Source organism: Halorientalis pallida, from assembly GCF_004118325.1.
Lineage (GTDB): Archaea > Halobacteriota > Halobacteria > Halobacteriales > Haloarculaceae > Halorientalis > Halorientalis pallida.
The window spans coordinates 456707-512387 of record NZ_RDFA01000001.1 but is presented as its reverse complement, the minus strand read 5'-3'; the positions used below and the strand labels follow the sequence as shown (position 1 = coordinate 512387).

Genomic DNA, 55681 nt, shown 5'->3' with positions numbered 1-55681 from the left:
GTCACCACCTGCAGATCGTTTCCGTCGATCAGTAGCTGGCTCGTTCGGGCAGCGGCCCCGTCGTCGAACCGGTTGTACAGGACTGTCTGTCCGTACACCGTCGTCGGCGCGCTGTCGTAGACGTTGTAGTTGGGGTCGTAGACGATGCTCCCGGTGTTGTACGACCGTCGGTCGCCGTTCCAGAAGTCGTCGGTATCCCCGTCGGTCGCGACGGCGTGTGTGAGGTTGAACGCGACGCTCCGGTTCGTCGTCTCGACTGTCCGTAACGCCCCCACCGGTGGCCCTGGATTGAGTGCGACCAGCCTGCTGGGATACTGCGTGCCTAACGTCACCGAGACGGAGCGACCGTTTCGGTCGCCGGTCATCGATACGATCGCGTTCCTGAGGTCCTGCATGTCCTGCTGGACCTCCTGGTTGTGTTTGAACTCCACCTCGCGGTTCTGATCCGGGACGACGAACGCCTGGTAGGACGAGAACGCGACGATGAGCGTGCCGAACAGGAGCACGGCTCCGATCTGGATCGCTTGGCCACGGGTGTCGTCCCGGAGAGTCACGTTTCCGACGCTATCACCTCTGTGAGTAAAACTCATGTGGCTGTTCTCGAAGCCGAAACTCCCGGCGGGGAACTGCCCGCCTTCACCCGTCGAGTGTGACCGTCGTCTCCGCGACGACGGCGTTCTCGTCACTGTGGACGACGACGATCCTGGCACGGTCCCCCTCGAGGCCGTGCGTCCGTACGAATCGGTCTCCCGGATCGAACCGGCCGTCGCCGCCGCTCACGTTCGCGCTGTCGACGGGAACTCGCACTTCGTCGCCGGTCCCGTCCAGAACGACCCCGAAGTCGCTCACAGCAATGTTCTCGCCGCCCATATGGACGACCCGCAGGTGCGTTGCGTTGGCCTCGACGGTTACGTCGGCGAGTACGGAGCCGTCTGCCCCGGTGTCCGCGAAGATCACGACGCTGACGATTCCGACCATCGTAACGACCACGCCGATCAGGATGACGACGCCGACGACTTCGGACTGGGCGCGGTCGGCCATGTGAGTACCGGTGTTTGTTTCGCCCCCTTTTGGAATAGCATTGGGGGCGTGTCGACTCCGGAAAGGCGGTTCTAGCTCTCGTCTTCTTCCACGACTTCGGGGTCGCTCATCGCCGTCTGCAGGCTGTCCAGCCCGTTGACCCACTCGGCCACCAGCCCGAATTCGAGTTCCTCGGCCAGTTCCATCGACAGTTCGTCGCCGTCGATGATCCGGGTGCCGGCCTGCGCGCAGTAGCCCAGCGCCGCGTCGGGGTCTTCCTCGGCCTCGGCGTCGGCCGCCGCGCGGACGTACTCCTCGATGGTCCCGTCGTCGGCGACACCGCCGGCGACGTACTCCTCGGCGGCGTAGAAGACACAAACGAGCGACGTCTGCACACCGTCGACGAGCATCAGCTTCTCCTCGTCGTCGAGCTGGACCTCCGAGAGCACGATCTCACGGATGTCCGCGAGCTTCTCGCGGGCCTCCTCCTCCTCGACGTGGCCGTCCTCGTAGGCCGTGATGATCTTCGCGACGGCGATCGCCGTGTCGTCCTGGAGGTTGAGCAGGAGCCGCGCGGAGTCCTCGTCTTCCGGGTCGATCTCTTCCTCGTCGATCCGCTCGATCCAGTTTTGCCACCGCTCCTCGGTGTAAAACGTCCCCGGCGGGTCGCTATCGCTCATACCTGCCCCTATGTACGGCCGGGGTTAAAGACTTCGAGGTACACACACCCACAGAGTCCGACCGGCGTTTCACACGATTCCGGTCGCTACAGGGTTTTTACGCCTCTATCGCCGGATTTCTCGCGTCCGTCGATTCGTGTCACAGCTCCGAACGGCCGCCGGCGGCTAGGTCTCGTCCGGGTCCTGCTCGTCGTCCGGGACGCCATCCGGTCTCGACGACCCGTCGGCGCGGGCGGCCTCGGCGGCCCCGCTCTCGCTGGACACTTCGTAGACGGAGATCGAGCCGTCCGAACAGAGGAAAAATCGGTACTTGCCGAGCGAGAAACTCAACTCCGCCGGGAACTGCATCGCCGCCGGCTCGCGGTAGAGGTGATCGAGCGCGTCCATGTCGATCACCTGGTACATCACCGGCAGGTCGACCGGCTCGACCTCTTCGATCGTGACCAGTGCGTCGATGATCGCGGAACTCGGTCGCCCGACGTATCGGGTCCGATACACCACGTCGGACTCCGATACGTCGACGATCCGATCGCGGTCGCGTCCGTCCTCGTCGGTGGCACCCATCAGAAACCACTCACGAGTGTCGTCGGTTCGCTGGCTCCCCAGCGGTCTCCGTCTTCGGCCGCCCCTCTCGTCCATGTTGCTCGATACCAGTTTGCACACCGGAGTATAGAAGGATTTCGCCCCGCTCGGGAATCCACTCGATGATCCCGAAATCGACCAGTTTCGGGAGGTGAACGTGGATCAGTCGCGCCGCCACCTCGTCACGCTCGCCCGGTGTGACGGCGGCCCTGGAGGTCCGTCGCTCGCGGGCCGCGACGTACGTCGCGAGTTCGTGAATGGCGACTGGCGTCTCGTGGGTCAGGAGGTACGTGATGAGGTGGCGGCGGTAGCTCTCGGCGAGGACCTCGAACGCCACCGACGGCATCGACAGCATCTCCGCGAGCGACTCGACACCCTCCTCGAACCCGAGCGCCGAGACGAAGTGGTCCGCTGCTTCGGTGACGGTTTCGCCCTCCGGGCCAGTTGCTTCTATCTCTTCCATGAGGCGTGTTGGCAGGATCCCGATTTAACCCTTCTTCCGAGGTAGGACGGTTCGTGTGGCAGATACTCGGTGGATACTCTCTCCGTCCAATCGGCCCGGTATCGCTCGCGCCCGTCACCTCACTCCAGCGTGGCCTCGGTGTCGATCCCGTACACCCGCGCGGGCGTCTCGACGTGTGCGTTGCGGACCGCCGTCTCGTGGCCCGCCTCCAGCAGCCAACGCACGCGGCGGGGCACCGTCTTCGGCCCCAGCACCGCGCCCGGCCGGTCCGGGTCGTCGATGAAGTCCGTCTCCATCATGAACGGCTCGCCGCGCTCGACCGCGATTTCGAGTTCCTCCTTGTCGGCGAGGACGCTCGGGACGGGGCCCGCCATCCGGCCACCGGAGTAGTGTTTCACCACGCGCTCGCGCGGGAGGCCGCGGTCCTCGGCCCACTCGGCGACCTCGGTGAAATCCTCGCCACCCTCCGTGTGTAACTGGACGGCACAGCCGACCTCCCCGCCCAGCTCGAAGGCGTGTCGCATCACGTCGTTCGAGGCCGCCCACACCGCCTCGTCCACGTCGTAGTGGGGCCGACCGGACTTGATCGCCAGTGCCGGCCCCTCGGCGACGTACTCGGCGGCCACGTCCAGTCCCGCCTGCATCAGGTCACGGGCTTCCTCTGGGTCGTAGCCTCGATCCAGCAACTGAGAGATCAGCGCCGGGTGGACCCCGAGGACCGGCCAGGCCCGCCCGTCGAGTACCTCGGTCGCGTCCGCGACGGCGTCCACGGTGAGGTCGAACACTTCCCGGAAGTCGTCGGCGTCGGAGACCTCGACGCCGAGCCCCCAGGAGGGCTTGTTGAGGACCAACAGGTGCGTCCCGCCGTGGTCCGCGAACTCCTCGACGGCTGCCGTGTTGCGTCCGTTGACCGGGTCCAGATGCAGGTGATCGTCCAGTACCGGCGTGTCGAGGTCGTCCATATCTGCCCTGGTCGCGCCCGGCGCAAAAACCGTTCGTCTCCCGCAACCGCTCCCCGTGTCAATGTACTTGTCCTGACACTGGCTCCGGAATCACTTTGTGTCCACTGCCTGAGGGTGTACCCGATGAGCGAGGCCGGCGTCTCACTGCTCGACATCGGGATCATCGTCGTCGCGACTGTTGGCATCTGGATCGGCAGCGGCTGGCTCGAAGACGCGAGCGAGGAACTCTCCACGTACTACGGGCTGCCACAGGTCGTGCAGGGCGCTATCGTCACCGCCGTCGGCTCCAGCTTTCCAGAACTCGCGTCCGTGGTCTTCGCCGCCATCCTGACCGGGTCCATCGAACTCGGCGTCGGAGCCATCGTCGGGTCGGCGATCTTCAACATCCTCGTGATCCCCGCGCTGTCGGGCATCGCGAAGGACGACCAGATCGAAGCCAACCGGACGCTGGTCTACAAGGAAGCCCAGTTCTACATGCTCGCAGTCTCGGTGCTGGTGATCACCTTCGCGCTGGCGGTGATCTACTACCCCGATAATACGGCGGGCGCGCCCGAGCTCGCCGGCTTCGTGACCCGCCCGCTCGCACTGATCCCCATCGGGCTCTACGGCCTGTACATCTTCATCCAGATGCAGGACACCGGCGACTACGAGGCCGACACCGACGGGATCGAAGACATCGCGGTTCGGAAGGAGTGGGGCTATCTGGTCGCTGGACTCGTGGTGATCCTGATCGCCGTCGAGCGACTGGTCCACTCCGTCGACCTGATCGGGGCGACGCTCGGCGTCCCGGAGTTCATCATGGGCGTGACGATCATCGCCGCGGCGACGAGTCTCCCCGACGCCCTCGTGAGCATCCGGGCGGCACAGGACGACCGTGGGGTCGCCTCCATCGCGAACGTACTCGGCTCGAACACCTTCGACCTGCTCGTGGCCATCCCGATCGGCGTCCTCATCGTCGGGTCGGCCTCGATAAACTTCGCGATGGCCGTCCCGATGTTCGCCGTCCTCACGCTGGCGACAATCCATCTGTTCACCGTCCTCAGGACCGACCTCTCGCTGACTCAGCTGGAATCGTACAGTCTGCTGCTCGCTTACGCCGTCTTCGTCGTCTGGGTCGTCCTCGAATCCGCCGGGGTCATCGCGGGTATCCTGCCGGCGGGTTAATCCAGCGTCACGGCGTCGTGGGCGGCGGTTCGGAGCGCGTCGGACCGGCCGTACTCGCCGGGTGCGATGGCGAACGTCTCGATCCCCCGGCGAGCGGCAGCCTCGACGACGGGCTTGAAGTCCGTGTCGCGGGAGGCGATGGCGAGCAGGTCGATCTCGTCCTCCGCGGCCGCGGCAGTCGCGTCGACGGCGAGTTTCACGTCCACGTCGCCGCTGGTCGTGACGACCTCGAAGCCGTTGGCCTCGGCGGCCTGTATCAGTCCGGACGTGGCGTTCTCGTCGAGGTAGAGTCGCGTGACAGCGAGTCGGCCCCGTTCGTCGGCGACTGCGCGCACGTCCGCGAGGTCAACGTCGAACTCCGAACGGAGGACGTTCGGGCCGTCGACGAACAGGCCCACCCGCACTGGCCCGTCGGCTCCGAGCCGATCCAGCAGTCCCATACCGTCTGGACTGGGGGCCGGCGGTATACGGTTTTCGAGACGCACACTCCCGGTCCGACCGTGGAACGGTTCGGCGGGCCAGGTGATCGTCGCGGAAGAACTGGCGCTGACTCGGCGGCGCTCACTCCGTGGCCGGGTCGACGAGGACGGTGCCGTCGCTGTCGACCGTCACCGACTGCCCGTCCAGCGTGAACGATACCGTGACGGTTCCGGATCCCGACGCGAGCACGCGGGCGAGCGCGTCCGGGTCGAGGACGTCGCTGAGGAGCTCCGAGAGCTCCATCCCGTCGACGCCGCGCGCCTCGGCGACCGTGTCGACGATCGTCCCGGTCAGCGAGTCCGGATCGTCCGGGTCCCAGGTCGCCCGGAACCGTCCCCCCTCGTCGTCGTTCCGATCAGACCCCATGTACCTGGCTACAGCGACCGGACAATCAAAGGTTGTGCTTGCGAGTCGGACCTGCGCACGACCGGTCCGGCCGCTCTCCGTCCAGCGACGACCGAAAAGAGCACCCCCACGTTCAGGTGAGGTCGGGCACCAGCGGTGCGTCCGTCTCCGCCGCACGGGCGACGCCCCCGTCGGAGGCGACACGGCTCTCGCCGTCGGTCCGGTCGGTCGCCGCTGCGAACTCGGGCACCATCGGGTCGATTTCGTTGGATCGAGGCCGGGTCATAGTGAACTCCGTCAGCTTCGTTTCACCCTGCGGTCCCCAGTATCATAAACCTTCATGATCTATCCTGATACAGCGTTCGGTCACCGCTGTCCGAAAGTTCGTCGAACGAACGCGGGTAACACGGCGTCGTTTCGCCGGAACGTCTTGTGACTCGCGTATCCGGATACGGACGTCCAGTTTTCGCCGATCCGGCGGAACCTCGGAGGGGGGTCAACTGAGGAACAGTCGGCGTTCGGCGCGCTCGTGTTCGGCCGACAGTACGTCGATCAGCGGTGCGAACGGGCTCAACTCCTCGACGGTCCGGTCGACGTTCGCCTCCCAGGCGGCGACGATCGCGGGGCGGCTCTCGGTGACGATCCGCTGGACGTCGGTGTGTCCGATCCGGAGGACGCGCTGGGCCGCACCCACGAGGTCCGTGACGAACGAGTAGCCCTGGACGAGGGCCGCCTGCCGTGCGGTCATGCCCGTGCGGGCCGCCACCGCGCCGAGGACGGCCGCGTAGTTGCCCGGCGCGTCCCCCGCCCCGACGGCCTCGTCGTATGCCGCCAGGAACTGGTCAGCTTCTGTGTCGGCCACCAGCGAGAGCAACTGCCCGCCGGTCCGGGTCGAACTCTCGCGGAACTCCGCGGGCAACTGCACCGCCGAGCACCGCCGGTCGATCCGGCGAACCTCGTCGTGATCCCCGTCGCTCGCCGCGGCGTGGGCCGCCGCCACGACCACCATGTCACAGGGCCCGATCTGCCGGTCGAGGTACGTCTCGACGAGCGCCTGCAGGTCCGCGGCGTCCTCGACCTCGTCGGCCGCCACGAACTGCTCGACGCCGTAGGAGGTGGTGAACGACCCTGCCGGGAGAAACGAGTCCGCGAACTGGAGTGCCGCGACCGGGGATTCGTCCACCGGCAACTCGTCGGTCATCCGTCGCCCTCCTCGCCCGCGCTCGGTTCGTCCAGCGTCCGGACCCCCGTACCTGGGGCGTGACCGTGGCTTCCCTGACCGTGACTGTGGCCGGTGTCGTCGTGGCTATGTGTGTGATCGTCGCCGTGATCGTGCGCGTGTCCACCACCGCCGTGCCTGTGGTCGTGGTCGGCAGTGCCCGCGTCGTCGAACAGGGTCGGATCGACCCGCTCGCGCCACATCTCGGTGTCGGGTGGGACCATCGCCTCGACCGTTTCGACGGTTCGGTCGCCGTCGGTATCGAGCGCGATCAACACCTCGCCGTCCCTGACCGCCAGGTCGCGGTGGCGGTTGCCGACGGCGTGGCCCAGCTCCGCCGCCCGGGCCATCGCCGCGGCGTCGCCGTCCGTGAAGGCGACGACCAGCGCCTCGCGGTCGGCGAACTCCACGAGGACGACCCGTTCGTCGTCGTTTACCAGCACGTCCCCAGGTTCGAGGCCGCGCTCGTCCTCGACCACGACGCCGATCTCGGTGCCCGCGTCCGTCGCCGTCCTGATCCGCGACCGTCGGCGCTCGCGCTCGTCCAGCACGACCCGTTCGACCTCGTCGGCCGGCCGGGTCTCAACCGCCGCCCGCAGGTCCGCGTCGTCGTCGACGTTCCCGAGGACCGAGTCGGTGACCAGCATCAGTCCTTCCTCCGTTCCGGTGCCGGGGCCCCGACGAGCATCCGCCGTGCCTCGTCCCAGGCGGCGTCGAGCGCGCCCGAAACGGCCGCCCGCTCGCCGAGCGCCCGGACCATCACGCCCGCGTCGTTCGGGAGCGCGGTCGCGCCGGCCCGGGCCGTCGTCGCGTCGACGACCCGTTCGTGGAGCGGATCGGCCGCGGCCTCGCCGACGACGTACAGCGTCCCCAGCACGTCGTGGTCGCCCATGACGCCCGGCCGCCGCGGGTCGCGCTCGGCCGGGTGCAGGTCGGTCGTGTCCTCGAACAGCAGTCCGTCGGGGTCGCGTGCCCGCAAGCGCGTGTACGCGCGCTCGAACTCGAAGGCCTCGTCCCGAGCCAGGCGACCCGGCACGACCACCTCGCCGACGACGGCACTCGCACCCTCGGCCACCGAGAGCGTCGTCTCGCCGCGGTAGCGGGCGTCGGCGTGCAGGATCGTCGGCTCCGGCAAGTACTCCAGATAGCCGTCCGCGGCCACCTGCAGGCTCACGTCCACCCGGCCGTAGTTGCGGTCCATGCCGTGGACCTTCGTCGCGTTCCCGGTCGTGACGTGGGCGCGAGCGCCCTCGCCGACGGTCACCGAGAGGTCGTGGCGGTCGCCCTGGGCCACCGCACCGGTCGGCGACTGGAGGTACACCGTCGACAGATCCGGTAGGGCTTCGTCGTGGTCCAGCCCGCCGGTCAGGTGGAAGGGGACCGTCGCGTAGTCCTGCACCAGTCGCGTCTCGCCGTCGACGGCTGCGAAGGCCGCGTCCAGGCGCCCCTCCTTGCCGACCGCGCCGTCGGCCGCCGGCGGGAGTCGCTCGGCCGCGTACGTCTCGAACGCGTCCTGTGGGCTCTCGGCGGCCATCTCAGGCGAACAACACCTGGCCCTGGATCTCCTCGCGCACGTCGTCGATCCCGTCCTCTGTCTTGCAGTTGGTCGTGACCACGGGCCCGTCCCGGACCTCGTCGGCGTCCTCGAGCATCAGGTCCAGGTCGGCCCCGACGTGGGGTGCCAGGTCGGTCTTGTTGATGACCAGCAGATCGGCCTCGGTGACGCCCGGGCCCCGTTTTCGAGGGATGTCGTCGCCCTCGGCCGTCGAGATGACGTACAGGAAGTAGTCGGCCAGTTCCGGGTTGAACGTCGCCGCGAGGTTGTCCCCGCCGCTCTCCAGGAGGACGAGATCGAGGTCGGGTTCGATATCGAGGAACCGGTCGATCTGTTCCAGGTTCATCGACGGATCCTCCCGGATGCCGGTGTGGGGGCAGGCCCCGGTCTCGACGCCGGCGACCAGTTCCGGCGGGATCAGGCCCGCGAACGAGTCCCGGAGTACGTCCGCGTCCTCCTGTGTGAGGATGTCGTTGGCGATGACACCGACCTGCAGGCCCGCTTCGCGCAGTCGCGGGACCAGCGCCCGGACCAGCGAGGTCTTCCCGGAGCCGACCGGCCCGCCGATGCCGACGGTGGCGACCTGCCGGCTCATGCTTTCTCATCCCCGTCGACGGATTCGTCGCCTGTCGGCCGGCCGCCGTCGCTGGCCAGCCCCATCTCCTCTGCCTGTTCGGGCGTCTCGAACCGGATCGGGTCGTGGATCGTCACGAGCTTGGTCCCGTCGGGGAAGGTCGGTTCCACCTGGACTGTGTCGATCATCTCGGGGACGCCTTCCATCACGTCCGCCTCGGTGAGCAGGGCCTGGGCCGCCGATCGAATCTCGGCGACGCCCATTCCCTCGCGGGCGCGTTCGCAGGCCCAGTCCGAGATGAGCGCGACGGACTCGGGGTGGTTCAGCTTCACGCCGCGCTCCCGGCGGCGTCGAGCGAGCTCTGCGGCCATGAAGATCGTCAACCGCTCGCGTTCTTTGGGTGTGAGTTTCATGATTAGAGCATGTACCGCTGGGCCAGCGGGATTTCCTCGGCCGGCTCACAGCTGATCACGTCGTCGTCGACGGTGACCTCGAACGTCTCGGGGTCCACGTCGATGTCGTCGGGGCAGTAGTCGTTGCGCACCATGTCCGATTTGGCGACCGTCCGGGTGCCCGAGATCGGGACGACCTCGCTGTCGAGGCCGTACTCCTCGCCGATCCCGCGCTCGGCGGCCGCCTCGCTGACGAACGACAGGGAGAGTTCGTGTTTGGCCTTCCCGACGGCGCCGGCCCGCTCGCGCTGGACGATGGGCTCGCAGGTCATCAGCGACCCGTTGGCCTCGCCCATGCTCGACATGACCGGGAAGCCGCTCTTGAACACCATCGAGGGCTTGATCCCGAAGAACGCGGGGTCCCACAGCGCCACGTCGGCGACCTTCCCCGGCTCCAGCGAGCCGACGTACTCGTCGATGCCCGCCGTGATCGCCGGGTTGATCGTGTACTTGGCGACGTAGCGCAGGATGCGCTCGTTGTCGTTGTCGGTCCCCTCGTCGCCGGGCAGGGGACCGCGCTGGCGTTTCATCTTGTCTGCAGTCTGCCACGTGCGGGCGATGACTTCGGCCATCCGGCCCATCGCCATCGAGTCGGAGGTCATGATCGACACCGCGCCCATGTCGTGGAGCACGTCTTCGGCGGCCAGCGTCTCCGCGCGGATGCGTGACTCCGCGAAGGCCACGTCCTCGGGCACGTCGTCGTCGAGGTGATGACAGACCATCACCATGTCCAGGTGTTCGTCCACGGTGTTCTCCGTGAACGGCATCGAGGGATTCGTCGAGGACGGCAGGGCGTTGGGTTCCCCGACGAGTTCGATGATGTCCGGGGCGTGACCGCCGCCGGCCCCCTCGATGTGGAACATGTGCATCGTCCGGCCGTCGATGGCGTCGAAGGTGTCCTCGACGAACCCGGACTCGTTGAGCGTGTCCGTGTGGATTGCGGTCTGCACGTCCATCTCTTCGGCCACGGTCAGACAGGTGTCGATCACTTCGGGCGTCGACCCCCAGTCCTCGTGCATCTTCAGGCCGCAGGCACCGGCCTCGACCTGCTCGCGGAGCGGTCCGGGGTCGCTGGCGTTGCCCTTCCCGTAGAACCCGACGTTGACCGGCCAGTCGTCGGCCGCCTGGAGGAACCGCTGGATGTTCGTGGGGCCGGTCGTGCAGGTGGTCGCGCCGCCGCCGTAGCCGCCGCCGATCATCGTCGTGATACCCGACGTGAGGGCGTGTTCGTACAGGTTCTCGGCGTTGAAGTGGATGTGAATGTCGAGGCCGCCGGGAGTGGCGATCATCCCCTCGGCGTTGTACACGTCCGTCGCGGGGCCGACCACCATGTCGACGCCGTCCATCGTGTCCGGGTTGCCAGCCTTCCCGACGCCGGCGATGTCGCCGTCCTTGATCCCCACGTCTGCCGAGACGATGCCGAGCACGGGGTCGATCACGACCGCGTTCGTCAGCACCCAGTCCAGTGCACCCTCCGCCGACGTCACGCCCGAGGCCATCCCCATGCCGTCACGGAGCGTCTTGCCGCCGCCGAAGACCGCCTCGTCGCCGGGCGTCCCGAGGTCCTCGGTGACTTCGGCGAACAACTCGGTATCTCCCAGCCGAACCCGCGAACCCTCCGTCGGGCCGTACAGGTCCGTGTACTGGCGTCTGGAGACGTCTCTCATTCGGTGTCCTCCGTGTCGTCGGCCGTCTCGGTGTCGGCACCGGACTCGGTCCCGGTATCGGCGAATCCTCGCTCCCGTGCCCGGGTCAGCGCGTCACCAGCCTCACCGTCGCTTGTCGCGCCGTCTGTCAGTCCGTTGTGGCCGGTGACGCGCTGTTTCCCGCCGTATGCCACGAGGTCGACCTCGCGTTCGTCGCCGGGCTCGAACCGGACCGCGGTCCCAGCCGGCACGTCCAGTCGCATCCCGAACGCCGCCTCGCGGTCGAAGGTGAGCGCCCGGTTGACCTCGAAGAAGTGGAAGTGCGAGCCGACCTGCACCGGCCGGTCCCCCGTGTTCGCGACTGCCACCGTGGCCGTCTCGCGCCCCTCGTTGATCGAGACTGTCCCCTCGCCCGGCTCGACTTCGCCGGGAACCAGGTCACTGCCCATCGCGTCCACCTCTGGAAACTGTCTCTGTCGGATTGTCCATGTTCACTGGTGAATATTTAGAGCAACCACTAATCCTTGCTGGTTACGGCGAACGAAGCAACTGGATATATCCACAATCACTGGACGAACGGCCGACAATTTCTGAACGAGCGTCGAAATCCTGGGTATCCTCCGTCCGACGGGAGTTCCGTCTTGCGCGAATCTGTTCCGGTTCTCTGTGTGTTCGTGTTCTTCCGACTGGAAGTTCGACAAACGCGTCCGGTTTTCGGCGGCAAAAGCGACGAAGATTTTGGTCGTATCGGTGGATTAATCACGTCGGTGCGCCGTGTCGGAACACATGGCAATCACTGCTGCGGCGATCACTGGCGCGGTGGTGGGGCTCCGGCACTCGCTGGAGGCGGACCACCTCGCCGCGATCTCGACGCTCGTCGACGACCGCAAGACGGATCGTCCCGGCGTGGTCGGCGCGTCCTGGGGTGTCGGGCACTCCATCCCGATCATCGCCGTCGGCCTCGTGTTCGTCTTCCTCAGCGCGTCGCTCCCCGACGCCGTGACGCTGGCGTTCGAGGTCCTGGCCGGCCTGATCCTCGTGTACCTCGGCCTCCGGATGTTGCTGGAGGTCGCGGGCTTGCTCACCGTCGAACGCCACGAACACGACGGCCACGAGCACACTCACGTCTCCCTCGGGAGCGTCTCCATCGGATCGTTCCACACGCACGTCGACGGCGAATCCTTCCTCGTCGGCATCGTCCACGGCCTGGCCGGAAGCGGGGCCATCGTCGTCGCACTCGCCGCGAGCGCGTCGACGATCCCCTCCTCGTTCTCGCTCCTGCTGTCGTTCTCGGTCATCACCGTGCTGACGATGAGCGTCCTCTCGTACCTGTGGGGCTCGGTGTTGACCACCCGTCTCCAGTCGGCGCTGAAAGTCCTCGCCGGGAGCGCGAGTTTCGTCATCGGCGGCCTGCTCGTCACGAACGAACTGCTGGGCGTCGGCCCGGTCCTGTTTTAGCTCGTCTGTGGCCGGCGGTTCTTGCCCGTCTCACAGCCTCCTTCGCCCCTCGTATCAATCCCCCAACCGTCGTTATCCCACCATTCGCAAATCCTGAGTCAATTATTGACCATACGTTGCGGGAAAAATCGAATACCAGAGTATATTCCGAGCGTATGGGGGAATACCTTATACAACATTGTATCAAATGGAGAAAATTAATACCCATTTGGAAACTGTTATTAGTAAGTGCCAGTCACAGTCTGACGTCGAATGATGGTGGACATATATACGGAAAAGTGCGGAAGTATTGGTAACAACACGAACTTATCCGCTCCCGACGTGGACGCCTGTCTTTGTGGGGGTGGGCTTGCGTGACGAAACGCGTCGACCGTCGGAAGTTCCTCGCTGGCGGTGCCAGTATCGCGACGGCGGGGTTGGCTGGCTGTGCCCTGACGGGGAGTGGCAGCAGCGATACGATCAAACTCGGCATCCTCGAAGACCAGTCGGGTAACTTCGCGCTGGTGGGGTCGCCCAAACACAAGGCGAGCCTGCTCGCCATCGAAGAGATCAACAACAACGGCGGGATCAACGGCCAGCAGATCGAATACTTCGACCCCGACCCACAGTCGAACAACCAGCGGTACCTGGAGTTGACCCGGCGGATGATCAACCAGCGCAACGTCGACGCGTTGTGGGCCGGCTACTCGAGTGCGACTCGGGAGACGATCCGTGAACCGGCCATCGACCCGAACGACCAGCTGTACTTCTACACGACTCAGTACGAGGGTGGCGTCTGTGACAAGAACGTGTTCGCGGTGGGGCCGACCGCCCGCCAGCAACTCGGGATCGTCCTGCCCTACCTCGTCGAGGAGTACGGGTCCGATATCTACACCATCGCGGCCGACTACAACTTCGGCCAGCTCTCGGCCGACTGGGTGAAGGTCCTGGCCGACGAGAACGACGCCAACGTGATCGGCGAGGAGTTCATCCCGCTCTCGAACTCGGAGTTCTCCTCGACGATCAGCCGGATTCAGGACGCCGATCCGGACTTCGTGATGTCGATGCTCGTCGGGTCGAACCACACCTCCTTCTACAAACAGAAGGCCTCGGCCGGACTGGACATCCCCATCGGCACCTCGACCGCGATGGCCCAGGGGTACGAACACCTGCGGCTCGACCCGCCGGCGATGTCGAACATCTACGCCGGCGTCAACTACATGGAGGAGGTTCCGACCAACCGCAACACGAAGGAGGGCGGCTTCGTCGACCGCTACTACGAGAAGTTCCCCGACGCGCCCTACCTCAACGAGGAGGCCGAGAACAACTACTTCTCGATCTACATGTACAAGCGGGCGGTCGAACAGGCCGGCACGACCGACCAGGAAGAGGTCAAGGCGGCCCTGGAGTCGGGGATCACCTACCCCGCGCCCGAAGCGCCCGACGGCGAGGAGATCAAACTGGTGCCCGAGACCCACCACGTGAACCACCACATGTGGGTGATGCGGGCCGACGAAGAACACAACGTGGAGGCCGTCGACGACCGGGTCATCGACGAGACCTTCCTCAAGGACACGGTCGGCTGTGATCTCACGAGCAAGGACGAGGAGACGCAGTACACGCCACAGGACTACTACGAGGAGGCAGGGTAGGATGGCTATCGGTCTGGACCTTCTCGTCCAGTTCTTCCCAAACTTCGCGTCGATCGTGCTGGCCGCGACCGGGCTGGCCATCATCTTCGGCATCATGGGCGTGATCAACCTCGCACACGGCGAGTTCATCATGGTCGGGGCGTTCTCGACCTCGCTCGCCTACAACGGCGGGATTCCGTTCCTGCCAATCGACGCACTGCCGGGGCTGTCACGACTGATCGGCGCGATGCTGTTCGCCGCACTGGTGACGGCGCTGTTCGGCCTGCTGGTCGAACGGACGATCATCTCCGGAGCGGTGCCGAACTGGATCTCGGAACGCACGCTCGGCCGACCGGTCGTCACGCCGCTGTACGACCGCCTGCTCGATTCGATGGTCGCTACCTGGGGGCTCAGCCTCATCATGGTCCAGACGTTCCGGAACGTCTTCGGCAACTCCCTCAGCGGCGTGCCGATCCCGTTCGGCGAACTCAGTTACGGTAACTCGTCGATCGGGCTCTACCAGGTCCTGCTGGCTGGTGTCGCGGCGTTCGTGCTGATCGCGCTCTACCTGGTGTTCGTCCGGACCGACTACGGCATGCGTGCCCGGGCGACGATCCAGAACGAGTCCATGGCCCAGTCGCTGGGCGTGAACACCGAACGGACCTACATGGCGACGTTCGCCCTGGGGTCGGGCCTCGCAGGCCTGACCGGCGCGCTCTACACCCCGCTTTTGAGCATCGAACCCGGCCTCGGGTCGGTGTTCCTGGTCGACGCGTTCGTCGCCGTCGTCGTCGGTGGCTCGTCGGTGGTCGTCGGGACTCTGCTGTCGGGCGGCCTGCTCGGCATCGTCGACACGCTGTTCTCGAACGTCTACGGGACGTTCGCCGGTCGCATCGCGCTGTTGATCGTCGCCATCGTCCTCATCCGGTTTATTCCGCAGGGGCTGAGCAGTCTCGTCGAACGGCTGCGCGAACGCCGGCTGGAGGTGGACTGAGATGGGCGTCGAGAGCGACGACACGGCGACGCGCGGGCCGCTGGGACGGCTCGCCGCGGCACTGCACGGGCCGAACACGATGGGCAACTCCCGCAGGTTCTGGTACCTGTTCGGCGTCGTGGTGTTGCTGTTCGTGTTCTTCCCGCTGTACATGCTCCCGTCGGCGGTCACGAACATGTCCCAGTACCTCTCGCTGGTACTGCTGGCGCTGAGCCTGGCCGTCGTCTGGGGCTACACCGGCGTGTTGAGCTTCGGCCAGGTCGCCTTCTTCGGGGTGGCCGGGTACACCTACGGGATCGTCGCGATCAACGTCACTGGCCCGCTCGGGACGATAGCCGGACTGGTCGTCGCGGTCGGGATTGCGGCCCTGTTCGCGGCCATCCTGGGCTACTTCATGTTCTACGGCGGCGTCAGCGACGTATACGTCACGATCCTGACGCTGGTGGTCGTGCTGGTGTTGAAGACCTTCCTCGATCAGACCGCCGGCGACGAGTGGACCATCGGCGAGGCCGCACTCGGTGGCTTCAACGGAATGCCGGGGATCCCCGACCTGGCGCTCGGCATCGGGGAGCCGTTCCTCGTCTTCAACGACACGGTGCTGTTCTACGCGGCCCTGCTCGCGGTGCTCGTCACGTACCTCGGGCTCCGCGCGTTGCTCAACAGCGACTACGGTCGCGTGATGGTCGCGGTCCGTGAAGACGAGGACCGAACCGAGATGCTCGGCTACGACGTGAAACGCGTCAAGCTCACCGTCTTCACGTTCGGCGGTGCGCTCGCTGGACTGAGCGGTGTCCTCTACGTGACGTACTTCAACTACATCAGCCCCTCCGAGCTGAGCCTGACCGCGGCCTCCCTCCCGGTCATCTGGGTGGCCGTCGGCGGTCGGAAGACGCTGTTGGGCCCCATCGTGGCCACCATCTTCATCGAGCGGCTCGGACTCTTCCTCTCGGTGAACGTCGGCGACTGGGCGTTCGTGATCAACGGGCTACTGTTGCTCGTGATCGTCCTCCTGTTGCCCGAGGGGCTCCTTCCGGGGCTCCGGGACCTCGTGTCCTGGATCGGTGATCGCCGTGGTGACAGCGACACCGACGACACGACCGACCCGACCGGGGAGGTGATCGAATGAGCGACACCGCCGACGGCATGGACCCCGCGGTCAAACAGACCAGCGCGGAGCTGGCGACGGGTGTCGACACCGACACCATCCTCCAGACCGAGGGGCTGACCAAGCGCTTCGGCGGGCTGACGGCCATCGACGACGTGGACTTCGGCGTCGAGGCCGGCGAGTTGCGCTGTCTCATCGGCCCCAACGGCGCGGGCAAGTCCACGCTGCTGAACCTCGTTACGGGTGCGCTCTCCCCGTCGGAGGGCGAGGTCTACTTCGAGGGCCACGAGATCACGGGTCTGGACCCCCACGAGCGTATCCGACACGGGCTCAGCATCAAGTTCCAGGTCCCCAGCGTCTACGAGGACCTCACCGTCCGTGAGAACGTCCGCCTGCCGATCCAGCGGCTGGCCGCCGGCTCCGAACGCGACGAGCGGATGGCCGACGCGCTCTCGGCCTCCGGCCTCTCGGCCAAGGCCGACGTGACGGCATCGGCGCTGTCCCACGGCGAACAGCAGCAACTGGAGATCGGTATGGCGGCCTCGCTGGACCCCGATCTCCTCTTGCTCGACGAACCGGTCGCCGGCCTCTCGGTCGACGAGCGCACCGAGATCGCCGACCGGATCACCCAGCTCAACGCCGAGCGCGACATCGCGTTCGTCGTGATCGAACACGACACGGACTTCGTGGCGGAGATCGCCGATCACATCACCGTCCTCCACCAGGGCGAGACGTTCCGGGAGGGGTCCATCGAGGAGATCGAAGCCGATCCCGAGGTCCAGCGGATCTACCTCGGAGGTGAGACCGATGCTTGAACTCGACGGGGTCCGGGCGGGCTACGACTCGACCCCGATCCTTCGGAACGTCGACCTCTCCGTCGAGGAGGGCGAGATCGTCGGCGTGATGGGAAAAAACGGCGTCGGGAAGACGACGCTGGTCAGGACCGTCATGGGACTCGTCGAACCCAACGAGGGGACCGTCCGGTTCGACGGCCGCGACGTGACCGAGACGCCGCCACACGAGCGCGCCCGGTCGGGGATGGGCTACATCCCGCAGGGCCGGGAGATCTTCCCCGACCTCACCGTCGAGCAGAACCTCAGGATGGGCGAGTCGATCAACGAGAGTTCGTCGGACCTGCTGTACGAGGACGTGTTCGACTACTTCCCGATCCTCGACGAGCGCCGCGATCAGAACGGCGGGACGATGAGTGGCGGCCAACAACAGATGCTCGCCATCGCGCGGGCGCTGGTCGCCAACCCCGACCTCCTTCTGCTGGACGAACCCAGCGAGGGCATCCAGCCCTCCATCGTTCAGCAGATCAGCGAGGATATGCGCGCCATCAACGAGGACCTCGGCACGACCATCCTCTTCGTCGAGCAGAACCTCTCGGTGATCCGTGACATGGCCGATCGCTGTTACGCCATGGAACGTGGCACCATCGTCGACGAACTCGGCGCGACGGACCTCGAAGACGAGGAGACCATCGCCTCCTACCTGGCGGTTTGACCCGATCCCCTCTTCTCGCGCGCCGCTCGCCCGACTCCAGCGGCGCACTTACACGGCCGAAGCAAGGCTTATTACCTAGTAATATAATCTAGTGGTCGATGCCAGGGACGCAGTTGGCCCGCGCTCGCGCCGGCGAGGTCACGCCGGCGATGGAGCGGGTCGCCGACCGGGAGAATCGCGATCCGGAGTTCGTCCGCGAGCAGGTCGCTGCGGGGCAGGCGGTGATCCCCGCCAACCACGGCCACGACGCGCTCGACCCGATGATCGTCGGCCGGGCGTTCGCGACGAAGGTCAACGCCAACATCGGCAACAGCGAGACGACGAGCGATCTGGCGGGTGAACTCGAAAAACTCCACGCTGCAGTCCACTACGGCGCGGACACGGTGATGGACCTCTCGACCGGCTCCAATCTGGACGAGATCCGTGAGGCCAACGTGGCCCACTCGCCCGTGCCCGTCGGGACGGTGCCGATCTACGAGGCCGTCACGCAGGTCGAAGACGTGGCCGATCTCACTCCCGAACTGCTGCTCGACGTGATCGAGAAACAGGCCGAGCAGGGCGTCGACTACATGACGATCCACGCCGGCGTCCTCGCGGAACACCTCCCGCTGACCGACGGGCGCAAGACCGGAATCGTCTCGCGCGGTGGCTCCATCCTCGCACAGTGGATGGAGGAGAACGGCGAGCAGAACCCCCTCTACACCCACTTCGAGGATATCTGTGCGATCTTCGCCGAGCACGACGTGACCTTCTCCCTGGGCGACGGCCTCCGCCCGGGGTCGCTGGCCGACGCGAGCGACGAGGCCCAGTTCGCGGAACTGGACACGCTGGGCGAGTTGACCCGCCTCGCGTGGGACAACGACGTGCAGGTGATGGTCGAGGGGCCGGGTCACGTCCCCATGGACGAGGTAGCCGACAACGTCGAGCGCCAGCAAGAGGTCTGTGACGGCGCACCTTTCTACCTGCTCGGGCCGCTCGTGACCGACGTCGCGCCGGGGTACGACCACATCACGAGCGCCATCGGCGCGACCGAGGCCGCCCGCGCCGGCGCGGCGATGCTCTGTTACGTCACGCCCAAGGAACACCTCGGCCTGCCCGAGGCCGAGGACGTGCGGGACGGGCTGGCGGCCTACCGGATCGCCGCCCACGCCGGCGACGTGGCCGCGGGCAAGCCGGGCGCTCGTGACTGGGACGACGCTCTCTCGGAAGCCCGGTACGACTTCGACTGGCGGCGGCAGTTCGACGTGGCGCTGGACCCCGAACGCGCCCGCGAGTTCCACGACCAGACTCTCCCCGGGGACAACTACAAGGAGGCTCGCTTCTGCTCGATGTGTGGCGTCGAGTTCTGTTCGATGCGGATCGATCGGGACGCACGCGACGCGGACGGTGAGATGCAGGCCATCGACGACGAGACTGACCTCTCGGAGTCGCCGGCGGCCGAGGTGAACCTGCCGCCGACGGGGAGTCACGACACCAGCGACGTGCCCGAGTTGCCCGACGGGGTGGAACCGGTTCACGACGACGGGGTGGACGGCGAGGAAACGACGGCGGACGACTGATGCGGTGTCGAAGGGGGAAGAGTTAGGTCGCTGCGCGGGGCCGATACAGGTATGACGGGACGCACGCCGCCCCTGCACGCCGTCCACGAGGATGTGGGGGCGAAGTTCACTGATTTCGGTGGGTGGGAGATGCCGGTCGAATTCGACTCGATCCGAACCGAACACGCGGCCGTCCGCGAATCGGCCGGGATCTTCGACGTGTCGCACATGGGTGAGATCGAAGTCTCCGGACCGGACGCGGAGACACTCCTCCAGCGGCTCACGACCAACGACGTGACCGCGCTGGACCCCGGACAGGCACAGTACGCGATGATAACCGACGAGGACGGAATTGTCCTCGACGACACGGTGGTCTACAACCTCCCCGCGGATCGGGACGCGGACTACCTCTTCATCCCCAACGCCGGTCACGACGGGCAGATGTACGACCGGTGGGTCGACCACCGCGACGAGTGGGAGCTGGACGCCACCGTCGAGAACCGCACGGACGACTACGCCATGCTCGCGCTCCAGGGCCCAGAGGCCGAGGAGCGCCTGCTCGATCCGGTCGCCGACGGCCAGCGGACGGCGATCTGTGACCTCTCGCGGTTTGCCGCGATCACTGCGACGATCGCGGGCGTCGACTGCTTGGTCGCCCGGACCGGCTACACCGGCGAGGACGGCTTCGAGTTGATCGTCCCCGCCGCCGAGGTCGAGACCGTCTGGAACGAGTTCGACTGCCAACCCTGTGGCCTCGGGGCCCGCGACACGCTCCGGATCGAGATGGGGTTTCTCCTCTCGGGCCAGGACTTCGACCCCGAGGACAACCCCCGGAACCCTTACGAGGCGGGCGTCGGGTTCACGATCAAACTCGACACGGAGTTCGTCGGCCGGGACGCCCTGGAACGGGTCGACGCCGAGGGCGTCGAGGAGAAGCTGACGGGCTTTCGGCTGGTGGATCGCGGCGTCCCTCGGCAGGGCTACACCGTGCAGGACCTGGACGGCGAGGCCATCGGGTCGGTCACGAGCGGGACCATGAGTCCGACCCTCGACAAACCCATCGGGCTGGCCTATCTGCCGGTGGAGTACCGCAGTCCGGGGGTCAACGTGCAGGTGATCGTCCGCGGCGAGCCGAAAAAGGCACAAACACAGGCGTTGCCCTTTCTAGATAGATGAGCTTCGAGATTCCCGACGACTGCCGGTTTCTGGACTCCCACGAGTGGGCGCGCCGCGAGGATAGTACTGTGCGGATTGGCGTCTCAGACTTCGCACAGGACGAACTCGGCGACGTGGTGTTCGTCGAACTCCCCGCCGAGGGTGACGCGGTGACCGCGGGCGAGGACTTCGGCGTCATCGAGAGCATCAAGGCGGTCTCCGACCTGTACGCCCCCGTCTCGGGCACCGTCGTCGCCGTCAACGACGACCTCGTGGACGCGCCGGAGCTGGTCAACGAGGACCCCTACGGCGATGGCTGGATGGTCGACGTCGAGATCGACGACGAGAGCGAACTGGACGGGCTGCTCTCGCCGGACGAGTACGACGACCAGATCGCCTGAGACCTCCGACCGTCGTTTCCGCTGTTCTGTCGCGAGCTGGTGCCACACCGACTCCCAGCGCCGAGGCCGTCCCTCGTCCACGGCCGAGCAGCCAGTCGGTCGACCGTCCCAAGAATTAGACACGTCTAATACTTTGTTTGGAACAGAACTATTATTTACTTCGACGTATCCCCTAGAGCTGTCATGGACGAATCGAACTGCGGTATCTCGTCTCGGCTCTCTCGGCGGCAGGCGCTGGTTGCGGGGTCGGGGGTACTGACGGCTGGGGTGGCCGGGTGTCTCGGAGGCGGGCGTGGCTCCGGTGGCACGACCGCCGTAGCGTCGTTTTTCAGCTTCTACGATTTCGGTCGGCAGATCGTGGAGAACACGCCGGTCGAGGTCGAGAACCTCGTTCCGACCGGCCTCCACGGTCACGGGTGGCAACCGAACTTCGACGTGACTCGACGGATCATCGAGGCGGACGCGTTCGTCCACGTCGGGCCCGGCTTCCAGCCGTGGGCCGACCGGGCCATCGAGACGGTCAAGGGCGACGGTATCGACACGGACCTGATCAACGTCCGGGAGGGCGTCGACCTCGTCGATCTGGCCGCCAGCCTCGACCGTGAGGAGGAGGGTGTCGGCGCGAACCAGGGCAAGGACCCGCACTTCTGGCTCGACCCACACCGGGCCCGACGCTCCGTCGACAACATCACCGAGGGGCTGATCGCGGTCGCCCCCGACCACGAGGACACGCTCCGGGAGAACGCCGAGTCGTACAAGGCCGACGTGCTCGACCGGATCGACAGCGACTACCGGGCCATCTTCGACGCGGCCGACCGGAAGGTCGTGCAACTCGCCGCGCACAACGCCTTCCAGTACATCGGCGTCCGCTACGGCGTCGAGATGCGGCCGATCGTCACGAACCTCGCGGCCAGCGGCGACGTGAAGCCACAGGACATCACGCGTGCGAAAGAGGTCATCAGGGAAAACGACATCCGATACATCGGCAACGGCGTCTTCGAGGCGCGCCGGCCCGCCAGGCAGTTGCTCGAAGAGACGCAGGTCGAGGCGTACTTCCCGGTGACGCCCTACGCCGGCGTGCGGAAGGAGTGGGTCGAAAACGACTGGGGCTACGAGGAGATCGCGGACAACATCAACATGCCGACCTTCCAGGTCGTCCTCGGGAACGAAGCGCCCGAAGACGTCGGGCCCGACGGCTGGGCCGAGCAGTGGAGGAACTTCGAATGACCGGACACCGCTCAAGCGCCGCGAGCGACGCCGCGACGGGAAACGGTGCCTCGCCGGGCGAGCCGGTGATCGACGTGTCCGGCGTCGACTTCGGCTACACCGCGACGCCGGTCGTCGAGAACGTCTCCCTGACGGTCGAGTCGGGCGAGTACGTGGCCGTCGTCGGGCCGAACGGCTCGGGGAAGTCGACGCTCATGAAACTGATGCTCGGCCTCCTCGAACCCGACGAAGGGACGGTTCGGCTGTTCGACGAACCGGCCCACGCGTTCGACGATGGCGACCGGATCGGCTACGTCGCCCAGCAGGCCAGCGCCTCGAAGGAGATGCCCATCACGGTCCGGGAGGTCGTGAAGATGGGCCGGTTCCCACACGTCGGGTTCGGCCGGCTCTCGGCGGAGGACTGGCGGATCGTCGACGACGCCCTGGCGACGGTCGGGATGGGCGACTTCGCCGACCGGCGGATCACGAACCTCTCGGGCGGGCAACGCCAGCGGGCGTTCATCGCGCGAGCGCTGGCGAGCGAGGCGGACCTGCTCGTCCTCGACGAGCCGACCGTCGGCGTCGACGCCGAGTCCGTCGAAGCGTTCTACGATCTGCTGGACGCGCTCAACGAGCGTGCCATCACGATCCTGCTCATCGAACACGACCTGAGCGCCGTCACCGACCACGCCGACCGGGTGGTCTGTCTCAACCGCGAGGTGTACTTCGACGGCCCGACCGCCGAGTTCGTCGAGAGCGACGCGCTCGCCCGCGCTTTCGGCACCACCGCGACCGTGGTGGGTGATGCCCGATGAATCCCGTTCTGCAGACGAGCCCCCTCGACCCCCTGCTCGCGCCGCTGTACGCCGTCCTCGACCTGTGGTCGGCGTTCATGTTCCTGCTGTGGGACCTGACGGGGCTGGGCTTGTTGCAGTACCAGTTCCTCCACCGGGCGATCCTGGTCGGGCTCTGTATCGGCGTGATGGCGCCGCTGATCGGGACGTTCCTCGTCCACCGCCAGCTCGCGCTGATCGGGGACGCACTGGCTCACACCGCGTTCGCCGGCGTCGCCGTGGGACTGTTCCTGAACGCGGTGATCGACCTGGGCGTCTCGCCGTACCTGACGGCGGTCGTCGTCGCGATGCTCGCCGCGCTGTTGATCGAGGTGATCTCCGAGACGACCGACGCCTACAACGACGTGTCGATGGCTATCGTTCTCTCGACCGGGTTCGCGCTGGGGACGACGCTCATCAGCATCAACGCCGGCGGGCTGGCGGTCGGGATCAACCAGTACCTCTTCGGGAACCTCTCGACGGTCTCGCCGGAGAACGCCGCCATCCTGCTCGTGCTGTTCGTCGTCATCGTCGCCACGGTCGCGCTCACGCGCAACCAGTTGCTCTACGTCACCTTCGACGAGACGGCGGCGGAAGTCTCGGGCATCCCCGTCACCTGGTACAACCGCGTGATGGTAATGCTCACGGCGCTGGTCGTCGTCGGTGCCATGCAGATCATGGGTGTCATCCTCGTGGCGGCGATGCTCGTCGTCCCGGTGGCCGGGGCGGCACAGGTCACGCGGAGTTTCGACGGCTCCTTGCTCGTCTCCATCGTCCTCGCGGAACTGGCCGTCCTGCTCGGGATCGGCGTGGCCTACTACGCCGGGGCGACCGCCGGCGGCGTCATCGTGCTGGTCGCCGTCGCGATCTACGTCCTCGCCGTCGTCGCCGGCAAGGTTCAGACGGCGGTCGGCGACGAGGAGACCCCGACCGTCGGTGCGATCGACGCGGGTGAAGAGCGGACCGCCGACTGACTCGCGGGAAACAGTTTTGCCTCCGCCGCCGGTAGGAAAGGCGTGACACGTCTCGACGCCGTGCGATCTCGTCTCGTCCGGAACCCGACGCTGGCGGCTTCCGCCTTCGCCGTCGTCACTGCGCTTTTCGCCCTCCTGGCGCTGTCCTCGCCCGCCAGCGGCCCGTCCGTCGCGGAGTTCGTGCCGTTCGTCCTCGCACTCGGTATCGCGGTGGGCGTGATCGCGTTCGTCGGCCTGTCGGCGCTCTCCAGGTGAGCCGTCCTCCGGGCCGGCCCCGTTCGCCGCCGCGACGGGTCGCCCGGGCCACGACGGGACCGAGACCATCGGAGACGGATTAGTGCAGTCGTGTGTACCCGGGCAACGGGATCCGTCAGCGTGACCAGGACGTTCGACGCCGCCCCGGACCGCGTCCGGGAGCCGATGGCCGACGTGGAGCGGTTCATCACGGCTACGGGCTTCGACGAGGTGACCGTCGACGGCGCAGACGTGACCATCGTCAACGGGTTCGGACTCGCCGCCATCGAGCCGGATCCCAGGACCGTCGACCGCCCGGACGCCGAATCGGCCTACGAACAGGCCGACGGCATCTTCGAGGAGATGTGGACGACCTACGAGGTCACCGCCGAGGACGGCGGTACTCGGGTGACGGCGACGACGGAGTTCGCCCTCGACGCCACAGTGATCGAGCGCCGTCGCGAGTTGACCGCCCAGTTCGACTGGCTGGAACGCGTCGTGGCCGAGTGACCGCCCTCATCACGTCGGCGTTCGGTCGACTGTGGGCCGGCCCCGGAGCGAGGTCGGTGTGTTCGGGCCGCGGGGCATCCTCAGGTGCAGTCTTTCCCCACGCCGTTCCCGGTGAATTTGACGTCCTGTTTGGCGTTGCCGGAGAACTGATTGCCGCCACAGGTGAGATTCGAGTTCGGTCCGTAGCTGATCCCGTGGTAGCCGCTATCGCGGATGGTCGAGTTTTCGATCGTCGCCGTCCCGGTGTGTCCGAAACTGTAGAGTAACACGCACGCCTGGCTGTGTTCCCCGCCGCGCATTCGGTTCTGACCGGCGTTCTCGACGACTACGTTCCGGAGGACGTTGTCCGCACTGCCGGTGATGAACGAGATGCCGTTCCAGGTCCCGGGTGTCCCGTCGACGCCGGTGAAGGTGATCCGCGAGGACCCCGACCCGTCGGCGTTGATCGACCCGTCGGTCCCACTCCCGGTGAAGATGGTGACGTCCTGGTGAGCTTCGATCGTCGCGCCCGGTTCGACCGTCAGTGGCGCGTCGACGGGCAAGTTCCTGCTGAGTCGGTACGGAGCGTCGAACCCGTGCCAGGTCGCCGCGTCCGTGAGCCTCGTCTGTGGTCCCGACTGGACGCCCACGTAACTGTCACTCCCGAACGTCTGACTCTCGTCCAGTCCGTCGACGACGTTCGCGTGTAGCTGGAGGGCTGCCGCGTTGTCCGAGAATATGCACTCGGTGACTGTGAGGTCCGTGCCGCCGGAATCGACCTTGATCCCGGCGGTCCCGTTGCCGGTGACGATACAGTGGTCGAACGTCGCCGTGACGTTGCCGCCCCGGATCAACACGCCACCCCTGGAGTCGTCGGCACCGGTCCACATTTCACCGCCAGCGTACTCCACTCTCGTGTGGACGAAATCGAGGGTCGCGCCCTTGCCCGCGAAGATGCCCTGCCAGGCCCCCGGCGAGTCGCGACTCCCGGTGAAGACGACTCCGTCGCCGCCCGAGCCGTTCGTCTCGAAGGTGACACCGTCGGCCTCGATACCCACCTTCTCCGCACACTGGACGGTGACGTTCTCCTCGACGGTGAGGTCGGCCGCCAGGCGAACGTCCTTCTCGGCGTAGTACTCGACACCGGGATCGACCCAGGTCTGACTGGTCCCGACGGTGTTCTGTCCGCCACCGCCGGTGATGGTGATCCTGTCGGTGTCGTTGTTCTCGACGGTGTTGTCGGCGGCGATGCCACCGACGAGGTCCGAGTGAACCTGTGCCGAGAGTTCGTTGCTCGCGATGCGTGTGTTCGCGACGGTCAGATCCGGGTCCTCGTAGGGTGCCCGCAGGCCGGCCCGTTCGTTGTAGCGAAGCGTCACGCCGTCCAGACTGGCCGTTCCCGAACTGACCAGCAGGCCGCCGGACCTGATCGCGTACGCGCCGTGCCACTTCCCGCCGCCGGCGTACTCGAGTATCGTGTTCCGCAGGTCGTTTTGTCCTGTCGGACCGTTGTTCAGCCGGACTCCCCGCCAGAACCCACGGGTCCGGGTCTGCCCGGTGAGGATCACCGGATCCGACGTCGTCCCCGTCGTCTCGAATCCAGCGTCCGACTCGACGTGTATCCCCGCGTCCTGTCCGAATTCGACGTACACACCTGCTTCGAGCGTCAGGGTTCCGTCCGTGACCTCGAGGATGCCGTCGATACGATAACACCCCTTCTCCAGTGTCGCGCCGCCGTCCAGGTCCGACTGGCTGAGCGTGGTAAAGGAGCCACAGTTGGGCGTCGCGCTGTCGGTCGGTGCGTCGGCGGTCGGCGCCGACTCCGTCGACCCGAACAGGTCGCCGTCGATCTGACACCCCGAGAGGCCGACTGCCACAGCCGTCGCCCCGAGCGACCCGAGGACGCGCCGCCTGTTCACCCGACGCGTCCGGTCGTCCGCCGTCTCTCTCGTCCGATTCGATGCGTCGATCGTCCGCGGATCATCTCGATTCCTTGTCATATATCGACTACCCGGCCGTCGTACCGGGAACGAACCGGATAAGTCACACTCCTGAGGGTGAAATAATCCCCCTGTCTAAACAGCTAGACTCGGCCACACTTCGACCCGCTATCGGCGTCCAGCCCCCGGGTTTCGTCGGTGTCGCCGGTGGGGCCGACGACCGGTCCGCTCGGCGGCTCCGTCGTCGACTCGACGCCCCGGCACCTCCGCTCTCACTCGTCGGCGTTCCCGTCTGTCGGCTGGTCCAGGGGGTTCCCGTCGTCCGTTCGACACCCCCGGGAGCGACAGGTGCTCGATCGGTCGCCTATTTGATATAGCGATATTCGATTTACCTGGGGTCGATCGGGCACACAGAACGGTTCGGAGACCCACCGAACGCAACACTTTCGACACTGGCGTGTCGGGGATCGAACGAATACGCCGGTGTCAGCGTCGACAGAACTCATCGCGCTCGTCGTCACCGTCGTCGGTGTCGGCGTGGCCGCACAGGTGCTCTCGGACTGGCTGAGCGTGCCGAGCGTCCTGTTCTGGTTGGCAGCCGGCGTCGCCGTCGGGCCCGAGGGGCTGGGGTTGATCACGCCGAGTGCCATCGACAGCGGGTCGCTGTCGGCCATCGTCGGGCTCTCCGTCGCGATCATCGTCTTCGAGGGAGCGTTCGCACTCAAGATCGACCGGTTGCGGAAAGCCCCGCGGGAGACCCTGCGGCTGGTGACCTTCGGCGCGATCGTCTCCCACCTCGGCACTGCCGTGGTCGTCCGCTTTGCGCTGGGGACGTCCTGGGAACTGGCCCTGCTGATCGGCTCGCTGTTGATCGCGACCGGGCCGACGGTCATCACGCCGATACTGGAGGTGGTCCCGGTGCGAGAGCGCGTGGCGACCACCCTGGAGACCGAGGGCGTCGTCAACGACGTGACCGCTGCGATTCTGTCCATCGTGATGTTCGAGTACCTCCTGTTGGAGGGCGAGGGCCTGCCCACACTGATCGGACAGTTCGCCTACCGGCTCGGGGCCGGCGTTCTCGTGGGTGTGGCCGTGGCCGGCCTCGTCTGGTTCCTGCTGGCCCGGCTGGAGCTGCCGACCGAGAACGCGCCCCGCAACGCGCGGCTGGTGGTACTCGCGGCGGCACTGCTCTCCTACGGCGTCGCGGAGGCGGGACTGGGCGTCGCCGAGTCGGGCATCGCCGCCGTCGCCAGCGCCGGCTTCCTGCTGGGCAACGTCGAGCTACCCTACCGCGAGCAGATCGAGCAGTTCAAAGGCGACGTGACGCTGGTGGTGTTGACGTTCGTGTTCGTCGTGCTGGCCTCCTTGCTTTCGCTGTCGGACCTGCGGTCGCTCGGGGTCGGCGGTATCGCGGTCGTCCTCGCCGTCGCGCTGGTGATCCGGCCGCTGCTGGTCTTCCTCTCGACCGTCGGCGAGCGGTTCACGTTCCGCGAGCGGCTGTTCGTCAGCGCCATCGGGCCCCGGGGGATCATCCCCGCCAGCGTCGTGACGCTGTTCGCGCTGCAACTCGGCGACAGCCAGCCCGAGGTGGCGACGACGCTGGTCGGCACGGTCTTCCTCGTGATCTTCGTGACCGTGGCGTTTCAAGGGGGACTGGCACGTCACATCGCGCAGGCACTCGACGTGATTCCGATGCGCACTATCGTCGTCGGCGGCGGACGAATCGGGCAGGCCTTGGCCGACCGACTGGAGGACCGTGGCGAGGAGGTCACGATCGTCGAACTGGATCAGGACGTGGTCGAGACGCTCAGGGAGGACGGCTACCGCGTCAAACACGGCGACGGCACCGACCGGGACGTGTTGCGGTCGGCCGGCGCGGAGAACGCGAAGGTGGTCGCCGCAGCGACGCCCAGCGACGACGTGAATCTGCTGGTCGGCCAGCTGGCCCGCAACACCTACGACGTGAGGACTGTCGTCGCGCGGGTCAACCAGCCCGACAACGAGGCCGCTTTCCAGGATCTGGACATCGAGGCTATCTCGACGGGGATGTCCGTCGCGTGGTCGATGGACAACGTGATCGAGCGGCCGGCCATCGCCCGCTGGATGACCGAACTCGACCGGACCGGCGACGTGCAGGAGATCGAGGTTACTGCCGACGACGCGGCCGGTCGAACCGTCGCCGACCTCACCGAGGACCTCCCGGAAGACTGTTACGTCGGCCTGATCAGCCGGGACGACGAGAACCGGATTCCCCACGCGGAGGATCGTATCGAACGCGGCGATCACGTCACGTTCATCGGCCGGAAGGAGGCCGTCCGCGACGCGATCGATTTCTGCACCGCGTGACCAACCGGGACACTCTTTTCGGCCCAGCCGTAACACTTCCCAACCACACACAGGGCGGTCGCCCCGTCCTGCGGTAGTTACCATGACCGACAACGACACACACGGGAGTCCGTACGCACCCCACACCGAGGCGGAGACGGCGGCAATGCTCGACGCAATCGGTGTCGACAGCGAGGAGGCGCTGTTCGACATTCCGAGTCCGGTACGGTTCGACGATACGTTCGACATCGGCCCCGGGAGCGAGCGCGAGGTCCGGCGCGACATCGAGCGGACGCTGTCGCGCAACGACGACCTGACCGAACTGCTCGGTCGCGGCCACTACGACCACTACGTCCCCTCGCTGGTCGACCACCTGTCCGACCGCTCCGAGTTTCTGACCTCGTACACCCAGTACCAGCCGGAAGTCGCCCAGGGCTTCCTCCAGGTGCTCTTCGAGTACCAGTCCATGCTCGTCGAGGTCACGGGTCTGGACGTTGCCAACTGCTCGATGTACGACGCCGCGACCGCGCTCGGCGAGGCCGCGACGCTCGCCCAGCGCGTCCGGTCGATCTCGGGCGACCGCGTCCTCGTCCCCGCCCACCTCGCGACCGGTCGACGGGCAGTGCTCGAGAACTACGCCGACGGCGTCGACGTCACTGTCGAGGCCTACCCGATGGACGACGGTGCCGTCGACACCGATGCCCTCGAAGGCACGATGGCCGAGGACGTGGCGATGGTGTACGCGGAGACGCCGACGGTCCGGGGCGTGATCGAGGAGTCGCTGTCGGTAGTCGGCGACTTCGCCGATGCCCACGACGCGCTGTTCTGTCTCGGGTCGGACCCGGTGGCGCTCGCGCTCCTCGAAGAACCGGCGAGCGTCGGCGCGGACGTGGTCATCGGGGACGCCAGCACCCTCGGCCTCGGGCGCAGTTACGGGATGGGGCTGGGGATGTTCGCGACCCACGAGGACTACCTCCGGCAGGTCCCCGGTCGGCTGGTCGGCGCGGGTGAAGACGACGGCGGCCGGCGGGCCTACACACTCACCCTCCAGACCCGGGAACAGCACATCCGGAAGGAGCGAGCGACATCGAACATCTGTACGAACCAGGCGTGGGTGGCGCTCCGGACGGCGATCCACGCGGCCTGGCTCGGTCCGGACGGACTCGTCGACCTGGCGGAGGACTGCGTGCGCTACCCACAGGACCTGGCCGCTCGCCTCGACGAGATCGAGGGCGTGCAGGCACCCGTCCACGACCGCCACCACTTCCGGGAGTTCCTGGCTCGAACGGACCAGCCCGCGACGGCGGTCGCGAGCGACCTTCGCGACGAGGGCTACGCGGTCCACGACGTCGGTGAACACCTCCTGCAGGTCTGTGTGACCGAACGGACCGAAGCGGCCGTCGATGGCTTCGTCGCGGCGATGGCGGAGGTGGCCCCATGAGCGACGATCCGACCGACCCCGACGCGGGCGACGACGGATCGGGGACGCTAGGCTACCAGCAGGCCCGCTGGACCGACTCCGCGGACCGGTACGAACCCCTCCTCTCGGAGAAAGACACGACCGAAGTCGACGTGGGCGGCGACGACTCGCCACTGCCCGACGACCTCACGCGCGACTCGCTGGAGTTGCCCGGCCTCTCGGAGCCGGAACTGGCCCGTCATTACACCCGCCTCTCCCAGATGAACTACGGGGTCGAGAGCGGCCCCTTCCCGCTGGGCTCCTGTACGATGAAGTACAACCCCAAGTTCACCGAGGACGTGGTCGCGCTTCCCGACGGTGCGGTCCACCCGGACCGGCCCGACGAGAGCGTCCAGGGCACGCTGGCCGTGATGGCCGGGCTACAGGACTACCTCGGTCGGATCGGGGGGATGGACGCGGTGACGCTCCAGCCGCCCGCCGGAGCCGCGGGCGAGTACGCGGGCATCCTGATCGCGAAGGCCTACCACGAGGCCCAGGGCGAGGATCGGACGGAGGTCGTCGTCCCCGACAGCGCCCACGGCACCAACTTCGCGAGCGCGGCACTGGCGGGCTACGACGTGGTGGAACTACCCAGCGCGGAGGACGGCCGGGTGGATCTGGACGCGCTGGACGCGGCCGTCGGCGAGGACACCGCGGCACTGATGCTCACGAATCCCAACACGCTCGGCCTCTTCGAGCGCGACATCGAGACGGTCGCTGGCATCGTCCACGACGCCGGCGGATTGCTCTACTACGACGGCGCGAACCTCAACGCGCTGCTGGGCCGCGCTCGCCCCGGGGACATGGGCTTCGACATCATGCACTACAACGTCCACAAGACGTTCGCGACGCCCCACGGCGGCGGCGGCCCCGGTGCCGGTCCGGTCGGCGTCAAGGCCGACCTCGCACCGTTCCTGCCGCGGCCACACGTTCGAGCGCAACCCGACGGGACCGGCTACGAGCGCTACGAACCCGACCACAGCGTGGGGAAAGTCCACGGCTTCGAGGGCAACTGGCTCGTCCTGCTCAAGGCCTACGCCTACATCGCCCGACTGGGCGACCCCGGACTCGCGGACGCCAGCGCCAAGGCCGTCCTGAACGCCAACTATCTCGCGACGCAGCTCGACTACGAGGTGCCCTTCGGTCCGTTCCACCACGAGTTCGTCGCGAGCGCGGGCGACCAGGACGCCGCCGACGTGGCGAAACGGATGCTCGACTACGGCGTCCACCCGCCGACGACGAAGTGGCCCGAGATCGTCGGCGAAGCCCTGATGACCGAACCCACCGAGATCGAGAGCAAACGGACGCTCGACCAGCTGGCGGCCGCCTTCGACGCCGTCGCCGGCGAGGACGACGCGACGCTCGACGCGGCGCCTTCCGAGACCAGCGCCACCCGGATCGACCAGGTCGCCGCCGCCCGGAACCCACGCCTCTCTTGGCAGGCCCTCGGCGACGAGGAGTGAGCCACGGCGAACGCCGTAGCTACTGACCGGTCCGCGCTAATCTTTCCTTCGCGAGAATCTGTGGAATACCGGGCAAAAACGCGTCGAACGGCGGTCGTGGCGTCAGTCGGCCGGGTTCGGATCGGCCGGCTGGTTCCCGGACCCGCCGATCTCCTCGAGGAGGTTGCCGCCCGCGTCGCCGACGTCGATGTTCGTGACGTTGGCGAAGAGGAAGCCGGCGAAGCCGGCGCGGATCAGCAGGTTCATGTACTGAGTGAGCACCGCGCTGACGAAAGTGTCGAACAGCCCGGTCAGGCCCAGCACCGCCGAGACGATGATCATGCCGATCAGGAACAACAGCAGGTTCCGCCCCTTCCAGTGCAGGAGGCGCTGTCCGTCCGAGACCGACTGTGCGGCCTCCCAGATCTGGTTGCGGTAGAGATAGAGGAGGACGAGGTGGCCGCCGACGACGACAGACACCGACACCAGTGCGACGAGGCCATCGGTGACCGCAGCGACGGTGAAGGCGCCCCGTTGGACGAACGGGATCGCGACCGTGATCCCGAGCATCCGCCGATCGACACCGGCGAGCAGGGCTGCGACCGCCCAGAGCGCGGGGTAGGCGATCAGGTCGCCGAGCAGGCTCGGAATCGTTATCGGGTACTCGTTCACGACGATCGTCCCGATCCTCGCGGCGTCGAGTGCCACGGCGATCCCGGAGATCACGACGATGCCCAGGACGGGGTAGCAGTACTGTCGGTAGGACTCGGGAATTCGTCGGAGCCACAGCACCAGCGCCGCGACCACGGCGGCGTAGACGCCGGCGCTGGCAGCATACACCGTCGCTGAGCTAATCATCGTCACCACCCATCGTGGGTGCCGTGCGGTTCACGCCGCTCATCCCGTGGTCGGCCGTGTCGTCGACGTTCCGGGTCTCGAACGTCGCCAGCTGGCGCTGGAGGTCGGCGGTCCGACTCGCGAGGTCGTCAGCTCGCCCGCGAACGTCCTGCATGGTTTCCGCGGTCTCGTCGGCCGTGTCGGCCAGCGAGTGCGAGCGGTCGGCCACGTCGGTCGCCGCCTCCCGAACGTCGCCGACGGTCGCGGCCACTTCCTCGGTGGCGGCCGCGCCGTCCTCGGTTGCGCGGGCGATCTCGCCCATCGCGCTGTCCACGTCGGTGACGGTCTCGATCAACTCTTCGAGGGTCTCGCCGGTCTCGGTGACGCTTCCGACGCTCGCACCGATGCGGTCCCTGGTCGCCGCCATCTCGTCGGTGACGGTGTCGACGTCCGTCCGCGCGGCGGCGATGATCCCCTCGATCTCGTCGATGGAGTCCTGGGTCTCCTCGGCGAGTTCCTTGACCTCGTCGGCGACGACGGCGAACCCGTCGCCCGCCTCGCCCGACCGCGCGGCCTCGATGTTGGCGTTCAGCGCGAGGATGTTGGTCTGTTCTGCGATCTCGTCGATGAGGTCCGTCGTCGCCGCCACCTCGGTCATCCGGTCGTCGAGCGCGCCGACCTGTTCGCCCAGGCGCTCGACGGCGTCCTCGACCTCGCGGATGGCCTCGACGGCCTGCTGTGCGCGCTCGGTCCCGGCCTCGCCGACCTCCGCCGCGTTCGAGGCCTGGCGCGCGACCTCGTCCGTCGTCGAGGCGACCTCCTCGATCGAGGCCGAGAGGTCGTTGGCTTCGCTGACGGCCGCGTCCAGGCGCGCTGCCTGGTCGCCGATGTCCTCGGCGAGGTCGCGGATGTCCGTCGCCAGCGTGGCGTTGAGGTCCTCGACCGTCGCGGCGTCGTCGGCCACGGCTTCGCTGGCCTGCTGGACCTCGGCGGCGAAGTCCTGGATGTCGTCGACCGTCACGGAGAGGCCGTCGGCCATCTCCTCGTAGGCGACGAGGATGCGCTCGATGGCCTCCACGTCGGCCTCGTCGTCGAGGTGCCGCGTGAAGTCGCCGTCGGCGGCTGCGGTCATCGCGTCGCCGATCTCGTCGGCCCGGTCGAGCAACGTCTCGGTCAGCTCCTCCGCTTCCAGTTTGGCCTGCTCGGCCTCCGCCCTGGCCTGTTCGGCTTTCTCGCGGGCCTGCTCGGACTCCTCGAACGCCGAATCCAGCGACAGCCGCATGTCGTCGAGGGTCTCGGCCAGTTCGCCGAACTCGTCGGGGCGATCCGACTCCGGGGTCACGTCGAGGTTCCCGTCTTCGATGGCCTCTGCGACTTCGGTGAGCCTGCGCAGTTCGACGCCGACGTTCCCGCCGAGGACGATGCCCAGCAGGCCCAGGTTCAACACGATGACGAACATGGTGCCGGCCAGCGCCGACACGGCTGCGCCGGTGGTCGCCGCGTGGTAGGTGAAGATCGTACCCAGCACGAGCGTCACGGCCAGCGTCGCGGCCAGCGACACGGCCACCCGCCGACTGTATCTCGCGGAGATACGACCGGTGAGCGATTCGTTCATTACAGTGTCCTTTCGCAGTGGCTTGTTTACCGGTTTCGGCCGTTTCAGCCCTCGATGTACCCGACCGCTGCGAGCGCGTTCGCGGTCCGGACGTGTCAGAACGCCCCCTACCACACCCAGAGACACCGCCTTCCGGCGGCCCGATCCGGTGGACCCCGGGATCGACTGTCGCGCGCACGTCCCGCGTACCTTCTTGCCGGCGGGGGCTGTAGCGCCGGCCAACACCGCTGTATCACGATGGACGACTCAGCACGGCGGCCCTCCCCGGACCGCCGACGTGTCCGGGGTGTGGGGCACCGCGCTGAGCCGTGTTTTAGGCGGGCCTAAAATACGAAAGTGGTTCGTGTCTTTAGGCGAGCCTAAAACCGTGTCGGAAGACACGGCAAGCGGTGGGGTACCGACACGGAGAGAGACGCTGAAGTACGGCGGGGCGCTGGCGGCTGGTGGGGCCGTCGCGGGCTGTTCGAGTTTACTGGGCGGCGACAGTCCCCAGGGGAGGGACACCCCGAAAGAACAGTCATACTCGGTGAGGATAGCACCCACCGGCGAGGTCAGGTTCGCCTCGTTCGCGGACACGAGCGAAAATCGCCCGCCGAGTTCCGGGCCGTGGTCCTCGAGTACATGCGCGATCACCCGGTCGGGAGCGAGTTGACCGCCGTCCAGAACGGCCGTGTCTACCGCGGTGGCTCCCTCCACCAGGGGCCGATCCACAACCTCTTCCAGGCCGAACGTGCCGCCCAACAGCTCTACCCCGATCGGTTCGGGCGCGTCACCGGGGACGGGGCGCTGTTCGACCGCCAGCGCGTCGCAGACATCACCGCGGGGACCTGAGAGAGTCCGGACCACCGAGACAGAGCAGTTCGAGTGACAGGCCGTCCGACCCGAGGAGTGTCCCGAGACCGGATCTCGGGTATTTCCTATCGCGACATCTGATTTATCTGAGTGGGCCTGTGACGGGGTGTGGCCGCCAGCTTCCGCGGTGATGGCGCCTCACTGGCGTGGTTCGGCGTCTCAGTGAGGGCACTTCGGTAGCTGTCGCTAGAGGGGCTCGATTGTACAGGACGGAGCGACACCACCGCGCTGGAGGACGATGCTTCGGGAAGAAACGACCGGTTACGCTTCGGCGCCGGTGTCGATGTTGTCGATCTGGACGAAGCCGTAGTCACAGTCCGGGCAGTGCCACTTGACTTTCTGCCCGAGGTGGAGTTCTGTGCTCGCCGCCCGGTAGAACGTCTTCGTCTCGCCACAGTTCGGACAGGACCGCTCGAGTTCCATGGCCATGCTCACGGATTTTACGGCCGGATAGTTCAACGTCCCGGTTTTCGGGGCCCATAAATCGTCGAGTGCTATACGGAACCGGCATCACTGGCTCGCGGTGACCGACCGCTCTAGAGGACCGTCTCGACGATTTTCGCCTGCGCCTTCCGCAGGTGCTGGTGGAAGGTCGCGGGGGCGATGTCGAGTGTCTCGGCGACGTCTTCGCCGGTTGCCGTGCGCGGCCACTCGAAGAAGCCGGCGCGGTACGCGACCTCGACGGTCGTCCGCTGTCGGTCGGTGAGGTCTTCCCGGAGGACGCGTCGGATGCTGTCGACGGTCTCGTTCCGGCGCGTGATTTGGCGCTGTTTCAGCAGGCGCGCGCCGGGGTAGGTCTCCGTCACGACCTGCGTGATGCGGCGGACGTCGGCGCTCGGCGGGACGTGGACGGTCATCTGGAAGTCGCCGTCCGTCACGACGGCCGCGTCGACGGTGCCGCCGGCGGAGGCGATCACCGACAGGATCGGTGGTTCCGAGAGCCGGAGCTCGAACGGTACCGTGTCGGTCGGTTCACGGACGGTGACGGACTCCCAGTACGGCAGGGCGTCGACGAGGGCGTACACGTCGTCGATGGCGTCGGGGGTCGCCCGTCCGTAGACGAGGTACTCGTCGTCTTCGACCGTGACGGCGTGGTCGAGGCTGATCCGGCCGTCTCCGGCCGCGTCGATGCCGAGTGTGTCGAACACCCCGGGAGCGACGAACTCCAGTTCGACCAGTTCGTCGCTCATGAGTGCCTGCTTGCGTTCGGTCGCGGCGATGGCGTGGCCGACTACCTCGCCGAGTTGCTCGACGACGACGCGTTCCTGGCCGCTGAACGCGTCCGGCCGCGCGGCGTAGACGTTGAGGACGCCGTAGAGCGTATCCTCGTGGACGATTGGAATCGCAGCCGACGACCGGAAGCCGTGGCGCTCGACGTGGTGGCGCCAGGGGTCGTGCCTGTCGTCCGCGGTGACGTCCCGTGTGGTCTGGATCTCGCCGGTCCGGAAGGCCCTGCCCGTGGGGCCACCGCTTCGCTCGTCGTCGGGATCGACCGAGATCTCGATGCCGTCCAGGTAGCCCTCGACGCCGGCCTCCGCCCGCAGGCTCACGGTCTCGCTCGCCGGGTCGGCGTCGCCGATCCAGGCGAACTCGTAGGACGCCGAGTCCGCGAGGTGTTCACACACCGTCCGTTCGATCTCGTCGCGCGTCGGTTGCTCGATGACCGCGTCGGTGACCCCGCGGACCAGGTCGTTGATCTCGTTCAGGGCCGCCAGGCGCTCGCGCTGGCGGACCAGTTCCCGTTCGTGATCGTGGTTTGCGATCGCGGATGCCAGGACGTTGGCCACCGACTGGACGAAGTTGACCGCTTCGGGAGTGAACGCCCGTGGCTCGTCGTCGTGGGTGCCGAGGACGCCCCAGGGGTCGTCCTGTGGGCCGACGACAGCCGAGATCCCGCTGCGGACGCCGTGGGTCGCCAGTGGCGCCGGTGGCGGGAACCGTGACTCGGTGTCGAAGTCGGTCACCACGACCGACTGGTCGCTCCGGAGGGTGTACGCGGCCTGGGTCGCCTCGTCGGCCGAGACGGTGGTCGTCCCGTAGACCGCGGGGTCCCAGCCAACGCCCGCTCGCAGGTGGAACGCCGCGGCGTCCGCGTCCAGTTCGAGGGCACCGGCGTACTCGGTGTCGAGCGTGTCGGCGACCCACTCGGCGGCGTCGGCAAGGAGCGCGTCGACGCTCTCGTCTTCGAGGGCGCGCTGGCCGAGGTCGGTCACGACCGCCTGCTGGGTGATCTGCGTCTGGAGTGCCCGTTCGTATTCGATCCGGTCCGAGATGTCCCGGGTCACGCCACACCGGCCCACGCCGTCGTCGAGTGGGAACGGTGCGAGCCGCGTCTCGCAGGGGACCGTCTCGCCGTCGGTGGTCTGTATCTCGAGCTCGATGCTCACGGCGTCGTCGTCGGACACCTCATCGACGAGTCGTTCGACCCGTGGTGTGATCTCGTCGGCGTGCACCGTCGTCGCGTGTGCGCCGAGCAGTTCCTCGCGGTCGTAGCCGGTCAGTTCACAGAAGGCGTCGCTGACGAGGACGAACCGCGCGTCGTCGTCGACCGCGTAGATCCCGTCGTCGACGGTTTCGACGAGCCGCTCGTACTGTTCGAGTTCTCGCTCGCGCTCTTTCCGGTCGGTCACGTCCCGGAAGTACACCGAGAGCCCGCTCTCGGAGGGGTACGCCGTGACCTCTAGCCACGAATCAAGCGGGGCGTACCGTTCCTCGAAGGTCACGGGGTCCTGTGTCTCGAAGGCTCGCTCGTAGTGGTCCAGAAACGGCGTGCCGGCGACGCCGGGGCAGGCCCGGATGTCCTGGCCCACCAGTTCACCCGCCGACTCGCCCAGCAACGTCGCCGCCCGGTCGTTCACGTGGGAGATCCGCCACTGATCGTCGATGGCGAGGAAGGCGTCGTCGACGCGGTCGAACACCTCACGCAGTTCCCGTTCGAGGTCGTCACGCTGGCGTTCGAGGCGGCGAGACTGCTCTTTGAGGCGGGTGATGTCTTCGAGGGTGACGACCACGCGCTCGACGTCGCCGGCCTCGTCGAACAGGGGCGCGGCGTTGCTCGACAGCCACCGGTCGGTGCCGTCCGGGAGCGTGATCCCGTGCGTGAAGCCGAACACGGGGTCGCCGGTCTCGCGGACCCGTGTGACAGGGTGCTCCGCGAGTGACACTGGCTCGCCGTTCTCGTGCCAGATGTCCCACTCCGGTTCGTCGTAGGTCCGGCCGGGAATCGCCGACCGTTGCAATCCCAGTAACTCCGCCGCGCGGCTGTTGGCCCGGTCGATCCGCCCGTCGGCGTCCAGGACGACGACCCCTGACGGGCTCGTCTCGAGGAGTTTCGCCAGGAGGTCGTGCTCCCGGTTGCGCCGGCGATCGAGTTCGTGTCGCTCGGTCACGTCGTGGTAGAGTTCGATTCGGCCGCCGGCCAGCGCGCCCGAGGTGATCGGTTCGCTCCAGTGTTCGAGCCAGCGGTCCGCACGCCCCTCGCCGCCGGTCACGTGACACTCGAACTGCTCGGTGTCCGCGTTCTCGTCGTAGATGGCGTGGATGGTCTCCGCGAACGATGCTGGGTCCGCCATCGCCGGGGCGACCACCTCGTCGACGAGCGTGCGTTTGTCGCTGCCGTGAACCGCCTCGCGGTCGAGACCGAAGTACCGTGCGGTCGCCTCGTTGAGCCAGGCGACTTCGAGGTCCTCGGTGAGGACGAACACGCCCACGTCGGCCCGGTCGAGGACGCTCCCGACGACCGCTTCGGCCGTGACCGCATCGAGGGTCTCCCGAAGCGGTCGTCCCGCTGCCGTGACCGGCCGCCACCAGACCCGCGCGCTCGCGCCGACCTTCTTGCTCTCGAGGTGCCCGCTGTCGACGAGTCGGTCCAGTCGCTCGTAGGTACTCCGGCGACCCACGTCGAGTCTGGTCGCGACTTCCGTCGTCGTCAGCGGCTCCCCACCCCGCCGGAAGACTGCGAGCGTCTCCTGTAAACTCGCCGTCAGAGACGTCTGTGACATTGCTCCCCCCAAGAGACGGACCGTAATAAGCCTCCGCCGGCGGAGCCACAACCGGGTATCCTCACGGGAAGAGTCGGTCGGCAGTCGGTATCCAACTCGATAGCGTGCGGGGCGAACGGGCGAGCCAGCCACCGGCCGAACCACGGTGGCACACCTAGCATCTTCTAGACCAGCCTTACCCCTCGCGGTCGCTTCCCGGTAGACATGGAACCACAGGAGCAGAACACGATCGCCGACGACCACACGCAGTCGCTCGGTGAACGAACGGCCGACGAGGTGGCGGGACTCGCCACCTCCGATCGACACCGGGCACTCGCCGACGAGCGCCGTCGCACGCTGCTCTCGATTCTCGAAGCGCCGCCGGTGCCGCGTCGGCTCGACGACCTGGCGGCGGCGGTCGCCACTGCGGAAGCGGACGGCGACGTGCCGGCACCCGAAGCCGCCGAGTCCGTCAGGATCGCACTGCACCACTGCCACCTGCCGATGTTGTCGGAACTCGGCCTGCTGGACTACGATCCCGACGCCCGCCGGATCGAGTGAGGCGGCCACCGTCGCTTCGTGCCCACCGACTCACGCCCGTAGCAGGTGCGCCCGGCCGGCCAGCAGGCCGACCAGCAGTCCCGTGAAGTGTGCCACCAGTGCGGCGCGAGCCGAGCCGGTGGCGAGCGTGATGCCCGCGGCGACGAGCAGGAAGGCGAGCATCTGGACACGGCCGGAGAGTTCGATCCCACCCACCACGGTGTCGGTCAGTCGGTTGCTGGTCAGGAGGTAGCCCACGAACGCGAAGATGGCACCGCTCGCGCCGAGGACGCCAGTTCCGGCTCCGAACGCGCCGCCGACCGTGATCTGTGCGATGCCGGCGAGCGCGCCGGTGCCGACGAAGAAGGCGTGATAGCGCAGGCGCGTCGTCGCGCGTTCGAGGACGACGCCGGTGACCAGGAGGCCCAGCGAGTTCGCCAGCAGGTGTTGGAGGGTCACGTGCGCGTAGACGCTCGTCACGAGCGTCCACGGGTGGGCGGCGACCGGCGGCGTCAGCACGAACAGCGTGCCGAACAGACCGAGGGGGATCGCGACCCACTCCAGCAGGAAGATCACGACGAAGACCGAAAGCGTCGTGACGGTCGGGCTACGGCCGAGGACCATACCGTCTGTGGGGTGGCACGCCAGTAAACTCCGTCGCCGTCGGCGTCGGGGAACTATAAGAGACTGGCGACCCCAGTGGGAATATGAAGATCTACACCGGTCGCGGTGACGAGGGGATGACGGACCTCCGGAACATGGACCGCGTGTCGAAGGCCAGCCCGCGGATCGAGGCCTACGGGACCGTCGACGAGGTCAACGCCCTGGTCGGCGTCGTCCGGCCCACGGGCTACGACGACGTGGACGACCAGTTGCGGTCGATCCAGAACCACCTCCACGTGGTCCAGGCCGACTTCGCCAACCCCAACCCCGAGGAGGACGACCCGCAGGTCACCGAAGAGCACGTCGACGAACTCGAATCGTGGATGGACGACTACGACGAGGAACTCGACCCGCTGGAGCGGTTCATCCTGCCCAGCGGGAGCGAACCGGGCGCGAAACTCCACCAGGCACGCGCGGTCTGTCGCCGCGCGGAGCGCCGGGCGGTCACCTTCGCCTCCGAGGAAGCCGGCGTGAACGACGCCGCCATCGTCTACCTCAACCGGCTCTCCGATTGCCTGTTCACGCTCGCACGCGTGATCAACAAGCGCGAGGGCGTCCCGGAGGAGAGTCCGACGTACTGAACCGGCCGTGCGAGATCGGTCGCCGTCGACCTACGCCGGTTCGTAGACCAGGACGCCGCCCCGGTCCCGCATCGTCACAGCACCCCTTTCTTCGAGCACGTCCAGATGGCCGACAGCCTCGCTCATGCCGGCGAAGGATTCGGTCACCGGTAGGTCCCCGAACAGATCATCCATCACGTCGACGGGCGTGGTCGGGCCGTCCACGAGGTCACGGACGTTGTCGGTCCGTTCCTCGTGGGCCTCGCGGATCTCGCCGATCCGTTCACTGGGTCGGTCGACGAGCTCGCGGTGGCCCGGGAGCATGCGGTCGTACTCCCGGTCGATCAGGCGATCCAGCGAGCGGTTGTACGAGGGGAGGACGTGCGGGCGCTCGTTACGGTCTTCCCCTGGCGGGAGGAGGAACGGGTTCGGCGTGATCTCGGGGAGGACGTGGTCACCGACGACAGCGCGGCGCTCACTCTCACAGTCGTAGGAGAGGATGCACTCGCCGTCGGCGTGGCCCAGGACTTCGTCGACATCGAGGACGGTGTCTTGCACGACGAGGGTGTCGCCCGCGACGATCTCCTGATCGGTCGCCACGTCGGGCGCGTAGCGGAGGTACACTTCGGGGAGGCCCGTGACGGTCTCGGCGGTCGAGCGGGCCATCCCACAGCGCTCGAAGAAGTCGGTGAAGAAGGCGCGTTCGCGCTCGAACCGGCCCTCGAAGTCGCCGATGATCCGCGCGGCGTCCGGCGTGGCGAGGACGGACGCGCCGGCCTCGCGGAACCGGTTGGCCAGGCCGAAGTGGTCGGGGTGTGGGTGAGTCACGAGGACGCGCTCGATGTCGGTGGGGGTCAGGCCCCGCTCTTCGAGCGCGTCGAGCAGCTGCGACCAGGCCTCCTCGCTGTCCGGGCCGGGATCGATCAGCGTCCGGCCGGCGAGGTAGGCGTTGACCGCACCGACCTGGAACGGCGTGGGAACCGTGAGGCGTGTGAACATGGCTTCACGTACCCGCCGGTCGAACAATAGGTTTGCGTCGAAACTCCGGCCAGGGTCCCCGTCAGACGCGAGCGGGGACGCGGAAGACTCGCTGGACTCGTCTTCCGTCGAGTCCGTGCCCACGGCGGACCCGACGGCCGGAGGCATGGTGGACGCGCTGTTGGGACAGACGCGTGGCCGACCCCCGACGGGGTTCCAGCCGATTTTAGGTATGCCTAAAAGATTGAAAAGCTTTGTGGTCGGCCGCCGGGTTCGACGGAACGGCGTCGCAGTCTGTCGATTTGAAGCTATAGTGCCACAAACCTTTTATTTGTTCTCGACGTACCAACGAATATGAACAAACACTTCGAAGACGCACAATACTACCTCAAACGTGCAGGTGAGACGGCGAAAAAAGGAGTAGTCGAAGAGCTGGAGCCGATTCAGGAGCGGATCGACAACGTCACTGGTGGCGAGGAGCAGGCCGACCCCGAAGCCAGTCGGCTGAAGGAGATCCGCGCCGACCTGAAAGAACTGCAGGGGAAAGCCGAGGGCGAGGCCAAGGAGGCCATCGCGGACGCCCGGGAGAAGATCGAGACCTACCGGCAGAAGGAAGCGTGAGAGGTAACTCTTAAGTCCGGCGCAGGGGTAGCACCGAGCGCCGGGTTGGTGATCTAGTCCGGTTATGATATCTCCTTCACACGGAGAAAGCCGGCGGTTCAAATCCGCCCCAACCCATCCAAATTCTGTCTGCTTCCGAATCGCATGACGGGAGAGGTATGCTTATAAATAACCTCAATTTCCCGTCATACGGATTCATTCAGTCCCTGTAACCGGCCCTTCGCCGTCTGTCGGTTCACCCATAATTGATTCTCTATAATCTTATAACCCGGTGACGGTGTTAGGGGCTTTCTCCGATATAGGTTGAGTCGGATATTTTCATAACCATTCCCTGAGCATCTGTCACATATCTATGGATGAACGGGATGTGAGAGAGTTTGTAGATGAAGCCGAATCTCTCTTGGAAGCCTCTCCTCAGATGGATGAAGAAGCAACGAAGTTCCGTCTTGTTGTCCCGTTCATAGAATTGCTTGGATGGAATACGCGCTCTACAGAAGTTGAGCCGGAACATACAGTTCGGATGGCAACAGGCAAAACGAAGGTGGATTTCGCCTTACTGTTGGGAGATACACCTGTCGTATTCATTGAAGCGAAGCCGGCGCGGTCTACTCTTGATGAAGACAGCGTTGAACAGCTTCGGAGCTATATGCGCCAAGAGTTGGAAGTAGATTGGGGAGTAGTGACCAACGGAAAATCGTTTGAGGTGTTGACCAAGGGGAATGACGGAAGACAAGAAGAAATCTCGCTTATTCAGTTTGAGTTGGAAGACCTGAACGAACGGCCCGACCTATTAGAAATTCTCTCCAAGGAGTCCATTCAGTCCGGTAAGTCCGATGAGATAGCTACGCAGATAGCACAGGCGGGTGATGCTATTATCCATCTTCAAGAGAACAAGGAGCGTGTAGCCAAGGAACTCAATGAGGTTCTGTTAGATGAGATTGGTGCATCCGTCCCGTTGGACACTGAAGCCCAAGCCACTGAGTTCGTTGATGGTCTAATTACGGCTCTTGAGGAACAGCGGAGAGCAATTGGCACAACACCTTCTCCGGAAGATGAGGAAGAGGTGTCTACATCGGAGATAGAAGAGGCTCAAGACACTTCAGGCGAGTACATCATCAAGATACAGGACGGTGGAACTACACTCGCTACCCTTTCTGATGATAACCAAAGTGATGCTATGGCTGATGCGACGGACTATCTAATTGAGAATCACAACCTAATTTCTGAGCTTGAACCACTCCCCTTTGTTCCCGGTCGGAAGAACGCCCTCATCAATAACGAACCTGAGCATCCGGGCGATGAGGGTGAGATGAGAACATACCGGGAGTTGGCTAACGATTATTACCTGTTCACAAGCTTCAATAAGAGGGATAAGAAGCGACACGTTCAACGATTTGCCGAAAAGTGTGGCCTTGAAGCCGAATTTGAAGGTGGGTGGTAGTCCTTCAGAAGTAGATAATATTGACAAACTCTATATGGTTCAGTGAGAATGGTCCGAAAAATCACCCCAATCCTCTACTTAAACTATTTAAATACGTAAACCCATTTAGCTGAATTTCACGGGGTTCGCTCAACCTATCAACTACCAAAGTTGACCCATTCTCAGACCCCTATAGGACACCGCTTCATTCGGGGCCGGAATGAAAGTTGAAACTCAGACAGTTCGGCTGTTCCCTTCGCTTCACTCTATAAGATTATAGAAACCGCTATACAGCGATACGATGCAAGCGCCTGTGAAGCGCCTGAAGAGGCTTGAGATAGATGCGAAGGGAAGGCCCTCACTCATCGGAGAACTGCCCTGTCAACGTTGAGAGTGGGGTCTACGGAGAGCCACGGGCAGACTATCACTCGCCCTTGGCCTGAGCCACTGCTTCATGAGCTTCCGGCGGGTCATCGGGGGTCGCGCTATGCAGGGAACCACAGAACTCACAGTAGGGGCTTCCGTTGTCATCCCAATCATCCCACCATCCGCACTCAGGACATAGCATCGCTCTTCCCAATTCCCACTACGGAATCCATTTTTATCCCTGTTGCCCCTGTATCTGCGAATATGACTCATAACGATAAATCTGAGGAAATTGAGGAATCGGGTATAAACGCTACAGGCTTTGATACACAGGAAACAGTTGAGCTTGAAGAACCACCAACGTCGGTTACATGGGGAGTTCCTGAATTGCACAATGAGCTACGGGAGAAGGGGAAATCACTCAAAACTGCGATTGATGAGGCTGATGATTACGCTAATTTCCTGAGTGAGCATCAAGATTCGTTGGTTGTGTTTTTTACTATCGCATCTGAGTTGGTTGATGAATACACTGAAAATTTGTCTGTCCGTGAATTGATGGATGATAAATATCGGAATAGAGAGGGAACCAATGAAAGAGCAATTGTTAATCAATTGAGTCAAAAGAGCATAGCCGACCTTCTCTCCCACTACGATGTGATTGAAAGCGATTTACAAGACAGTATCAAGAGTGTTCATGACTACCGCAATAGATTAGTCCATGACCCACAGAAGCGACACCGAATCACCGATTTAGACCGGTTATCAGCCCGGATTGATAACGTCTTTACTGTTTACTCCCGGCTTGAAAGAGAGATTGAAGCGCAGGATAAGAACTAATCACTAAATAGAGGATTGATACTGTTGACCGGGTATTCGGGCGGTTTCCGCTTAGCAGGTATGGTGAATCTCCCGTGCTTTGGCTATCTCAGCAATTTGCGCAACATCATCCTCAAATTCCTCTTCATGCCCCCATCTTGAGGCCCATGAGTAGTGTCGGATATGATTTCGCTCAATGATTAGTGCAATATCAAGCTTCTCAAGAGCGGTCTTGGCCCCGTTCCCTACGGTAACAAGCAATTCCGGCTGAAGAATTTCTATCTCTCGCTCCAAGAAGGGGCGATTTTGCTCAAGTTCCTCTTCGGGTATCCCATTATCCGCTTTTCCCTGTATCTTGGATATATCGGTGATATGGGCATTGGCGAGTCCGTATTCTTTCAGCGTCCCGTACAGTAGCTCATCATGTCTTGTGGGAAACTCGCTTTGTAGGGATGGTTTCGGAGCAATGAACCATACCTTTCCGTCACCGTAGAACCCTTTCACCCCATCTGCTTCGGGAAAGAAAAAGAGTTCTCCATCTAACTCGCGTCTCATATCCTTCTGAAGTTGCTTGAGAGCATCCCGTGTTTGCATATGAGGTGCTGAGTGTGCATCACCATGAGAAACTTCGGTTGAGAAGGGACAGAAACTCAACAACGACGTATTTTATCTCTCCGATAGGCTAATTATCGCCCCCGATTAGAGAAAAGGAAACAGGCTATTGAGGGTAGTGAAGCGATGAGAATAATTCCGATAGAGAGGATTGCCTTCCAATTCTCCATTTGATTGTATAATGGGTCTGTAGATTCAATAGAGAGTGTTATAGCAGACGCATTAAGAACAAAAATAGCGAGAAAAGCCACTAAGAAGCTCACTACCGACATAATAACACATCCGTCAATACCTGAACGCCTTCCCATACCGGTACTTGGTAAGTAGGATAAATGAATTGTGGTACGATATATCCGGCTCTATAGACCGGTGGGGGTCTGAGGGGCCTGTGGGCTTGAAAGCCCCAAGAGCCTTAGAGGGCAGATACCCCACCCCATGGGGTAGGGGGTACTGCTTTGGCGGGCCGAAGAGCCGGAGAGGGCGAGTGGGCTTCGCGGGCCGGTGGAACCCTGAGACACTGTCGGGGAGCGTTACGGTCTGCCTGCCGATGTGAGCGCCACAGGTTTGTCCACTTCTACCACCGAAGGGGGGTTTCGCCCAAAATCCGGCGATTCTGAGACTTGAGGATATTGAGAAAGAGCGTGACCAACTCCCCGGAATCTGAGAAGGTACTTTCTCATATAGCACAAGTAAGAAACGTCGGGGGCGTCTTCTGAGCGAATCCACCCCTACCAATATATCATATAACCTATCCGGCAATTCCAAAGACGGTTTGATGATAGAGTAGGGATTGTCTGATAATGGTTCAGATAGTTCCCGTTGGAATGTTAGCTGAGTTCGTTGGTGCGGTACTGATGGTTCTACCGGATATTCCCTTCATCAAGTCCTTTATTATCCCTTCTACTCTTGAGGATGCCCGTCGGGAACTGTTTGACACATCCTCGCTTACCGAAGGGTCTGATGAGTTTGATGCGTTAGAAGATTTAATCAGAAGAAAGTGGGACGGTGAACTTCAGGGGCGGCCTTGGCTTTTTCTCATGGAAAGAGTTCCCCCGTTGCAGATGCCTCATTCTATATTTGCGATTTACGATGAAGACAGCGAAGGCCCATTTGGTGATTTGATGGATAGCGGCGGAGCGCAGTCTCTTCCCGACCGGTATGACGGTTGGCAGGAATATATCCATGAGAACGAAAAATGGGATGCTGTATGTGCTAAACAGAAGCTTGATGAATGGGTATCCGAAGAAGTGTCAAACAAGGATAAGAATGTTCTGATTGTTAGAGGGGTCGGGTTCCTACTATTCATAGTCGGATTCGGCGTCCAATTTATATGAGTAGATTACATGAAACTGCAACAGTTCAACTACTCCTTGATTCGGACTTCGGCACCATCATGGAGCATATCAGATAAGTTTTGGAAATCAATCTGCCGACCTTGGTTTCCATCAATCAGTCCACCTTGAGTTTCCTTGATTGAGTATCGCTTATTTTGATACTGAACAGAAAGCACTTCGCCGGCGTGTAATGCTCCGTAGAGATACGCGCTCACCACCGGCTTCTTCTCATCAGGAAACTCATCTAACCTGAAGTAATTGTTAGTCTCCAACCGTTCTGAGAGGTCTTGGTAGGTTGCCTTGTCCATATCCGAATAGGAGTATCCGGCTTCTCTTAGTGATACGGGACACAGCGGGGAGCCCCACACGTCTGTAGCCACGCAATGGATTGAGAAGGGGGTCACAGCGCGTTATAACGCTCCGGTGAGAGCATTGGTCGCAGAAGAGAGGAACGAACTTTATGAGCGTCTCAGCATCCTGTGCGTGTAAATCCCCGTATAGGGGAAGTATCTATACCACCACGGTAATTTGGTTCTCTCAATAGGGGTACTGAGCCATCGGGACAGAATATTACCGACAGTATTATTCAACTCCGGAGTGTATGAGCGAATGGGTTCAAGTACCGGCCCTTCCCAACTTTTGAGGAACTACACAAATCCGTTCAGCGGAGCGTTTAAGGCTCTATACGTATGATTTCAATATAAGCACGCCCTGAGGGAAGGTGGCCGGTACTTGAACCCCCATCTTGTCTCAGTCCCCCGATGAAATGTCCGGTCGGAACTAACTGTGCCTATCCACAGGGGTAGGTCGGGCGGGTTGAGGAAGAGCTACCCGTGCTTCTGCCGATGACCCGTGAGAGCGGGAATCGGTGACCGTCTAAATGGTCATGGGGACGGTTAGAAGGAATCTCTCTCACCATGTACGGCGATGGGCGAAAGCTCATTAGGTGGTTACTGTACTAAGTGAGAGGCCCCTACATCCGGATGGTACTCACTCCATCCTGAATCCATACTGCCTGAGGCAGAAGGGCACGCAATTCCGACATGGCTCCGTAGGATTCCGTCAATGAGGGTGGCGGAGAACAAGGGATAATGCTCTCTTGAATTGTATCTATATTAAAAACCCTTAGTGGGGGAGAGTATATTCAACGCCTCATCGTTCCGTACTCAACCCTTGGCGCTTGAACCTCATTCCTTCGCCTCAGATGAGTCATGGGCTTATTGATGATGGGCATCAATAGGTTTTCTAATGGCTGAGTTCTTGGGGATAGAGTTCCCTCAATTGTTGATTGATGTTCTTTTCTTTGCTGTTGGCGCTGTAGCAGGGTATCTTGGAAGGATAGGACTGATTGAATATCGGATGCAAAGAGAGCAGACTCTAACTGAGAGACAGAATCAAAAAGAGTGGCAACGTGATGAAGTGGTCGTAATCATCACAGAAGGCATAGACAAAATGAGTTCTCTCCTTGAAGACCATCAGCAGTCGCTAAACAACCCCCCTCAAAATACCCAAAGAACTTCATTTCCAAACCTTCGGTGGCATGACCCTTCTTCCGATGAATTACAGTTGGGGAATCAGATTGTTGAAGGCCATGTTCTGATTGATATTCAACAAGATAGAGAAGAGTTGCCGGTAAAATATGAGCAATACAAGAATTTGTGCTTGGAATTTATTGAATTATATAACGGCACTCAAGCCGGACTTGAAGCATATATTGAAAGCGATTTTCTTGATGAGTTTGAAGAGAAGATAGAATCCATAGAGGGAGAACAGGATATGCCGTTTGATGAAGAGCTTCAGGCGTATTCCCACAAACTCGCCCGACGTATCCTATCTGCCTTTGAAGACCATGCATATGGATATACAGAAATCAACGAAGACCTTCTATCACTGCGAGATGGGCCTTTCGCTGATGAAGTTGACCGGATGGAAGAACTCTTAATAGAAATTGAAGAACTCAATGAAGAACTATTAGCTGAGCTATCTGAGTTGAGAGAAGAGTACAAGTCTGAATACAACATCCTTGAGACGGAACTTAATGAGGCGAAGAAAGGAACTACACAAGGAAATTAAGCTGAAGTGTTCTCATCAAGGAGTCGTAGTAGTAGATTCACCGTGTGAATAGCGTCACGGGCATAGTCTTCATCCACTTCCTCAACGAATCGGTGGCTCACAGGATTCCTGAGAGCTTGGAACGCACCCCTGTAGAGGAACATCACACCGTCTTGTTCTCCTTCGGTTTCTCCGAACGAAAGAGGCCCGTCTTCAGCATTGAACGCCTGAAGCATCAGATTTGCTCCGCTAACTCCTTGGGGGAACTCTCCTCTATTTCGTATGCGTTCCTCAAGGACAGTGAAGGCTGTTCTCACCGCACTTTGGTAGTGGCCCGTCTCATATTCTGATAGACACCGCTCAGCGAGTTCTTCATCAAGAACAGATGAATCAACCTCCGCGAATTGGTCGGCTTCATCTGCCCAAGGATACGGCTCACCGCACTCATGGCAATTATCGGGTGGGTCGGGGCCCCCTACCGAAGCGACACCCTCAACAAGATACTTCCCCCGAATCGGCTCATCACACTCAGGGCATCTGTGTATTGTATCAGCACCGCATTGGTCACAGGCTGATTGTCTGTGTTCCGGATAATTGACGTAAGAGTGAGTGATTTTGTGCCCGTTTTCGCAGACCTGCATTACGTCATAGGTACCCATATGCTGAACTGATACGGAGTCACTATGAGGTTTCTGTCCTAAGAAGTTCTCATCGTTCTGTACTCTACTCTTGGCGCTTGAACCCTGATACTTCGCCTCAGCCCTGATTCAGACAAGAATCTATTATTGAAGGCTTACAAGGTGAATCATGGCCGCGAAATGGATGAAAATAGGGAAGTTTTTCATAGGGATAGTGAGGAGCATCTTCTTCACGCTTGTTACTATCATCTCAGGATTTGCCGTGGGAGTTAGTGCAATTGGTAGACTAAAGATATTCTCATCACTTCCATCTATTCTCTTGTTCTTGGTAATTCCACAGGAAGAGGCTCTTGAGATACGAAACGACATAACGACTGCACTTCAAGATGGGACTTCAGCCGCTATCAAGGAGTTTGGAACACAAGGTTATCCAAATCGACAGTCAATGCGCCATATTCAGAATCGGGCTGAGGAATCAATTCCTTCCAATCGCCAACTGTTTGAGACCGGTGAGTTCGGTCTCAGTTTATTGTTAACAAGCTTTGCTATCCTCACTGCATACCTTGGTGTCGGTGGAATTGTGAGTGTTGTCTTAGCAATACTCACAGGACTACTGATTTTGTCTGTCGCTATTCGCATCTCGCTCATCAATCACTTAGCCTATCAGGAAATTCCAAGCGCATCATTTAGTAAGCTAATTTCAGTTTGGTATTGGAATGAAAAGGTAATGGGAGCGGGATTCCCCCTACTCAATCTTCTCGCGTTCCGTCTCGCAAAGTCCACCTATGAGCCGTTCTATCACCTTGTTCTTGAGACAACCGCGAAATCAGCGGTAAAATCTGTTCAAAATCCGGAAGTTGGAATGACGCGACTCTTTTGGCAGGAGATTCGCTCTCCGTTCAAGGAGATGATTATTGAATTGTATCAGGATGCACAGGGGCGAGAATCGCCGGTGGACGCATGAGGAAGAGAAGAATAATGACGGTCTACTGTGACAATACTTGATATGCATACCCCGCCGGGAGAGCTTGAGGTAGGCGACCGGCTTTCTCAAGAGGAAATTGAGGATGCTTTCAACACCGGTTTTGGCTATCGTATCTCCGGCATCAACCCCCGACGCGATACCAACGATAATCGGTATATCTTGGTCTTCGCCAATGAAGACGGGCCATACAGTGATTCCGTAAGGCAGGGAGAATTTGAGTATATTGGAGAGGGGCTTAGCGGCGACCAAAGCGAAGAATCACCCGGGAACTCAGCACTCATTGATGCGGTTTTAGGAAACTTCCCGGTTTACTTCTTCTACAAGGGACAGGATAACGCGAAATGGGAATATCAGGGCGAGATAGACGTACTAAGCTATCGCCGTGAGGAACAGGATGGAAGAGAGGTGTTGATTTTCAGTATGGAACATCGGGCGTCTTCAGACGCTCAAGCTCCCGGACTCTATCTTATCCCGGTTAGCGATGATTGGAGAGATGATTTCAGTCAATCAGTAGAGGAACTACACAACCTACAGCAGTATGCAGAAGTTCCGCCTCAGTTAGAAGGTATTGACCGGCTCCGGATATGGGCGACCACCGAAACGGACGCCAACAAGAAGCAGTCGGCAATTGATGCGATGGAACCCAATGACTGTCTTCTCTTTTACCATGATGGAGACTTTTTCGCCGGGGGAATTGTCGGGCGAACCTTTGAGAATCCGGATGCCGGGGAACTACTGTGGAATAACCCTGAGAGCCGGCATCTCTTCACGGTTGAAGGGTTTACCCATGATGCTCCCGGTATTGAGCAGGTATGGGAGATGCTTGGATACGACGGTCGGCAGGTCGTTCAAGGATTCACCCGGGTAGCACAAGAGCGAGTAGAGGATATACGCCGGGAACACCGGTCGCTTGAATCTGCCCTCTTCGGAGAGGAAGAGCGAGAGCCATCTACAGAAGAGATTGAACGGGAAAAATCCGAATTGGCACAAGCTGTGGAATCGGAACCGGAGCTAACTGAAGATGAAACACAGTACGTTGAAACACGTCGGAGAGCCCGTGACCGGGCGTTCACCGAATTAGTCCGGGAAGCCTACGACAACACATGTGCTGTCTGTGGGGCTCAACGTGAGTCCCCTGATGGGAATCCTGAGGTCGAAGCCGCTCATATCTATCCCCTGTCTGAAGACGGGCGGAACGATGTTCGGAACGGCGTAGCTCTATGTAAGTTCCATCATTGGGCCTTTGATTCAGGATGGTTGTCGTTCACCGATAACCACGAAATCATAGTAGCTGATGCCCCGAACAAGAATGGCTATCATGAACTTAAACAGCTTGAGGGACAATCGCTACATCTTCCGGAGAACGGAGACGTACACCCTCAACCAATATTCCTTGAGCGGCACCGGGAAATCCACGGGTTTGAGCAATGACTGATTATCCCAAGGACGTTCCGGAATCAGAAAATCATAATAAATCAGATATTCACAACGAACTCAAGGACATACGTGAGGCACTAATTGAAGCTGTAGAAAAGGCAGAAGAACGTAGTAATTCAAACGATGGTAGAATACACCTTTCAGAACGTGAGCGTATGATTTTCTTGGAGTTCTTTACCGTATCTCATGCCCTTATTGAGAGTCAATCTATCTACCTTCTCAAGACAGAATTGATAGACCATGAATACTATGACCATGAAGTGACGGAATGGCTCACTGAACGGTTCCCCACTCAGAAGAAGCGAGAAGAGTTCTTACATGATTGTGAGGTGATTGGGGCCGGATTGAAAGGAGAGATGAAGAAGGTTAGGCAGTTGAGAAATGATTTGGTTCACAACTATGATGAACGGCAGTACATAGAGACTCCTCATCAAATAAAGGACAAAGCAAATGCGGCAATCAGAACGTTAGAGCGGCTTGAAGGGAAGATAGAAAATAGGATTCAGGAACCTGACCCGGACATATAGTATCTCAAGAATAATGCCGATTTATGTGCGGGACTTATCAAACGCCCAAAGAGCCATATCCACCTCACGGGGAAGAATCCCTTCTCGCTGTGCAATGTCCCGAACCACATCCATATAGAAGCTGTATGCTTCCGGGCCTGAATTGTAGTCCTGAAAGCTTTCCATGAACTCAGCGTAGTCCGGATAGTTCTGAGGGTCTAACAATCTTGGCTCAGCGGCTCCAAGAGCGCGGAAAGCCCGACCGTCTACGACCGCATAATTCGCAGGGTCATGCATGGTGAGAATGGTTGAGGCGATGGGAATCTTGACACCGGTTAGTTTGGTGAGTTGCTCTATCTTCTTCTCATCATTTGATGTTTGAAAAGCTACGGTGCTTTTTCGCTCTACAAACGTCTGATTATTTTCTTTTAGATGGGAGTCAATCCGACCGTCTGAGTTTGTTTTCCATTCGCCAATCTTCCGAAGCTCATCCCGGTAAATGCGCCCTCGCTGTTGCAATTCAGATGAGATTGCATAGAATCTGTAGTATTTATCCTCCTTCCAAGCTCCCGAACTATCCCGATACTCTATGGACTTGTTCAGATTCATATCTTCGTACTTGTCTATCCACTTCGGGAAATTCAGCGACATTGAGAAGACCTTGAGATGCCGGAGAAAAATCCCTTCTGCTATCGCGGGCAGTCTCTTCACCTCTCGCTCCGTTGACGGGTAGGGCTGATTCAATTCAAACGTAATTCATTCAGTCCGGAGAGCGAAAGACGGTCTACTACATAAAGAAAACAGCCTTCTATTCAGATTGTGATACGAAAAGAGTCTGTTTGTGTTTGGAGTTAGAGAAGTTTAGAGGTTATCAAGGTGGGATTTTCGGATTTTCCTCTTCTCAGATTCGGTCTGACGGTTGTAGTGTTGCTCAAGAATCTTCGGTGAGACATTAGCCCTATCACTCACCACTTCCTTCGGCACTTCCTCATTGAGATGGTACGTGATGCTTCCCCTTCGGATGGGGTGAGTTGAGACTGAGGAAGGGCATTTGGAAGACTGATTGAAGGAAGCGGCTTCACAGTCTTCTATGTCTTCTCCATGGGGACATTCCCCGGAGTAGTAGCAGGGGCGAGTGATGGAGTAGACCAAGCGACGGATTTGATTCTTGTAGAGGCGACCGTGGGGCGAAGTGAAGAGCGGTTCACGCCCATGGTCATCAGTCACCTTGTCCCGGTTGTGAATGATGTAATCCTGTAGGACTTGGCAAACGTAGTCCTTCAGATTCACCTCTCTTTCCCCATGCTGTTTGTTCTTCAACGGGGTATCGCTCTCCGGTCTGTGATGTAGCTCTATGTAGCCCTCTTCAGGGTGGAAGTCATCTACGTCAATAGCGTAGACGGAACCGACCCTGAGGGCAGTATGCCACATCAGATAGAAGAGAGCGTGCTTCTTTGACCCATATTCAAACTTCTCAAGGTACTCTATCACCTCAAATGCCCGCTCAGCCTCTATCATTTCATCTCTCGCGGCTTCCGAAGGGTCAATGTCCGGAAGCTCAATCTTGTCTGCCAAGCCCTTCTCAACCTCGCCCAAGTTCTCACAGAATCGTATGAAGACCCTGAAGGTGGACAGTTGGTTGGAAAGGGTCTGTTGGTTGACTCCCCCCTCATCTCGCCGGTACTGCTTGAACTCATACACAGTCCGACCATCCATGTCTGCCATATCTTCAAAGCCCGTCGCTTCACAGAACTCAAGGAATCTCTTGAGGTGATAGCGGTGGTTCTGTAGGCTTGATTTTGCTAACTCAGCTTCGCGGTCGGACAGGTACATTTCTACAGCCTTTTCGGGCTGAAATGCGTCGGTCATCCTTAGTTCACCTTTTGGATGAACCGACAGAAGGGAAGGGGACAGAGACTTTATTTCACGGAGGAAGCCGGCGGTTCAAATCCGCCCCAACCCATTTTCGTGACGCTACACCGCGAGCGAAGCGAGCGGCATCGTCACGGAAATCGTCCGGTGGATTTGAACCAGGGAGTGGAGCGCAGCGGAACGACCGTGGTTCACAATCCGCCCCAACCCACTTACTTTTTACATCGTTCCGAAGATGTCTTCCAGCAAGATCTGGCAAACCCTGCTCGATAACGTTGAAGAGGTCGCTGACGACGCAACGTTGATCACACCGCTCACGAGGGCACCGTTTCGTGTGACTGACCTACAGGAACACCACATCGCCGTCGAGTTCGAGAACGAAGACGAGAAACGCACGCTACACCGCGAACAGTTCGAGACGCTCTATCGCAACGTGACCGGCGCTCCCGGCGGGTTCGACTTCGATCGGCTCCCACCGAACGCCGAGCCATACGCGGCCGTTCTCAGTCTCCATCCTGATTGTGAAGTTAACGAAAGTGCGGGGATGCTGGATGAAACGGACACACCGTCTTCGTCACCACTCTTAGAGGCGCCCTCACAGTCCGCCCGGCGTGAAGAAGACGAGAGCCAGACGGAGCCGTCGATAGCAGAGATGCTGGACAACATGGGTGACCCGAGTGAGGTGGTCTGTCCGATAGAAGGGTGCCGGTACAGCCATCGGTCGGCATCGTCTGTCGCCAGACACGTGAGCGGTAGTAGCACGGCCAAGCACATCTGGGAAAACACGTCCTATGCAGGCTGGCGGGACTTCGTCCGTGAACACGGGGAGTCGCCAGGGTAGGCGACCCGATGAACTATCCCAGACGATGTCTATGTGTGTCAACCAGGGACGAATCCGTTCCGAACGCCACGGGTCAATCGGTTTGTGATAATCCGATCCCCGGTATCACTTCTGCATCGAATCGGGTCTGGATATATAAATCACCGTATACATCCGCCACCGATCTCACACATCGTGGGCCGGTATCGACGGACATGGCGACACAGAGACGAGAGGCGGACCGAGCGGAGTCCGAAGATGCAGATGCAGGTCCGAAGACGGTCTCACTCGACGGGGAGCGACGACTCGCCTACGCGGAGTACGGGGCACCCGAAGGGACGCCGGTCGTCTTCTGTCACGGCACGC

Annotated in this window: 58 protein-coding genes, 1 tRNA gene and 1 pseudogene (2 of these 60 cut by a window edge); 32 read left to right on the top strand and 28 right to left on the bottom strand. The window is 62.7% G+C overall.

Annotated features, from left to right (window positions below):
* The 6 genes from EAF64_RS02815 to EAF64_RS02790 form a co-directional block, all read right to left on the bottom strand.
* Positions 1-554, bottom strand: partial view of a PKD domain-containing protein gene (locus EAF64_RS02815; RefSeq protein WP_129067441.1) — the beginning only. It extends 1405 nt beyond the left edge of the window; 554 of the gene's 1959 nt are visible here — the first part of the coding sequence; its start codon is at positions 552-554; the stop codon falls past the left edge of the window.
* An 82-nt stretch (positions 555-636) separates the two neighbouring features.
* Positions 637-1041 (bottom strand): type IV pilin, encoded by a 405-nt coding sequence (locus EAF64_RS02810; protein WP_129067440.1) that lies wholly within the window; start codon positions 1039-1041, stop codon positions 637-639.
* A gap of 71 nt (positions 1042-1112) precedes the next feature.
* Positions 1113-1700, bottom strand: a complete 588-nt coding sequence (locus tag EAF64_RS02805; protein WP_129067439.1) for a DUF2150 family protein — start codon at positions 1698-1700, stop codon at positions 1113-1115.
* 165 nt (positions 1701-1865) lie between these two features.
* Positions 1866-2264, bottom strand: coding sequence for a HalOD1 output domain-containing protein (locus EAF64_RS02800; RefSeq protein ID WP_129067438.1), 399 nt, complete (start codon positions 2262-2264; stop codon positions 1866-1868).
* Positions 2265-2274: 10 nt separating this feature from the next.
* Positions 2275-2745 (bottom strand): DUF7344 domain-containing protein, encoded by a 471-nt coding sequence (locus tag EAF64_RS02795; protein WP_129067437.1) that lies wholly within the window; start codon positions 2743-2745, stop codon positions 2275-2277.
* 119 nt (positions 2746-2864) lie between these two features.
* Complete coding sequence (locus tag EAF64_RS02790; RefSeq protein WP_129067436.1) at positions 2865-3707, bottom strand: TatD family hydrolase; 843 nt, start codon at positions 3705-3707, stop codon at positions 2865-2867.
* Positions 3708-3830: 123 nt separating this feature from the next.
* Between EAF64_RS02790 and EAF64_RS02785 the strand changes: the two genes are divergently transcribed.
* A complete protein-coding gene (locus EAF64_RS02785) occupies positions 3831-4871 on the top strand; it encodes a sodium:calcium antiporter (RefSeq protein ID WP_129067435.1) in 1041 nt (346 codons plus the stop codon).
* Here EAF64_RS02785 and EAF64_RS02780 read toward each other — a convergent pair.
* The 10 genes from EAF64_RS02780 to EAF64_RS02740 all read right to left on the bottom strand — a co-directional run bounded on the left by EAF64_RS02780 (position 4868) and on the right by EAF64_RS02740 (position 11591).
* Positions 4868-5311, bottom strand: a complete 444-nt coding sequence (locus EAF64_RS02780; RefSeq protein WP_129067434.1) for an NYN domain-containing protein — start codon at positions 5309-5311, stop codon at positions 4868-4870. The two genes, EAF64_RS02785 and EAF64_RS02780, sit on opposite strands and share 4 nt — an antisense overlap.
* A 121-nt stretch (positions 5312-5432) precedes the next feature.
* Complete coding sequence (locus EAF64_RS02775) at positions 5433-5717, bottom strand: HalOD1 output domain-containing protein (protein WP_129067433.1); 285 nt, start codon at positions 5715-5717, stop codon at positions 5433-5435.
* 112 nt (positions 5718-5829) lie between these two features.
* Positions 5830-5982, bottom strand: coding sequence for a hypothetical protein (locus EAF64_RS20745; protein WP_193767546.1), 153 nt, complete (start codon positions 5980-5982; stop codon positions 5830-5832).
* A 210-nt stretch (positions 5983-6192) separates the two neighbouring features.
* Positions 6193-6897, bottom strand: a complete 705-nt coding sequence (locus EAF64_RS02770) for an urease accessory protein UreF (RefSeq protein ID WP_129067432.1) — start codon at positions 6895-6897, stop codon at positions 6193-6195.
* The gene (locus EAF64_RS21555) at positions 6894-7562 is read right to left on the bottom strand and encodes an urease accessory protein UreE (RefSeq protein ID WP_129067431.1); all 669 of its coding nucleotides are present in this window, start codon (positions 7560-7562) and stop codon (positions 6894-6896) included. Before EAF64_RS21555 ends, EAF64_RS02770 begins: the two co-directional genes overlap by 4 nt.
* A complete protein-coding gene (locus tag EAF64_RS02760; protein ID WP_129067430.1) occupies positions 7562-8449 on the bottom strand; it encodes an urease accessory protein UreD in 888 nt (295 codons plus the stop codon). The genes EAF64_RS21555 and EAF64_RS02760 overlap by 1 nt, the downstream gene beginning before the upstream one ends.
* Before the next feature lies 1 nt (position 8450).
* Complete coding sequence (ureG, locus tag EAF64_RS02755; protein WP_129067429.1) at positions 8451-9065, bottom strand: urease accessory protein UreG; 615 nt, start codon at positions 9063-9065, stop codon at positions 8451-8453.
* On the bottom strand, positions 9062-9457 hold the full coding sequence (locus tag EAF64_RS02750; RefSeq protein WP_129067428.1) for an urease subunit gamma: 396 nt from the start codon (positions 9455-9457) through the stop codon (positions 9062-9064). Before EAF64_RS02750 ends, ureG begins: the two co-directional genes overlap by 4 nt.
* A 2-nt stretch (positions 9458-9459) precedes the next feature.
* Entirely contained in the window at positions 9460-11163 is a 1704-nt protein-coding gene (ureC, locus tag EAF64_RS02745; RefSeq protein WP_129067427.1) for an urease subunit alpha, read from the bottom strand.
* Positions 11160-11591, bottom strand: a complete 432-nt coding sequence (locus EAF64_RS02740) for an urease subunit beta (RefSeq protein WP_129067426.1) — start codon at positions 11589-11591, stop codon at positions 11160-11162. The genes ureC and EAF64_RS02740 overlap by 4 nt, the downstream gene beginning before the upstream one ends.
* Positions 11592-11928: 337 nt before the next feature.
* On the opposite strand from EAF64_RS02740, the gene EAF64_RS02735 reads away from it, so the two are divergent.
* The 14 genes from EAF64_RS02735 (at position 11929) to EAF64_RS02670 (ending at position 24666) form a co-directional block, all read left to right on the top strand.
* Positions 11929-12600 (top strand): sulfite exporter TauE/SafE family protein, encoded by a 672-nt coding sequence (locus tag EAF64_RS02735; protein ID WP_129067425.1) that lies wholly within the window; start codon positions 11929-11931, stop codon positions 12598-12600.
* Between the two features lie 353 nt (positions 12601-12953).
* On the top strand, positions 12954-14231 hold the full coding sequence (locus EAF64_RS02730) for an urea ABC transporter substrate-binding protein (protein WP_129067424.1): 1278 nt from the start codon (positions 12954-12956) through the stop codon (positions 14229-14231).
* Position 14232: 1 nt separating this feature from the next.
* A complete protein-coding gene (locus tag EAF64_RS02725; RefSeq protein WP_129067423.1) occupies positions 14233-15204 on the top strand; it encodes an ABC transporter permease subunit in 972 nt (323 codons plus the stop codon).
* Position 15205: 1 nt separating this feature from the next.
* Positions 15206-16330, top strand: a complete 1125-nt coding sequence (locus tag EAF64_RS02720; protein WP_129067422.1) for an ABC transporter permease subunit — start codon at positions 15206-15208, stop codon at positions 16328-16330.
* Entirely contained in the window at positions 16327-17124 is a 798-nt protein-coding gene (locus EAF64_RS02715; RefSeq protein ID WP_129067421.1) for an ABC transporter ATP-binding protein, read from the top strand. The genes EAF64_RS02720 and EAF64_RS02715 overlap by 4 nt, the downstream gene beginning before the upstream one ends.
* Positions 17117-17815 carry an ABC transporter ATP-binding protein gene (locus EAF64_RS02710; protein ID WP_129067420.1) on the top strand — a complete coding sequence of 233 codons (699 nt, stop codon included), beginning with the start codon at positions 17117-17119 and terminating at the stop codon, positions 17813-17815. Before EAF64_RS02715 ends, EAF64_RS02710 begins: the two co-directional genes overlap by 8 nt.
* A gap of 98 nt (positions 17816-17913) precedes the next feature.
* Positions 17914-19374 (top strand): phosphomethylpyrimidine synthase ThiC, encoded by a 1461-nt coding sequence (thiC, locus tag EAF64_RS02705; RefSeq protein WP_129067419.1) that lies wholly within the window; start codon positions 17914-17916, stop codon positions 19372-19374.
* 51 nt (positions 19375-19425) lie between these two features.
* Positions 19426-20529 (top strand): glycine cleavage system aminomethyltransferase GcvT, encoded by a 1104-nt coding sequence (gene gcvT / locus EAF64_RS02700; protein ID WP_129067418.1) that lies wholly within the window; start codon positions 19426-19428, stop codon positions 20527-20529.
* Entirely contained in the window at positions 20526-20909 is a 384-nt protein-coding gene (gene gcvH / locus EAF64_RS02695; RefSeq protein ID WP_129067417.1) for a glycine cleavage system protein GcvH, read from the top strand. Before gcvT ends, gcvH begins: the two co-directional genes overlap by 4 nt.
* 183 nt (positions 20910-21092) lie before the next feature.
* The gene (locus EAF64_RS02690; protein ID WP_129067416.1) at positions 21093-22136 is read left to right on the top strand and encodes a metal ABC transporter substrate-binding protein; all 1044 of its coding nucleotides are present in this window, start codon (positions 21093-21095) and stop codon (positions 22134-22136) included.
* Positions 22118-22930, top strand: a complete 813-nt coding sequence (locus EAF64_RS02685) for a metal ABC transporter ATP-binding protein (RefSeq protein WP_394345744.1) — start codon at positions 22118-22120, stop codon at positions 22928-22930. Before EAF64_RS02690 ends, EAF64_RS02685 begins: the two co-directional genes overlap by 19 nt.
* On the top strand, positions 22927-23922 hold the full coding sequence (locus tag EAF64_RS02680) for a metal ABC transporter permease (protein WP_129067414.1): 996 nt from the start codon (positions 22927-22929) through the stop codon (positions 23920-23922). The genes EAF64_RS02685 and EAF64_RS02680 overlap by 4 nt, the downstream gene beginning before the upstream one ends.
* A gap of 42 nt (positions 23923-23964) precedes the next feature.
* Entirely contained in the window at positions 23965-24177 is a 213-nt protein-coding gene (locus tag EAF64_RS02675) for a hypothetical protein (protein ID WP_129067413.1), read from the top strand.
* Between the two features lie 120 nt (positions 24178-24297).
* Positions 24298-24666 (top strand): SRPBCC family protein, encoded by a 369-nt coding sequence (locus EAF64_RS02670; RefSeq protein ID WP_227738866.1) that lies wholly within the window; start codon positions 24298-24300, stop codon positions 24664-24666.
* Positions 24667-24746: 80 nt separating this feature from the next.
* Here EAF64_RS02670 and EAF64_RS02665 read toward each other — a convergent pair whose 3' ends face one another.
* Positions 24747-26645: a right-handed parallel beta-helix repeat-containing protein gene (locus EAF64_RS02665; protein ID WP_129067412.1), complete on the bottom strand. Its 1899-nt coding sequence runs from the start codon at positions 26643-26645 to the stop codon at positions 24747-24749.
* Positions 26646-27068: 423 nt separating this feature from the next.
* Here EAF64_RS02665 and EAF64_RS02660 point away from each other — a divergent pair, with 423 nt between their 5' ends.
* The 3 genes from EAF64_RS02660 (at position 27069) to gcvPB (ending at position 31832) form a co-directional block, all read left to right on the top strand.
* The gene (locus tag EAF64_RS02660; protein WP_129067411.1) at positions 27069-28931 is read left to right on the top strand and encodes a cation:proton antiporter; all 1863 of its coding nucleotides are present in this window, start codon (positions 27069-27071) and stop codon (positions 28929-28931) included.
* An 82-nt stretch (positions 28932-29013) separates the two neighbouring features.
* The gene (gene gcvPA, locus EAF64_RS02655) at positions 29014-30351 is read left to right on the top strand and encodes an aminomethyl-transferring glycine dehydrogenase subunit GcvPA (RefSeq protein ID WP_129067410.1); all 1338 of its coding nucleotides are present in this window, start codon (positions 29014-29016) and stop codon (positions 30349-30351) included.
* Complete coding sequence (gcvPB, locus tag EAF64_RS02650; protein WP_129067409.1) at positions 30348-31832, top strand: aminomethyl-transferring glycine dehydrogenase subunit GcvPB; 1485 nt, start codon at positions 30348-30350, stop codon at positions 31830-31832. Before gcvPA ends, gcvPB begins: the two co-directional genes overlap by 4 nt.
* A gap of 102 nt (positions 31833-31934) precedes the next feature.
* On the opposite strand, the gene EAF64_RS02645 is transcribed toward gcvPB, so the two are convergent.
* Together EAF64_RS02645 and EAF64_RS02640 are read right to left on the bottom strand one after the other, a co-directional pair.
* The gene (locus EAF64_RS02645; protein ID WP_129067408.1) at positions 31935-32669 is read right to left on the bottom strand and encodes a bacteriorhodopsin; all 735 of its coding nucleotides are present in this window, start codon (positions 32667-32669) and stop codon (positions 31935-31937) included.
* A complete protein-coding gene (locus EAF64_RS02640) occupies positions 32662-34263 on the bottom strand; it encodes a methyl-accepting chemotaxis protein (RefSeq protein WP_129067407.1) in 1602 nt (533 codons plus the stop codon). Before EAF64_RS02640 ends, EAF64_RS02645 begins: the two co-directional genes overlap by 8 nt.
* Before the next feature lie 555 nt (positions 34264-34818).
* Between EAF64_RS02640 and EAF64_RS02630 the strand changes: the two are divergent.
* Positions 34819-35094 (top strand): annotated as a pseudogene (locus tag EAF64_RS02630) (ABC transporter substrate-binding protein); the annotation flags it as partial.
* A gap of 282 nt (positions 35095-35376) precedes the next feature.
* On the opposite strand, the gene EAF64_RS20735 reads toward EAF64_RS02630, so the two are convergent.
* The gene (locus EAF64_RS20735) at positions 35377-35544 is read right to left on the bottom strand and encodes a DUF7838 family putative zinc beta-ribbon protein (RefSeq protein WP_193767544.1); all 168 of its coding nucleotides are present in this window, start codon (positions 35542-35544) and stop codon (positions 35377-35379) included.
* 107 nt (positions 35545-35651) lie between these two features.
* On the bottom strand, positions 35652-39116 hold the full coding sequence (locus EAF64_RS21285) for a PAS domain-containing protein (protein WP_227738865.1): 3465 nt from the start codon (positions 39114-39116) through the stop codon (positions 35652-35654).
* A 204-nt stretch (positions 39117-39320) separates the two neighbouring features.
* Between EAF64_RS21285 and EAF64_RS02610 the strand changes: the two genes are divergently transcribed.
* The gene (locus EAF64_RS02610; RefSeq protein WP_129067405.1) at positions 39321-39656 is read left to right on the top strand and encodes a DUF7344 domain-containing protein; all 336 of its coding nucleotides are present in this window, start codon (positions 39321-39323) and stop codon (positions 39654-39656) included.
* Between the two features lie 30 nt (positions 39657-39686).
* Here the strand turns inward: EAF64_RS02610 and EAF64_RS02605 are convergent, their stop codons facing one another.
* Positions 39687-40259: a rhomboid family intramembrane serine protease gene (locus tag EAF64_RS02605; protein ID WP_129067404.1), complete on the bottom strand. Its 573-nt coding sequence runs from the start codon at positions 40257-40259 to the stop codon at positions 39687-39689.
* An 83-nt stretch (positions 40260-40342) separates the two neighbouring features.
* On the opposite strand from EAF64_RS02605, the gene EAF64_RS02600 reads away from it, so the two are divergent.
* Entirely contained in the window at positions 40343-40879 is a 537-nt protein-coding gene (locus tag EAF64_RS02600; RefSeq protein WP_129067403.1) for a cob(I)yrinic acid a,c-diamide adenosyltransferase, read from the top strand.
* Between the two features lie 30 nt (positions 40880-40909).
* Here the strand turns inward: EAF64_RS02600 and EAF64_RS02595 are convergent, their stop codons facing one another.
* A complete protein-coding gene (locus tag EAF64_RS02595) occupies positions 40910-41857 on the bottom strand; it encodes an MBL fold metallo-hydrolase (protein ID WP_129067402.1) in 948 nt (315 codons plus the stop codon).
* Between the two features lie 333 nt (positions 41858-42190).
* Between EAF64_RS02595 and EAF64_RS02590 the strand changes: the two genes are divergently transcribed.
* From EAF64_RS02590 to EAF64_RS02575, 4 genes are all read left to right on the top strand, one after another.
* Complete coding sequence (locus tag EAF64_RS02590) at positions 42191-42457, top strand: DUF7553 family protein (protein WP_129067401.1); 267 nt, start codon at positions 42191-42193, stop codon at positions 42455-42457.
* A gap of 42 nt (positions 42458-42499) precedes the next feature.
* Positions 42500-42574 (top strand) — tRNA-Val (locus EAF64_RS02585).
* A gap of 235 nt (positions 42575-42809) precedes the next feature.
* Positions 42810-43898, top strand: a complete 1089-nt coding sequence (locus tag EAF64_RS02580; RefSeq protein ID WP_129067400.1) for a type I restriction enzyme HsdR N-terminal domain-containing protein — start codon at positions 42810-42812, stop codon at positions 43896-43898.
* 609 nt (positions 43899-44507) lie between these two features.
* Positions 44508-45080 (top strand): hypothetical protein, encoded by a 573-nt coding sequence (locus tag EAF64_RS02575; protein WP_129067399.1) that lies wholly within the window; start codon positions 44508-44510, stop codon positions 45078-45080.
* 51 nt (positions 45081-45131) lie between these two features.
* Here the strand turns inward: EAF64_RS02575 and EAF64_RS02570 are convergent, their stop codons facing one another.
* Positions 45132-45653, bottom strand: a complete 522-nt coding sequence (locus tag EAF64_RS02570; protein WP_129067398.1) for a uracil-DNA glycosylase family protein — start codon at positions 45651-45653, stop codon at positions 45132-45134.
* Positions 45654-46471: 818 nt separating this feature from the next.
* Between EAF64_RS02570 and EAF64_RS02565 the strand changes: the two genes are divergently transcribed.
* A complete protein-coding gene (locus tag EAF64_RS02565; protein WP_129067397.1) occupies positions 46472-47005 on the top strand; it encodes a hypothetical protein in 534 nt (177 codons plus the stop codon).
* 29 nt (positions 47006-47034) lie between these two features.
* Here the strand turns inward: EAF64_RS02565 and EAF64_RS02560 are convergent, their stop codons facing one another.
* The gene (locus EAF64_RS02560) at positions 47035-47313 is read right to left on the bottom strand and encodes a hypothetical protein (RefSeq protein WP_129067396.1); all 279 of its coding nucleotides are present in this window, start codon (positions 47311-47313) and stop codon (positions 47035-47037) included.
* A 940-nt stretch (positions 47314-48253) separates the two neighbouring features.
* On the opposite strand from EAF64_RS02560, the gene EAF64_RS02555 reads away from it, so the two are divergent.
* Positions 48254-49078, top strand: a complete 825-nt coding sequence (locus EAF64_RS02555) for a hypothetical protein (protein WP_129067395.1) — start codon at positions 48254-48256, stop codon at positions 49076-49078.
* Here the strand turns inward: EAF64_RS02555 and EAF64_RS02550 are convergent.
* Positions 49075-49716 carry a TIGR02391 family protein gene (locus EAF64_RS02550; protein ID WP_129067394.1) on the bottom strand — a complete coding sequence of 214 codons (642 nt, stop codon included), beginning with the start codon at positions 49714-49716 and terminating at the stop codon, positions 49075-49077. The two genes, EAF64_RS02555 and EAF64_RS02550, sit on opposite strands and share 4 nt — an antisense overlap.
* A gap of 148 nt (positions 49717-49864) precedes the next feature.
* Here EAF64_RS02550 and EAF64_RS02545 point away from each other — a divergent pair, with 148 nt between their 5' ends.
* The 3 genes from EAF64_RS02545 to EAF64_RS02530 are packed head-to-tail and all read left to right on the top strand — an operon-like array spanning position 49865 to position 52644.
* Positions 49865-50659 (top strand): hypothetical protein, encoded by a 795-nt coding sequence (locus tag EAF64_RS02545; protein ID WP_129067393.1) that lies wholly within the window; start codon positions 49865-49867, stop codon positions 50657-50659.
* A 42-nt stretch (positions 50660-50701) separates the two neighbouring features.
* Entirely contained in the window at positions 50702-52111 is a 1410-nt protein-coding gene (locus EAF64_RS21280) for an HNH endonuclease (protein ID WP_227738864.1), read from the top strand.
* Positions 52108-52644 carry a hypothetical protein gene (locus EAF64_RS02530; RefSeq protein WP_129067392.1) on the top strand — a complete coding sequence of 179 codons (537 nt, stop codon included), beginning with the start codon at positions 52108-52110 and terminating at the stop codon, positions 52642-52644. Before EAF64_RS21280 ends, EAF64_RS02530 begins: the two co-directional genes overlap by 4 nt.
* A gap of 21 nt (positions 52645-52665) precedes the next feature.
* Here the strand turns inward: EAF64_RS02530 and EAF64_RS02525 are convergent, their stop codons facing one another.
* Both EAF64_RS02525 and EAF64_RS02520 read right to left on the bottom strand, forming a co-directional pair.
* Entirely contained in the window at positions 52666-53274 is a 609-nt protein-coding gene (locus EAF64_RS02525) for a hypothetical protein (protein ID WP_129067391.1), read from the bottom strand.
* Between the two features lie 210 nt (positions 53275-53484).
* Complete coding sequence (locus tag EAF64_RS02520; RefSeq protein WP_227738863.1) at positions 53485-54492, bottom strand: tyrosine-type recombinase/integrase; 1008 nt, start codon at positions 54490-54492, stop codon at positions 53485-53487.
* Between the two features lie 238 nt (positions 54493-54730).
* Between EAF64_RS02520 and EAF64_RS02515 the strand changes: the two genes are divergently transcribed.
* Both EAF64_RS02515 and EAF64_RS02510 read left to right on the top strand, forming a co-directional pair.
* Positions 54731-55336, top strand: a complete 606-nt coding sequence (locus EAF64_RS02515; RefSeq protein ID WP_129067390.1) for a hypothetical protein — start codon at positions 54731-54733, stop codon at positions 55334-55336.
* Positions 55337-55530: 194 nt separating this feature from the next.
* Positions 55531-55681 carry the beginning of an alpha/beta fold hydrolase gene (locus EAF64_RS02510; RefSeq protein ID WP_129067389.1) on the top strand. 527 nt of this gene lie beyond the right edge of the window, so 151 of the gene's 678 nt are visible here — the first part of the coding sequence; the start codon lies at positions 55531-55533; its stop codon lies off the right edge, out of view.

Bases quoted from the DNA above. Each gene is read 5' to 3' on its own strand.
- EAF64_RS02735 (WP_129067425.1), top strand. From the start codon at position 11,929: ATGGCAATCACTGCTGCGGCGATCACTGGCGCGGTGGTGGGGCTCCGG.
- EAF64_RS02690 (WP_129067416.1), top strand. From the start codon at position 21,093: ATGGACGAATCGAACTGCGGTATCTCGTCTCGGCTCTCTCGGCGGCAG.
- gcvT (WP_129067418.1), top strand. From the start codon at position 19,426: ATGACGGGACGCACGCCGCCCCTGCACGCCGTCCACGAGGATGTGGGG.
- EAF64_RS02750 (WP_129067428.1), bottom strand. From the start codon at position 9,457: ATGAAACTCACACCCAAAGAACGCGAGCGGTTGACGATCTTCATGGCC.
- EAF64_RS02580 (WP_129067400.1), top strand. From the start codon at position 42,810: ATGGATGAACGGGATGTGAGAGAGTTTGTAGATGAAGCCGAATCTCTC.
- EAF64_RS02800 (WP_129067438.1), bottom strand. From the start codon at position 2,264: ATGGGTGCCACCGACGAGGACGGACGCGACCGCGATCGGATCGTCGAC.
- gcvH (WP_129067417.1), top strand. From the start codon at position 20,526: ATGAGCTTCGAGATTCCCGACGACTGCCGGTTTCTGGACTCCCACGAG.
- EAF64_RS02525 (WP_129067391.1), bottom strand. From the start codon at position 53,274: ATGTCGCTGAATTTCCCGAAGTGGATAGACAAGTACGAAGATATGAAT.
- EAF64_RS02555 (WP_129067395.1), top strand. From the start codon at position 48,254: ATGGCTGAGTTCTTGGGGATAGAGTTCCCTCAATTGTTGATTGATGTT.
- EAF64_RS02545 (WP_129067393.1), top strand. From the start codon at position 49,865: ATGGCCGCGAAATGGATGAAAATAGGGAAGTTTTTCATAGGGATAGTG.
- EAF64_RS02640 (WP_129067407.1), bottom strand. From the start codon at position 34,263: ATGAACGAATCGCTCACCGGTCGTATCTCCGCGAGATACAGTCGGCGG.
- gcvPA (WP_129067410.1), top strand. From the start codon at position 29,014: ATGACCGACAACGACACACACGGGAGTCCGTACGCACCCCACACCGAG.
- EAF64_RS02775 (WP_129067433.1), bottom strand. From the start codon at position 5,717: ATGGGGTCTGATCGGAACGACGACGAGGGGGGACGGTTCCGGGCGACC.
- EAF64_RS02600 (WP_129067403.1), top strand. From the start codon at position 40,343: ATGAAGATCTACACCGGTCGCGGTGACGAGGGGATGACGGACCTCCGG.
- EAF64_RS02770 (WP_129067432.1), bottom strand. From the start codon at position 6,897: ATGACCGACGAGTTGCCGGTGGACGAATCCCCGGTCGCGGCACTCCAG.
- EAF64_RS02645 (WP_129067408.1), bottom strand. From the start codon at position 32,669: ATGATTAGCTCAGCGACGGTGTATGCTGCCAGCGCCGGCGTCTACGCC.
- EAF64_RS02720 (WP_129067422.1), top strand. From the start codon at position 15,206: ATGGGCGTCGAGAGCGACGACACGGCGACGCGCGGGCCGCTGGGACGG.
- ureG (WP_129067429.1), bottom strand. From the start codon at position 9,065: ATGAGCCGGCAGGTCGCCACCGTCGGCATCGGCGGGCCGGTCGGCTCC.
- EAF64_RS02520 (WP_227738863.1), bottom strand. From the start codon at position 54,492: ATGACCGACGCATTTCAGCCCGAAAAGGCTGTAGAAATGTACCTGTCC.
- EAF64_RS20745 (WP_193767546.1), bottom strand. From the start codon at position 5,982: ATGACCCGGCCTCGATCCAACGAAATCGACCCGATGGTGCCCGAGTTC.
- EAF64_RS02515 (WP_129067390.1), top strand. From the start codon at position 54,731: ATGTCTTCCAGCAAGATCTGGCAAACCCTGCTCGATAACGTTGAAGAG.
- EAF64_RS02530 (WP_129067392.1), top strand. From the start codon at position 52,108: ATGACTGATTATCCCAAGGACGTTCCGGAATCAGAAAATCATAATAAA.
- EAF64_RS02575 (WP_129067399.1), top strand. From the start codon at position 44,508: ATGACTCATAACGATAAATCTGAGGAAATTGAGGAATCGGGTATAAAC.
- EAF64_RS02565 (WP_129067397.1), top strand. From the start codon at position 46,472: ATGGTTCAGATAGTTCCCGTTGGAATGTTAGCTGAGTTCGTTGGTGCG.
- EAF64_RS02610 (WP_129067405.1), top strand. From the start codon at position 39,321: ATGGAACCACAGGAGCAGAACACGATCGCCGACGACCACACGCAGTCG.
- EAF64_RS02780 (WP_129067434.1), bottom strand. From the start codon at position 5,311: ATGGGACTGCTGGATCGGCTCGGAGCCGACGGGCCAGTGCGGGTGGGC.
- EAF64_RS02790 (WP_129067436.1), bottom strand. From the start codon at position 3,707: ATGGACGACCTCGACACGCCGGTACTGGACGATCACCTGCATCTGGAC.
- EAF64_RS02570 (WP_129067398.1), bottom strand. From the start codon at position 45,653: ATGCAAACACGGGATGCTCTCAAGCAACTTCAGAAGGATATGAGACGC.
- EAF64_RS02710 (WP_129067420.1), top strand. From the start codon at position 17,117: ATGCTTGAACTCGACGGGGTCCGGGCGGGCTACGACTCGACCCCGATC.
- ureC (WP_129067427.1), bottom strand. From the start codon at position 11,163: ATGAGAGACGTCTCCAGACGCCAGTACACGGACCTGTACGGCCCGACG.
- EAF64_RS21555 (WP_129067431.1), bottom strand. From the start codon at position 7,562: ATGCTGGTCACCGACTCGGTCCTCGGGAACGTCGACGACGACGCGGAC.
- EAF64_RS02725 (WP_129067423.1), top strand. From the start codon at position 14,233: ATGGCTATCGGTCTGGACCTTCTCGTCCAGTTCTTCCCAAACTTCGCG.
- EAF64_RS02665 (WP_129067412.1), bottom strand. From the start codon at position 26,645: ATGACAAGGAATCGAGATGATCCGCGGACGATCGACGCATCGAATCGG.
- EAF64_RS02715 (WP_129067421.1), top strand. From the start codon at position 16,327: ATGAGCGACACCGCCGACGGCATGGACCCCGCGGTCAAACAGACCAGC.
- thiC (WP_129067419.1), top strand. From the start codon at position 17,914: ATGCCAGGGACGCAGTTGGCCCGCGCTCGCGCCGGCGAGGTCACGCCG.
- EAF64_RS02595 (WP_129067402.1), bottom strand. From the start codon at position 41,857: ATGTTCACACGCCTCACGGTTCCCACGCCGTTCCAGGTCGGTGCGGTC.
- EAF64_RS02680 (WP_129067414.1), top strand. From the start codon at position 22,927: ATGAATCCCGTTCTGCAGACGAGCCCCCTCGACCCCCTGCTCGCGCCG.
- EAF64_RS02805 (WP_129067439.1), bottom strand. From the start codon at position 1,700: ATGAGCGATAGCGACCCGCCGGGGACGTTTTACACCGAGGAGCGGTGG.
- gcvPB (WP_129067409.1), top strand. From the start codon at position 30,348: ATGAGCGACGATCCGACCGACCCCGACGCGGGCGACGACGGATCGGGG.
- EAF64_RS20735 (WP_193767544.1), bottom strand. From the start codon at position 35,544: ATGGCCATGGAACTCGAGCGGTCCTGTCCGAACTGTGGCGAGACGAAG.
- EAF64_RS02785 (WP_129067435.1), top strand. From the start codon at position 3,831: ATGAGCGAGGCCGGCGTCTCACTGCTCGACATCGGGATCATCGTCGTC.
- EAF64_RS02590 (WP_129067401.1), top strand. From the start codon at position 42,191: ATGAACAAACACTTCGAAGACGCACAATACTACCTCAAACGTGCAGGT.
- EAF64_RS21285 (WP_227738865.1), bottom strand. From the start codon at position 39,116: ATGTCACAGACGTCTCTGACGGCGAGTTTACAGGAGACGCTCGCAGTC.
- EAF64_RS02795 (WP_129067437.1), bottom strand. From the start codon at position 2,745: ATGGAAGAGATAGAAGCAACTGGCCCGGAGGGCGAAACCGTCACCGAA.
- EAF64_RS02810 (WP_129067440.1), bottom strand. From the start codon at position 1,041: ATGGCCGACCGCGCCCAGTCCGAAGTCGTCGGCGTCGTCATCCTGATC.
- EAF64_RS02740 (WP_129067426.1), bottom strand. From the start codon at position 11,591: ATGGGCAGTGACCTGGTTCCCGGCGAAGTCGAGCCGGGCGAGGGGACA.
- EAF64_RS02605 (WP_129067404.1), bottom strand. From the start codon at position 40,259: ATGGTCCTCGGCCGTAGCCCGACCGTCACGACGCTTTCGGTCTTCGTC.
- EAF64_RS21280 (WP_227738864.1), top strand. From the start codon at position 50,702: ATGCATACCCCGCCGGGAGAGCTTGAGGTAGGCGACCGGCTTTCTCAA.
- EAF64_RS02550 (WP_129067394.1), bottom strand. From the start codon at position 49,716: ATGGGTACCTATGACGTAATGCAGGTCTGCGAAAACGGGCACAAAATC.
- EAF64_RS02760 (WP_129067430.1), bottom strand. From the start codon at position 8,449: ATGGCCGCCGAGAGCCCACAGGACGCGTTCGAGACGTACGCGGCCGAG.
- EAF64_RS02560 (WP_129067396.1), bottom strand. From the start codon at position 47,313: ATGGACAAGGCAACCTACCAAGACCTCTCAGAACGGTTGGAGACTAAC.